This is a genomic window from Proteiniphilum propionicum, assembly GCF_022267555.1.
In the GTDB taxonomy this organism is placed as follows: domain Bacteria; phylum Bacteroidota; class Bacteroidia; order Bacteroidales; family Dysgonomonadaceae; genus Proteiniphilum; species Proteiniphilum propionicum.
Window position 1 is genome coordinate 2947844 of sequence record NZ_CP073586.1, and the last position, 57169, is coordinate 3005012.

The 57169-nt window shown below is 36.8% G+C and carries 67 protein-coding genes and 3 pseudogenes (2 of these 70 cut by a window edge); 47 read left to right on the forward strand and 23 right to left on the reverse strand.

Annotated elements, in window-relative coordinates:
• The 6 genes from KDN43_RS12185 to KDN43_RS12210 form a co-directional block, all read right to left on the reverse strand.
• Positions 1-189: the 5' end (the start) of a TolC family protein gene (locus KDN43_RS12185; RefSeq protein ID WP_238866488.1), read on the reverse strand. The gene continues 1095 nt to the left of window position 1, outside the view; the window shows 189 of its 1284 coding nt (coding positions 1-189); it begins with the start codon at positions 187-189; its stop codon lies beyond the left edge, outside the window.
• 71 nt (positions 190-260) lie between these two features.
• A complete protein-coding gene (locus KDN43_RS12190) occupies positions 261-848 on the reverse strand; it encodes a TetR/AcrR family transcriptional regulator (protein ID WP_238866489.1) in 588 nt (195 codons plus the stop codon).
• A 610-nt stretch (positions 849-1458) separates the two neighbouring features.
• The gene (locus KDN43_RS12195; RefSeq protein ID WP_238866492.1) at positions 1459-3693 is read right to left on the reverse strand and encodes a patatin-like phospholipase family protein; all 2235 of its coding nucleotides are present in this window, start codon (positions 3691-3693) and stop codon (positions 1459-1461) included.
• Between the two features lie 274 nt (positions 3694-3967).
• On the reverse strand, positions 3968-5221 hold the full coding sequence (locus KDN43_RS12200; RefSeq protein WP_238866494.1) for a Y-family DNA polymerase: 1254 nt from the start codon (positions 5219-5221) through the stop codon (positions 3968-3970).
• On the reverse strand, positions 5221-5655 hold the full coding sequence (locus KDN43_RS12205) for a LexA family protein (RefSeq protein ID WP_238866496.1): 435 nt from the start codon (positions 5653-5655) through the stop codon (positions 5221-5223). The genes KDN43_RS12200 and KDN43_RS12205 overlap by 1 nt, the downstream gene beginning before the upstream one ends.
• 376 nt (positions 5656-6031) lie before the next feature.
• On the reverse strand, positions 6032-6292 hold the full coding sequence (locus KDN43_RS12210) for a hypothetical protein (protein WP_238866498.1): 261 nt from the start codon (positions 6290-6292) through the stop codon (positions 6032-6034).
• 65 nt (positions 6293-6357) lie between these two features.
• Here KDN43_RS12210 and KDN43_RS16470 point away from each other — a divergent pair, with 65 nt between their 5' ends.
• The 5 genes from KDN43_RS16470 (at position 6358) to KDN43_RS12230 (ending at position 9224) form a co-directional block, all read left to right on the forward strand.
• On the forward strand, positions 6358-6486 hold the full coding sequence (locus KDN43_RS16470; protein ID WP_256448707.1) for a S26 family signal peptidase: 129 nt from the start codon (positions 6358-6360) through the stop codon (positions 6484-6486).
• Complete coding sequence (locus KDN43_RS12215; protein ID WP_256448708.1) at positions 6473-7045, forward strand: S26 family signal peptidase; 573 nt, start codon at positions 6473-6475, stop codon at positions 7043-7045. Before KDN43_RS16470 ends, KDN43_RS12215 begins: the two co-directional genes overlap by 14 nt.
• Positions 7046-7400: 355 nt before the next feature.
• Positions 7401-7679, forward strand: coding sequence for an NVEALA domain-containing protein (locus KDN43_RS12220; protein ID WP_238866500.1), 279 nt, complete (start codon positions 7401-7403; stop codon positions 7677-7679).
• Between the two features lie 12 nt (positions 7680-7691).
• A complete protein-coding gene (locus KDN43_RS12225) occupies positions 7692-7964 on the forward strand; it encodes an NVEALA domain-containing protein (protein ID WP_238866502.1) in 273 nt (90 codons plus the stop codon).
• Between the two features lie 111 nt (positions 7965-8075).
• The gene (locus tag KDN43_RS12230) at positions 8076-9224 is read left to right on the forward strand and encodes a hypothetical protein (protein ID WP_238866504.1); all 1149 of its coding nucleotides are present in this window, start codon (positions 8076-8078) and stop codon (positions 9222-9224) included.
• 386 nt (positions 9225-9610) lie between these two features.
• Here KDN43_RS12230 and istB read toward each other — a convergent pair whose 3' ends face one another.
• The 4 genes from istB to KDN43_RS12250 form a co-directional block, all read right to left on the reverse strand.
• Positions 9611-10363 carry an IS21-like element helper ATPase IstB gene (gene istB, locus KDN43_RS12235; protein WP_076929577.1) on the reverse strand — a complete coding sequence of 251 codons (753 nt, stop codon included), beginning with the start codon at positions 10361-10363 and terminating at the stop codon, positions 9611-9613.
• Positions 10360-10683, reverse strand: a complete 324-nt coding sequence (locus KDN43_RS12240) for a hypothetical protein (protein WP_238866506.1) — start codon at positions 10681-10683, stop codon at positions 10360-10362. The genes istB and KDN43_RS12240 overlap by 4 nt, the downstream gene beginning before the upstream one ends.
• Positions 10684-10936: 253 nt before the next feature.
• Positions 10937-11941 (reverse strand): IS21 family transposase, encoded by a 1005-nt coding sequence (istA, locus tag KDN43_RS12245; RefSeq protein ID WP_238866509.1) that lies wholly within the window; start codon positions 11939-11941, stop codon positions 10937-10939.
• A 345-nt stretch (positions 11942-12286) separates the two neighbouring features.
• Entirely contained in the window at positions 12287-13327 is a 1041-nt protein-coding gene (locus tag KDN43_RS12250; RefSeq protein WP_238866511.1) for a winged helix-turn-helix domain-containing protein, read from the reverse strand.
• Positions 13328-13524: 197 nt separating this feature from the next.
• Here KDN43_RS12250 and KDN43_RS12255 point away from each other — a divergent pair, with 197 nt between their 5' ends.
• From KDN43_RS12255 to KDN43_RS16475, 12 genes are all read left to right on the forward strand, one after another.
• Positions 13525-13746: an NVEALA domain-containing protein gene (locus KDN43_RS12255; protein ID WP_238866513.1), complete on the forward strand. Its 222-nt coding sequence runs from the start codon at positions 13525-13527 to the stop codon at positions 13744-13746.
• Positions 13747-13751: 5 nt separating this feature from the next.
• Entirely contained in the window at positions 13752-14801 is a 1050-nt protein-coding gene (locus KDN43_RS12260; protein ID WP_238866515.1) for a BF3164 family lipoprotein, read from the forward strand.
• Position 14802: 1 nt separating this feature from the next.
• The gene (locus tag KDN43_RS12265) at positions 14803-15687 is read left to right on the forward strand and encodes a DUF1573 domain-containing protein (protein WP_238866517.1); all 885 of its coding nucleotides are present in this window, start codon (positions 14803-14805) and stop codon (positions 15685-15687) included.
• Positions 15688-15745: 58 nt separating this feature from the next.
• Positions 15746-16006 carry an NVEALA domain-containing protein gene (locus KDN43_RS12270; RefSeq protein WP_238866519.1) on the forward strand — a complete coding sequence of 87 codons (261 nt, stop codon included), beginning with the start codon at positions 15746-15748 and terminating at the stop codon, positions 16004-16006.
• Positions 16007-16388: 382 nt separating this feature from the next.
• The gene (locus KDN43_RS12275) at positions 16389-17540 is read left to right on the forward strand and encodes a 6-bladed beta-propeller (protein ID WP_238866521.1); all 1152 of its coding nucleotides are present in this window, start codon (positions 16389-16391) and stop codon (positions 17538-17540) included.
• Positions 17530-18585 (forward strand): 6-bladed beta-propeller, encoded by a 1056-nt coding sequence (locus tag KDN43_RS12280; RefSeq protein WP_238866523.1) that lies wholly within the window; start codon positions 17530-17532, stop codon positions 18583-18585. The genes KDN43_RS12275 and KDN43_RS12280 overlap by 11 nt, the downstream gene beginning before the upstream one ends.
• 315 nt (positions 18586-18900) lie before the next feature.
• Positions 18901-19128: an NVEALA domain-containing protein gene (locus KDN43_RS12285; protein WP_238866524.1), complete on the forward strand. Its 228-nt coding sequence runs from the start codon at positions 18901-18903 to the stop codon at positions 19126-19128.
• 128 nt (positions 19129-19256) lie between these two features.
• Positions 19257-20294: a 6-bladed beta-propeller gene (locus tag KDN43_RS12290; RefSeq protein ID WP_238866526.1), complete on the forward strand. Its 1038-nt coding sequence runs from the start codon at positions 19257-19259 to the stop codon at positions 20292-20294.
• 245 nt (positions 20295-20539) lie between these two features.
• Complete coding sequence (locus KDN43_RS12295) at positions 20540-20752, forward strand: NVEALA domain-containing protein (RefSeq protein ID WP_238866528.1); 213 nt, start codon at positions 20540-20542, stop codon at positions 20750-20752.
• Between the two features lie 56 nt (positions 20753-20808).
• Positions 20809-21816 (forward strand): BF3164 family lipoprotein, encoded by a 1008-nt coding sequence (locus KDN43_RS12300; protein WP_238866530.1) that lies wholly within the window; start codon positions 20809-20811, stop codon positions 21814-21816.
• A 12-nt stretch (positions 21817-21828) separates the two neighbouring features.
• Positions 21829-22230, forward strand: coding sequence for a hypothetical protein (locus KDN43_RS12305; RefSeq protein WP_238866532.1), 402 nt, complete (start codon positions 21829-21831; stop codon positions 22228-22230).
• 290 nt (positions 22231-22520) lie between these two features.
• The gene (locus tag KDN43_RS16475; protein WP_256448709.1) at positions 22521-22649 is read left to right on the forward strand and encodes a hypothetical protein; all 129 of its coding nucleotides are present in this window, start codon (positions 22521-22523) and stop codon (positions 22647-22649) included.
• 443 nt (positions 22650-23092) lie between these two features.
• Here the strand turns inward: KDN43_RS16475 and KDN43_RS16585 are convergent, their stop codons facing one another.
• From KDN43_RS16585 to KDN43_RS12320, 3 genes are all read right to left on the reverse strand, one after another.
• Positions 23093-23476, reverse strand: a complete 384-nt coding sequence (locus KDN43_RS16585; RefSeq protein WP_407681768.1) for a DUF4372 domain-containing protein — start codon at positions 23474-23476, stop codon at positions 23093-23095.
• 236 nt (positions 23477-23712) lie between these two features.
• Entirely contained in the window at positions 23713-23949 is a 237-nt protein-coding gene (locus KDN43_RS12315; RefSeq protein ID WP_238866533.1) for a hypothetical protein, read from the reverse strand.
• A complete protein-coding gene (locus KDN43_RS12320; protein WP_238866534.1) occupies positions 23946-24155 on the reverse strand; it encodes a hypothetical protein in 210 nt (69 codons plus the stop codon). The genes KDN43_RS12315 and KDN43_RS12320 overlap by 4 nt, the downstream gene beginning before the upstream one ends.
• 225 nt (positions 24156-24380) lie before the next feature.
• On the opposite strand from KDN43_RS12320, the gene KDN43_RS12325 reads away from it, so the two are divergent.
• Entirely contained in the window at positions 24381-25619 is a 1239-nt protein-coding gene (locus tag KDN43_RS12325) for a hypothetical protein (RefSeq protein WP_238866535.1), read from the forward strand.
• An 85-nt stretch (positions 25620-25704) separates the two neighbouring features.
• The gene (locus tag KDN43_RS12330) at positions 25705-26073 is read left to right on the forward strand and encodes a hypothetical protein (RefSeq protein WP_238866537.1); all 369 of its coding nucleotides are present in this window, start codon (positions 25705-25707) and stop codon (positions 26071-26073) included.
• A 327-nt stretch (positions 26074-26400) separates the two neighbouring features.
• Here KDN43_RS12330 and tnpC read toward each other — a convergent pair.
• The 3 genes and pseudogenes from tnpC to tnpA (KDN43_RS12345) form a co-directional block, all read right to left on the reverse strand.
• Positions 26401-27598 (reverse strand): annotated as a pseudogene (gene tnpC, locus KDN43_RS12335) (IS66 family transposase).
• A 91-nt stretch (positions 27599-27689) separates the two neighbouring features.
• A complete protein-coding gene (gene tnpB / locus KDN43_RS12340) occupies positions 27690-28031 on the reverse strand; it encodes an IS66 family insertion sequence element accessory protein TnpB (protein WP_238866539.1) in 342 nt (113 codons plus the stop codon).
• A gap of 4 nt (positions 28032-28035) precedes the next feature.
• The gene (gene tnpA, locus KDN43_RS12345) at positions 28036-28410 is read right to left on the reverse strand and encodes an IS66 family insertion sequence element accessory protein TnpA (protein ID WP_238866541.1); all 375 of its coding nucleotides are present in this window, start codon (positions 28408-28410) and stop codon (positions 28036-28038) included.
• Positions 28411-28882: 472 nt separating this feature from the next.
• Between tnpA (KDN43_RS12345) and KDN43_RS12350 the strand changes: the two genes are divergently transcribed.
• From KDN43_RS12350 to KDN43_RS12360, 3 genes are read left to right on the forward strand one after another with little or no spacing between them, the layout of a single operon-like run.
• Entirely contained in the window at positions 28883-29104 is a 222-nt protein-coding gene (locus KDN43_RS12350; protein WP_238866543.1) for an NVEALA domain-containing protein, read from the forward strand.
• Positions 29105-29109: 5 nt separating this feature from the next.
• The gene (locus KDN43_RS12355; protein WP_238866545.1) at positions 29110-30159 is read left to right on the forward strand and encodes a BF3164 family lipoprotein; all 1050 of its coding nucleotides are present in this window, start codon (positions 29110-29112) and stop codon (positions 30157-30159) included.
• A 1-nt stretch (position 30160) separates the two neighbouring features.
• Positions 30161-31057, forward strand: a complete 897-nt coding sequence (locus KDN43_RS12360; protein ID WP_238866547.1) for a DUF1573 domain-containing protein — start codon at positions 30161-30163, stop codon at positions 31055-31057.
• 234 nt (positions 31058-31291) lie between these two features.
• Here the strand turns inward: KDN43_RS12360 and KDN43_RS12365 are convergent, their stop codons facing one another.
• Entirely contained in the window at positions 31292-31849 is a 558-nt protein-coding gene (locus KDN43_RS12365) for a transposase (protein ID WP_238866549.1), read from the reverse strand.
• 27 nt (positions 31850-31876) lie between these two features.
• Positions 31877-32623 carry a transposase gene (locus KDN43_RS12370; protein ID WP_238866551.1) on the reverse strand — a complete coding sequence of 249 codons (747 nt, stop codon included), beginning with the start codon at positions 32621-32623 and terminating at the stop codon, positions 31877-31879.
• 152 nt (positions 32624-32775) lie between these two features.
• On the opposite strand from KDN43_RS12370, the gene KDN43_RS12375 reads away from it, so the two are divergent.
• From KDN43_RS12375 to KDN43_RS12410, 9 genes are all read left to right on the forward strand, one after another.
• Entirely contained in the window at positions 32776-33006 is a 231-nt protein-coding gene (locus KDN43_RS12375) for an NVEALA domain-containing protein (RefSeq protein ID WP_238866554.1), read from the forward strand.
• Positions 32933-34093, forward strand: coding sequence for a 6-bladed beta-propeller (locus KDN43_RS12380; RefSeq protein WP_238866556.1), 1161 nt, complete (start codon positions 32933-32935; stop codon positions 34091-34093). Before KDN43_RS12375 ends, KDN43_RS12380 begins: the two co-directional genes overlap by 74 nt.
• 167 nt (positions 34094-34260) lie before the next feature.
• On the forward strand, positions 34261-34494 hold the full coding sequence (locus KDN43_RS12385) for an NVEALA domain-containing protein (RefSeq protein ID WP_238866559.1): 234 nt from the start codon (positions 34261-34263) through the stop codon (positions 34492-34494).
• A 218-nt stretch (positions 34495-34712) separates the two neighbouring features.
• Positions 34713-35744 (forward strand): BF3164 family lipoprotein, encoded by a 1032-nt coding sequence (locus tag KDN43_RS12390; RefSeq protein ID WP_238866561.1) that lies wholly within the window; start codon positions 34713-34715, stop codon positions 35742-35744.
• A gap of 136 nt (positions 35745-35880) precedes the next feature.
• A complete protein-coding gene (locus KDN43_RS16590; protein ID WP_407681795.1) occupies positions 35881-36039 on the forward strand; it encodes an ATP-binding protein in 159 nt (52 codons plus the stop codon).
• Between the two features lie 85 nt (positions 36040-36124).
• Entirely contained in the window at positions 36125-36316 is a 192-nt protein-coding gene (locus tag KDN43_RS12395) for a DUF1573 domain-containing protein (RefSeq protein WP_256448738.1), read from the forward strand.
• Between the two features lie 58 nt (positions 36317-36374).
• On the forward strand, positions 36375-36641 hold the full coding sequence (locus tag KDN43_RS12400) for an NVEALA domain-containing protein (RefSeq protein WP_238866562.1): 267 nt from the start codon (positions 36375-36377) through the stop codon (positions 36639-36641).
• Positions 36642-36738: 97 nt separating this feature from the next.
• Positions 36739-37827 carry a BF3164 family lipoprotein gene (locus KDN43_RS12405; protein ID WP_238866564.1) on the forward strand — a complete coding sequence of 363 codons (1089 nt, stop codon included), beginning with the start codon at positions 36739-36741 and terminating at the stop codon, positions 37825-37827.
• A 15-nt stretch (positions 37828-37842) separates the two neighbouring features.
• On the forward strand, positions 37843-38112 hold the full coding sequence (locus tag KDN43_RS12410) for an NVEALA domain-containing protein (protein WP_238866565.1): 270 nt from the start codon (positions 37843-37845) through the stop codon (positions 38110-38112).
• Between the two features lie 507 nt (positions 38113-38619).
• Here the strand turns inward: KDN43_RS12410 and KDN43_RS12415 are convergent.
• The 4 genes and pseudogenes from KDN43_RS12415 to tnpA (KDN43_RS12430) all read right to left on the reverse strand — a co-directional run.
• On the reverse strand, positions 38620-38979 hold the full coding sequence (locus tag KDN43_RS12415; RefSeq protein WP_238866566.1) for an integrase core domain-containing protein: 360 nt from the start codon (positions 38977-38979) through the stop codon (positions 38620-38622).
• Positions 38942-39424, reverse strand: coding sequence for an IS3 family transposase (locus tag KDN43_RS12420; protein ID WP_238866567.1), 483 nt, complete (start codon positions 39422-39424; stop codon positions 38942-38944). Before KDN43_RS12420 ends, KDN43_RS12415 begins: the two co-directional genes overlap by 38 nt.
• A 20-nt stretch (positions 39425-39444) precedes the next feature.
• Positions 39445-39711, reverse strand: a complete 267-nt coding sequence (locus KDN43_RS12425) for a transposase (RefSeq protein WP_238841705.1) — start codon at positions 39709-39711, stop codon at positions 39445-39447.
• Positions 39712-39803: 92 nt separating this feature from the next.
• A pseudogene (tnpA, locus tag KDN43_RS12430) lies at positions 39804-39947 on the reverse strand (IS66 family insertion sequence element accessory protein TnpA); the annotation flags it as partial.
• A gap of 472 nt (positions 39948-40419) precedes the next feature.
• Between tnpA (KDN43_RS12430) and KDN43_RS12435 the strand changes: the two are divergent.
• The 16 genes from KDN43_RS12435 (at position 40420) to KDN43_RS12510 (ending at position 57016) form a co-directional block, all read left to right on the forward strand.
• Positions 40420-40641: an NVEALA domain-containing protein gene (locus KDN43_RS12435; protein ID WP_238866513.1), complete on the forward strand. Its 222-nt coding sequence runs from the start codon at positions 40420-40422 to the stop codon at positions 40639-40641.
• 5 nt (positions 40642-40646) lie between these two features.
• The gene (locus tag KDN43_RS12440) at positions 40647-41696 is read left to right on the forward strand and encodes a BF3164 family lipoprotein (RefSeq protein ID WP_238866568.1); all 1050 of its coding nucleotides are present in this window, start codon (positions 40647-40649) and stop codon (positions 41694-41696) included.
• A 1-nt stretch (position 41697) separates the two neighbouring features.
• Positions 41698-42579, forward strand: coding sequence for a DUF1573 domain-containing protein (locus KDN43_RS12445; protein ID WP_238866570.1), 882 nt, complete (start codon positions 41698-41700; stop codon positions 42577-42579).
• Between the two features lie 58 nt (positions 42580-42637).
• Positions 42638-42898 (forward strand): NVEALA domain-containing protein, encoded by a 261-nt coding sequence (locus tag KDN43_RS12450; RefSeq protein ID WP_238866572.1) that lies wholly within the window; start codon positions 42638-42640, stop codon positions 42896-42898.
• A 123-nt stretch (positions 42899-43021) separates the two neighbouring features.
• Positions 43022-44029 (forward strand): hypothetical protein, encoded by a 1008-nt coding sequence (locus tag KDN43_RS12455; RefSeq protein WP_238866573.1) that lies wholly within the window; start codon positions 43022-43024, stop codon positions 44027-44029.
• Between the two features lie 106 nt (positions 44030-44135).
• Positions 44136-44369 (forward strand): NVEALA domain-containing protein, encoded by a 234-nt coding sequence (locus tag KDN43_RS12460; RefSeq protein ID WP_238866575.1) that lies wholly within the window; start codon positions 44136-44138, stop codon positions 44367-44369.
• A gap of 67 nt (positions 44370-44436) precedes the next feature.
• On the forward strand, positions 44437-45552 hold the full coding sequence (locus KDN43_RS12465) for a 6-bladed beta-propeller (protein ID WP_238866577.1): 1116 nt from the start codon (positions 44437-44439) through the stop codon (positions 45550-45552).
• A gap of 270 nt (positions 45553-45822) precedes the next feature.
• On the forward strand, positions 45823-46047 hold the full coding sequence (locus KDN43_RS12470; RefSeq protein ID WP_256448739.1) for an NVEALA domain-containing protein: 225 nt from the start codon (positions 45823-45825) through the stop codon (positions 46045-46047).
• Between the two features lie 234 nt (positions 46048-46281).
• A complete protein-coding gene (locus tag KDN43_RS12475; protein WP_238866580.1) occupies positions 46282-47244 on the forward strand; it encodes a 6-bladed beta-propeller in 963 nt (320 codons plus the stop codon).
• Positions 47245-47266: 22 nt separating this feature from the next.
• Positions 47267-49375, forward strand: coding sequence for a hypothetical protein (locus KDN43_RS12480; protein WP_238866582.1), 2109 nt, complete (start codon positions 47267-47269; stop codon positions 49373-49375).
• The gene (locus tag KDN43_RS12485) at positions 49366-51402 is read left to right on the forward strand and encodes a hypothetical protein (RefSeq protein WP_238866584.1); all 2037 of its coding nucleotides are present in this window, start codon (positions 49366-49368) and stop codon (positions 51400-51402) included. Before KDN43_RS12480 ends, KDN43_RS12485 begins: the two co-directional genes overlap by 10 nt.
• On the forward strand, positions 51403-53055 hold the full coding sequence (locus KDN43_RS12490; protein WP_238866585.1) for an O-antigen ligase family protein: 1653 nt from the start codon (positions 51403-51405) through the stop codon (positions 53053-53055).
• Complete coding sequence (gene lepB / locus KDN43_RS12495) at positions 53045-53935, forward strand: signal peptidase I (protein ID WP_238866586.1); 891 nt, start codon at positions 53045-53047, stop codon at positions 53933-53935. Before KDN43_RS12490 ends, lepB begins: the two co-directional genes overlap by 11 nt.
• Before the next feature lie 339 nt (positions 53936-54274).
• On the forward strand, positions 54275-54520 hold the full coding sequence (locus tag KDN43_RS12500) for an NVEALA domain-containing protein (RefSeq protein WP_238866587.1): 246 nt from the start codon (positions 54275-54277) through the stop codon (positions 54518-54520).
• Positions 54521-54543: 23 nt separating this feature from the next.
• A complete protein-coding gene (locus KDN43_RS12505) occupies positions 54544-54780 on the forward strand; it encodes an NVEALA domain-containing protein (RefSeq protein WP_238866588.1) in 237 nt (78 codons plus the stop codon).
• Between the two features lie 1180 nt (positions 54781-55960).
• Positions 55961-57016 (forward strand): BF3164 family lipoprotein, encoded by a 1056-nt coding sequence (locus tag KDN43_RS12510; protein WP_238866591.1) that lies wholly within the window; start codon positions 55961-55963, stop codon positions 57014-57016.
• A 43-nt stretch (positions 57017-57059) separates the two neighbouring features.
• Here KDN43_RS12510 and KDN43_RS12515 read toward each other — a convergent pair.
• Positions 57060-57169 (reverse strand): annotated as a pseudogene (locus tag KDN43_RS12515) (transposase); its annotated part runs 132 nt beyond the window's last position; the annotation flags it as partial.

A 57169-nucleotide genomic window follows, 5' to 3' on the forward strand; every position in this document is an offset into this window, starting at 1 on the left:
GAGATACCCCCTGTTTGCATTATCTATGCTGAAATCCCTAGTTTTTTCAATAATGTTGTATCTTGCAATTGCAGGGTAGTTTGTTTTAGCTTTTACCTGCATTTCATCAAGTGTGATGACCTGTCCCGATGCCAGTATAATGTTTAGCCAGATCAATCCTAAGAATAACAGAAATGTTTTTGGTCTCATATTTTCATCTCTTTATTATATTTATTATACTATTGTCAGATGTAATCTTTGATCATGTTGGTTTTATCTCTTTATTTGGTTATGCTTGTTATCCATCGTAAGATTTTATCTTTTCTTTCGGTCACAAACTCTTTAAATTTTTCATCCTTTACCAATCCCGAAGAAATTATCAACGGCTTAGCAACGAACGGAAACATAGTAAGGCTAAGCGTGTTAATTATCAGATCAGTTGCTGATATTTCAACACCTTTCTCTTTCAACTGCTTTTCAATAACCGGTTGAGCAATCTGCCGTGTATTTTGTGTTATTTCCACAAATAGTTCCTTGTTTACCGACAATTCATTAAGTATAAAAATTGGGAGTTCCTCATTTTCAAGCAACAGATTGGTATATCCTTCAGTGATAGACATTATTTTATCTTCAAGAGAAATATTATCATCAGATAAAATTGGCCCCATTGCACCAAGTAACATCTTTAGCTTTTCTCTTACCACATGTTTAAAAAGCTTCTCTTTGCTACCAAAGTAATAATTAAGAAGTGCCAGATTGGCACCTGCCTCTTCAGCAATATCTCTTGTTCTTGTGGCAGCATACCCCTTTTGTGTGAATATTTTATCGGCTGCCCTGATAATTTTCTGTTCTGTTGTATTAGTCTCCATTCTTCATTAATTTTTCTTGATCATGAGAAATTTATATCTTGTCTTTTGGTTAAACAAATGTTTTAATCAAATGTTTAATCATTAGATATATTTCATATGCTTTTTTATTATTATTATGATTTAAAGTAAAATCAGTCACATTATTCTTAATAAATTGAAATTTAGTCTGCTGATTTAAAGATAATCTGCTGTTTTAGGGACAGTCTGCTCATTTAAGGATAGTCTGCTGTTTTAGGGACAGTCTGCCATTTTAGAGACAGTCTGCTGTTTTTTCCAAAGTACTTCCCCTCCCTACCTGAAAATATACATTTGTTTTAACAAAAAACATTCATATATCATATCTTCAAGCTATAATTGCATTTAATGGTTACATGCAAAAGTTGTAAATAAAATATTCCAGGTTAATGTCATCAATACTTTGGTAATCTTTTAAAATAGTTATCATAATTCCCTGAAAATCAAGAAAGCATGGCTCTTTTGAAAATTAGGCATAACATATTGGCTATCATCATTAAAGATGAAGGTCTAACGAAGCATTATCTCATCATAGATAACAATATTGTCCAATTCGCAGTAACTGATACAATTACACAATCTTCGGTTGATGTATTTATAAATAATACCCGAGACTCAGGAAGGGGTGGAATTTACGTGAAAGGCCTGAATATCCGAACTCAACTCTAAGGGGGCCCACAATTGAAAGATAGGAGTAACCAAGGTTGACCCCAAAATATGATTTACCATCAAAAAGGTTGTAAACATGATTATTATGTACAGTATAGTTTACATTTGCATAGAGATAGTTATTCGGTTTGAAATTATAGTGCCCCATTATATCAGCAGAGAACACCATATTGTCTAAAATCTCCATTCCTGATGATCCCTGAAGTGAAATTTGATGTGGTAAATAATGATCATCGAATCTGCCGCCGACAAAGTTACGGTACATTAGGGGAACGCTGTCGTTCATTATGTACCGTGATGTAACACGGGGTGTAATATAGATACCATCAGCTAAATAAACAGGTTTGTAAAAATTCATCTCCAAAATGCTTAAAGGCGAATCATTATCAAGCTTCAGGAAGTTATCAGTGTTAACTGAATAACGAAACGAAAAGTACTGTCCCGATGAAGGGAAATAAGTGGTATTGAGATTATCATAAACTCCATCGAGCTGATAGTTTATATATAGCTTGTCTTTTATTCTTGTATAATTTTCATCTACAATACGCCCTAAGACATTGAAAAGGTGAAAATGCTCAAGCCGGGAACCAAGATGCAGCCTGAAATTGCCAAAATATAATTCAGAAAAATTTAGATCCAGGGAATTTCGGTTGACCGACATCTTATATTCAAGCTTGCCTCTTTCATATATACTCAGATCGTTTTTACTGATCCTGTAGTTGGCGCCAGCCTTATAGAAGATGCCACTGTTTATTGAATAGTCTGCCATAAGATAGGGATCGCGGCTAAGTCGTGCTGTAATATCAATCATTGAATTCAGCGATGTGCTTAAGCGAATTGTTGTATTGGCAAAAACAGCCGCCATATCATTGGTGTCGAAGTATGCACCCATATTGAGGGTATTTGATTCTTTAGCTTCGACAAAAAAAACAAGATCGAAAGGCTGATCCCCGTCGAGACGATAATAAACACGTGAAAAGAGCCCGCTGGCATATATCCGTGAGGTCATGCCATCTAAATCTTTCCGAGTTACTCTATTCTCTTTGACAGAGATCCAGCGTAATATCTGCTTTTCCTCTACAGGTGAAACACCTTCAATGCGTATATTATCGATTATAAGTGTATCGATATGGATATAGGGATTTTTATTCTCCCTTTCAATTTTACTACTATCCTCCAATCCAAGTGACTCTTTTAAGGCAATCAGCTCATCCCATTTCTCCATAGCTGCCTGTTCACCGCGAGAGATAATTGAGTCGATGGCAGGTCTTTGAAAATCCATGGACCCATATGGGTGGATACGTGGTAAAATCATAAGATCGGTATCTTTTATGTTCTTCTGGAGTTTTTGCTGCCCGATAAAATTAAAGATGTTTTCTGTAACCTCTGTAATACTGCCACGGCTGTGTACTGATTTCTCATCTGACGGCATAATTACACCAATTATAATATCGGCTCCCATACTCCTTGCTACATCAACCGGGAAATTATTGATCACACCTCCGTCAATCAATACCATGCTGTCCCTCTCTACCGGTGTAAAAACGCCCGGAATAGCCATACTTGCGCGCATGGCCTCGGGCAGAATTCCTTCCCTGAAAACAAACTCCTCACCAGTAAGCAAATCAGCTGCAACACAACCGAAAGGGATTGGAAGAGAGTCGAAATCCATTTCATCCTGATAGCCGATAGTCATATTCAGAAAAAGGCTGTATAGATTTTGCCCTGTAAAAACACCCTGTGGAAGGCTCACCTTGCTGCTTCTTTCTTTAAGTTTTAGCCTGTAGGGTAGGGATACGATATATTTTTTTTGATGATTCCTCTGAGATGCAGACAGGTTCTCACGGTAAATATTGTCGCGCATAAGATAGCTCCAATCCTGAATCTGGATAAGTGAATCAATCATATTTGCACTGTAGCCTGCTGCGTATAGTCCTCCCACTACAGCCCCCATACTGGTACCGGCAATATAGTCGATGGGAATACCGGCATTCTCCAACACCTTTAATGCGCCCACATGTGAAAATCCTTTTGCCGATCCGCCACTTAGCACCACTCCCACCTTTTTGCGTTGCTGCTCCTGTTTGCGTTGCTGCTCCTGTCCCATAGCGGCAAAAGCAAAACAACCGATGATCATCAATATTGTAGTCAGTTTTTTCATCTCCTGTTATATAGAATTTAAGTAACGGCAAATATATAAGGCCAGAATGATCAAAATCCCGATGCAATTATCCGAAAATCCGAAATAGTGTAACATCAGTAAAAATGCCTGCTATTACTTATAAAATAAAAATGCAAAATTAACACAAAATATCAGCATTTAAAAGTATAATTAAGGTTTAGTAGCGATTTAAACGGTCAGTAGTTTTTTTAAAAAAACCTTATGTCATTAGGGTGGTTCCGTTTTTCAGATATTTTAATACGGACTCAGAATATTATAATTCTACGGTAATTATGTCGTTAATGTCGGTGGTATAATGTTTAGAGAGGAGCTCCTGCCGCATCTTGTGCTTTCGTGTGTCCTGGGTGGCAAGTCGAACCACCTCTTTGTGGTATTTCCGGTTTAATCCGTCGATTGCCTCCATCAGTTTTTTGTGCCTAAGATCGGAGTTGAAAAAGAGGGATGGCTGGAACTCATTGGCATCAACAAAATCCATCAACTGTACCCCCCCGCGCTTGAAATAGATGTTCTGCTTGTATATCTGTTTCAATCCAATGTTGGCAAACTTCACCAACTCCAGCGTGGAGTTGGTAGGGAAAGGCAGTCTTATCAGTATTGATGGGAAATATTGCGTTTCAGTTTCCTTGAACCGGTTTGTTTCAAGGAAAATTACCATTCTGTTGCAGAGAGATCGCTGTTCTCTTAACTTTTCGGCACTCATCGATGTGAAAGTGGTTATACGCTCTCTCACCTCATCAAAGGAGCGGAGATCCGTTTCGAAGGTACGGGTGGTGCCGATGCTCTTTTTCTTCTCCACAGGTATCATTTCGAGCGTGGGTATTCCCTTTAAATCCTTTTGAAGATGCAATCCGGTGATCGTCATGTTTTTGAGCACCCATGATTCGGGCAGCAGGACAAAATCGAACGCTCTTTCAGCACCGATGGCATAAAGTTTTTTTGCGTTTCTTCTCCCCACGCCCCAAATGTCCTCCACTTTCAACCATCTGAGGGCTTTTATCCTTTTCTCTTCGGTATCGATCACATAGCTGCCACCAGTCTCCTTTGGGAATTTTTTCGCAATACGGTTTGCCACCTTAGCAAGTGCCTTTGTCGGCGCTATGCCAATACTTATGGGAATGCCCGTGCCCTTTTCTACCCGCATTTTCATCTGCAGGCCATATTGTTGCAGGTCTGTATCGATCCCGCCGAGGTTCAGGAAACATTCATCGATGGAATAGACCTCCTGTTCGGGGGTGAAACCGGACAACAGCCTCATCACTCTGCGGCTCATGTCTCCGTAGAGTGGAAAGTTCGCCGAGAACACCTTCACATCATTTCGCCTGAACACCGATTCATACTCAAAGGCCGGTGCACCCATCGGGATTCCAATGCTTTTAGCTTCGTTGGAGCGAGCAATAACACATCCGTCGTTGTTTGAAAGAACAACAACAGGCTTGCCGTTCAGCGTGGGATTAAACACCCTCTCGCACGAAGCATAAAAGTTATTGCAGTCTACCAGCGCGTACATCAATGTTTGCGTATTGAATATTTTACAATTCCCCAGATGATTACACCTTGTTCGTAATTAACCTCGATAAGGGGAAAATCCTGGTTAGAGGGGACCAGGAAGCATTTCCCGTCCTTTAGTTTTATCCGTTTCAATGTGAATTCTCCATTGATAAAACAAAGAGCAATTTTGTTTTCTTCCCACTCCAGGCTTTTGTCTATGATAAGCAGATCCCCGTCGTTGAAATCGTTGCTCATGGAACTACCGGCCACCCTGGCAAAAAAAGTTGTCTCCTTATGGTCTATCAGCAACTCGTCAAGGCTGATATAATCGTGGAAAAAATCATCCGCCGGCGAAGGAAATCCGGCCTGAACATTTCCTATGTAAGGATATTTTTGTTCAGAGCTTTTATGATGGATCAGCTCAATTTTCTGGGTGTTCAGTTCCTTTTGCATGGAACAAATGTAAGGTTTTTTTATTATATGGGAATGATAATTTTAATGCTATTTTTTATTTTTATACTGTCTCGTGCCGCCATTCAAAAAAGTTTTATCGGACAACAGTGATTTGGAATAAGCACTCATTTTCTTTAAAAACATTCTAAGTTAAATTTAGAAGTGCAACTTTCCCGGTAAGTTTTATATAGGTTTTTTAAACAAAACCATAAAAAAGCGATATCTATATTCTCATACGGACATCGCAAGTAATTAATAACTTTAAAAATTTTTATAAAGAAAAAAATTATCGGCATTTCTGCCTCGCACTTTTCGGTATGAACAAAAAGTGTATGCAATAGTAATACATAATTATTTATATTCCAAATAATTCTCGTTAAAGGTAGAATTGAGATAGAATCTTAACAAATGAAACAGGGTTGGTTATCTTCATAACGGATGATGGCATGGGCTTTGATGCCACCATTCTTCTTTCAATATAAGTACCTCCCAAAAAAGCTAATCCACGTCCAACTTCACCGCTTAGCATTTGTCCCAATCCGGGCACAAAGTAAGAGGAAAATCCCATCACAATAGGGTTGTGTTTGTCTCCCGGTTGTGGTACGTACATCTTATAATCGTATTTCTGCTTTTTCAACTTGTAGTTTTGTGCTTGCACATTAGAAGAAAAGCAGCCAATGCTTCTACTACACCTCAATTTTGGTGTTTAGTTTCATCCTGCTGCGCGTATTTGTTTTCGGTTCGTACAAAATCCCCACCGATTCCATGGAGCCTACAATCATTCCCGGCGATTACGTATGGGTAAACAAACTGGCTTATGGCGCCCGGTAGTTCGATCTGTTCGATGCCGTGGAAGGGAAAGAGGTGTATTGGAATTCCCAGCAATACACTCCAAATAATCAACGGATTTTACGTGGTAAATTCCGATACAAGCAAAAATTATGGAAATGTAACCGCCGAACGGGCACTAAGCAGAAAAACAAAAAAACAGTTGCCCGATGGTGTATTTCACACATTCCCTTGGGATAGCACACTCAATTGGAATATAAAAGATTTTGGACCGCTGTACATCCCCCGAAAAGGAGATAAAATAGTGTTGGAGAGAACAAACAGCCTTTTATATAAAAAAATAATAGAGTGGGAGAAAGGTTATCCGCTTACCCTCAGCAAAGATACATTGTGGGACAATGCTACTCCACTTCCATCGTATATTTTCTCGCACAATTATTATTTTATGGGAGGCGACAAAGTAGAAAACTCGCAGGATTCCCGTTATTGGGGCTTACTCCCCGATGATCTGATTGTGGGTAAGGCCGCCTTTATTTGGAAATCAAAAGAGCCTTATTCCGTTAAAATCCGATGGAATAGGGTATTCAAAAAGATAGAATAATCCCCAAGAACAGAATTTTAACAACATCTCAACGCTTTTTCTTAGGAGCATAAGTTGTCATTCTTTTAACTGCTAGACACGTTCTTTGTGACCTATAGAACAAACAGCGACAATATATATTGCTCATTATCTGTCAATTTAATGAAATGAGTTATAAATGAGTTATAATTTATTGCTAATTCTTTATGAAGTTCTATTTTTACCCCTTACAAACACATATAAAAGGTGATAGTCAACGAAGAAAAAACAGACAAACATAACAAGCTACGGGCTTGAGCTATCGAAAGGATAGATATAGCAAAGAAACAGATTCAACAACAACAAAATTTACAAAATCATTAAAAACGAATTTATTATGACTAAAAAAACAATTTTAAGCAGTATTTTCGCAATAGCATTGGTAGCAGTTGCAGGAATGGGAATAACCAAGAGTGTGAACAACGATGCGAATCTTTCGGATTTGGCATTAGCTAATGTGGAAGCATTGGCTGATAGTGAATCAGGAGGGGGAGGATACTACGATTGTAAGCAAGGTACAGAAAGTAGTCATGGGACACGAGAGTTTTGGTGCGGTACATGTTCGGATACCAAAATAAATAAGAGTGGAATAACAGGAGGCTGTAGACTCAACTAAAATTATTATTTTATGAAAAAAATAGTATCTCATATTATATTTTTAACGTTTTGTGTGATATCTGGCATATCAATTCACAATTTAATAATGAAAGAAAATAAAAATATTCCAGATGTAACACTTTTTAATGTAGAAGCATTGGCTAATGCGGAATCTCCAGGACAGTTTAACTGGTGTAAAACTGGAACAATTTCCAGTTATGGTATGTGGGTTCTTCATTGTGGAAACTGCGATATGCAAATGGTTGGTTATTCAACGGGAGAGGGATATTGCTATAAAAAATAGCTTGGAGCGTGAATATGGGGGAGATAGAGTGGCTCTAAACAGATCAAATATGGACATTGTACTTCTTCTATCGCCCTCTTTTTATTGATTGACTAAAATACTTATTGGCAAATGAAATCTTTCTTTATCATACACTATTATAATTTTTTTGCTTTAATTGACAAGCAGTTTTCAAGATATTATCAATTAGTACTACAAACTATTATACAAAGCTTTCCTGTCTTATTGATTATACTCTTTGCTCCTCATACTTCTTGTTCTCAAGTCAAAGAAGAAATAACTCCTATTACGGAGATTCATGCATTAAGAAAAGACACTGTGTTCAAGATACAAGATAGAGATTTTGTGGATATGATGATTAAAGATTCTTTGTTGATATTAATAGCTAATAAGGATTCATTATATTTTCATGTTTTCAGCAAAACTACTTTAAATCCAATAATTAATTTCGCAAAAAAAGGAAATGCAGAGTTTGAATTTAACTATAGGCCATTATTTTTAAAACAACATTACGAAAACAAAAACTATTTTGAGGTGTTTGATCTATTTTCCATAAAAAAAATCAATATAAAAAATATACTTGATGAAAATAATATTGCAGGTGAAATTAAATCCGATAGACAAAATGAAGACTTAACCTTTAGCCGCGAAATTCTACGCCTTGATAGCAATTTTTTTACAGGTACTAGTTTAAATAGATCAGAGGGATTATTTTATATCTATGATATAAAGAATAGAAATAAAAAATGGATAAATTTCAATCCAAAGCTTAAAATTAATAAAAAATACTATGATAGTGTATATTATGGACTTATTGAAGTTAGTCCGGATAGTGAAAAAATTGTTTATTGCCCTCGTTTTTTTAATAGAATTCTCTTCTTTAATAGGGATGGGGAATTAATAAAAACATTGAATTTTTCAAAAACAAAAACTCCAACAATAGAAAAAAAGTATTTGGGCGTTTCTAATGAAGAGACAATATATTCTTATCAAACTTACCGAACTAGCAATTTTATATATGTATTAAGACCTCTCCGTTCATTAGATGATTTAATTGGTAATGTATCTCCTATAAAAGTACAAGTTTTGTGTCTCACTTGGGATGGCAATATTAGTGATGTATATGAAATAGATTTGACAACAATGCCAACATTATTTTGTATTGATGAAGAGAATAAAAAAATCCTATTTCATACACCTTTAGATAGCTATCTATCTAATGATGTTATTTCAGAAATATCTATTTATGAGTTTGAATAATTTAGTGCTAATTCGAAACCGGTATGATACTCCTATGATACTCCCTAAAAACTGGACAAGAAATTAAGATATGATGGATAAAAGTATGAGGAAAATAATTTATATCATAATATTTCTTAGTTTATTCTCGTGTTGTGTGAATAAAAAAAAGAAAATAAATGAGATTTTTCAACAGAGTAGCTCTCTTGAACATAAAAAAACAATTGATGATAAGACTTATTTAATTGGAAGTGCAGGAAAAATGCTAATTGTTGATTCCATCTGTAATTAGCAAATTTACAATGTACAAAAAATGGCAATGTTGAGTGTACAACTTTTGGCAATATCCAATGTACAGGTTTAACATTACATTAACTATCTCTTTTTTATTGTATTCAACTGTTTTTTTATTCTTTCTCAAGGAAAGTTTTCCGGTTGTCCATACGGTAACCGTTTCCCTCGAACCTGATCACCTCGCAACGATATAGCAGTCGATCCAGGATGGCTGTGGCTAACACTTCATCATCCAGTGTCTCCGCCCACTGGCTGGGTGACTTGTTAGTGGTGATGATGATCGAGCACTGCTCATGCAGGTGATTGATCAGATTGAACAGAGCCACCGCTTCACTCTTTTGCACCGGGAACATCATGATGTCATCTATGGCAATCAGGTGTGCCTTGGTGTATCGCTTGTAGGTGCTCATTGCCGATGAGATGATTTCTTTCCTGTTGAGCACGCCTATCAGGTCAGCCATGGTGGTAAAATAGGCCCTATAACCTTTCTTGATGGCATCATTGACCAGTCCCCCGGCCAGGTATGTTTTGCCCGTACCGCTTGGACCCATCAGCACCAGGTTGTATAGCTGATCGACCCAGAGCAGCTCCCTGAGCTGTGTCATCTGCCTTATGCCGATGCTGCTCGAGGCCTTGTAATCGTACTCGTCAAGCTCGTGTGCACGTGGCAGACGGGCCAGTTTAGTCCTGCGCCGGTAATCATTCAGCTGTCGCTGCTCTAGCTCTTTTATAAGCATGTTCTCCAGGAAGTCCGCGTATCCCGGTGTATCTATACTCGCCTGGTGAAGCATCGGCTGCAAGTTTTTGCTCAGGTATCCCAAACGAAGTATGCCGGCATATTGCTTCATGTTTTCTATCTGCTTCATAGCTCCATGATTTGATCGTACCGGTTTATCTTGCTTCTCTCGGGGATGTATGCATCCGTGTCATACTGACTTGTTTGAACACCGTCATGCAACACGCTTACAACAGGCAAGGGCTTCTTCTCCCGGCGTTTTAACTCCCGGTAATGTGATGCGGCTTCTTTCAGGTAAAGGGCGTTGTAGAGCCCATTGTCGAGGCAGTAATCAAGTGCACTGCCAACGATCTCTTCACCATATTCGCCCATCACCTCCCTTATCATTTTCAGATTGTCTCTCAGATAACGGGGCTTATACTTGTGTATCTCCTCTATGAACAGGTACAAAGTGTTGTTGCCCTTCCAGATCGATAGGACTTCCTGCTTGAAGACCTCGAGCCTGGAGTCCCGATCCCGTCGATAAGTTGTGCTACCGATTACCTTGCCTTTTTCAAGACTGACGGGGTGCTCGGCCAGAAGGATGCCTTGCCGGTTGGAAAGCGAAAGGGTGCCATCCTTGACCTTGAGTAATACCTCCGGTCCCTTCCCGTTATAGGTGCCATATGGGACCCTGTAGAAGTTCCCCTTGTAACTGATTGTGTTATCTTTTTCTCACCGTGTAGGTGGGAATCTCATCCCGGGGGATTGCCGGTGAGGGGCGAAAAAAGGAGAGATGCTCCTTTTCAATCAACCACACATCGTGGGGCAGGCGCTTCGTCGTGGCATGTTTGGTGCCGTTCGCCTTGCGCTCCAACCAGCTCAGGACTTCCTCGTTGAGGCGATCTATATCGTGAAAGGTACGCGCGCGAAGAAAGTTGTTTTTTACGTATCCTACCACGTTCTCAACCCGGCCTTTGCTCTGGGGATCGGCCTTGCGGCAGAACTCAACGCTGATACCACGTTCATCCCTGTAGCGACGAAAATCATCAGCCAGGAGATAATCGCCAAGGTTCTCACTTTTCAGAAACACTGAGTCCTGATCATAGAGAAGCTTCCCGGGGATACCCTCTATATACCTGAAGGCCTGCTCGTGAGCCTGGACGGCTGTTTTCCCGGTGAAGGGAGTTGTTTGGAAAAACACATATTTGTAGCGACTGCGTGACAGGACAAGGGCAAAAAAATAAACCCTGCGCCTACTGCCGTCCAAACGTCGCATCTGTGCTGTACCGAAGTCAACCTGCGCCTGGCTGCCATATGCAAACTCTTCCAGGGCTTCCGTCTGGCGGATCTTCTCCGGTACAGGGATCTTCTCCTGACGCCGCACGTGCTGGACAAAGTTGTATACAGTCTTGCTGTTCACCTTCGGCAAGTCGGGGTATTTCTCCTTCAGCTGGTCTTCTATCACTGCCGCCGGCAAACCATTGTCTATACTCAATAAGGAAAGAACGTCCGGGTAATATGGCGACAGAACAAGTTCGTATACACGTTGTTTCATTGAAAACTCATGAAACTCTTCTTCACTCATCTTCTTGTACCTGGAAACAGTTCTGCGGTCAATACCCAACTTTTTTGCAATTTTACTATCCGAATTGCCCGGATTACTGGAAAGTTCTTTAACTTCGTACCACATACGTACCTTTCTAAGGTCATGTATCTGAGTCTTCATAGTGTTTGTATTTTCGTGAATTACAAATATATGAAGACTCTTCTTTAACCCTTTTTATGTACATTGCATATTGCCAATTTCTGTACATTCAATCTTGCCGAAAATTGTACATGCGAAGTTACTGATTACAGTAAATTTAGCAATAAGAATTTTTCTAAACGATCCCCGTCCGAAATATCTCGATTTTTCATGTTTTTGAAAAATGAGGTTTTAGGAGGGGACTCAAGGTTTAGGAAAGCAAATATAGAGGGAATTATTATTGGTGTGTGAAGTGGTTTTCTTAGGATTCCTTTAAGTGGAAAGGAAGGGACAAGAATGCAAAAAGAGCTGAAAAGGATCTTCAATCTAATTTTTCACCATCTTTGCATCCGTATCGTCTTGGATATATTTTAATTCATAATAATCATCACCTTTTTTTGTAATAATGCTAAATAAGCAATCCATCTCTTTAAGATAATTTCTTAATTTGTTAATTGCACTCATCAGATTTTGATCAGCAGTATATTGATTATCAGGCCACAGTATTTTTTTTAGTGCGTTTTTTCTGACTACGTGTTCATCACTCTGGAGAAACATCAAAAGCATTTCAGATGGTTGCTTGGTAACAGCGACGATTTCTCCCTTTTGTCCAATTAATTCACATTTACGCGTATCGAAAATAGTTTTACCAAGATAATAATATTTTCCTCGTTTCACAATTTTATCGGGTTTTATTTTTCTTTTCTCTATAAATAAATATGCGGTTACACCCAACATTAAAATTTCAATAAATAGTAATATGATCAATAATCTCTTAGACATCAACTTAAAGACGACAAAAGGTGAATAGTAAACAAATCCCTCATAGTCAATTTCATCAAAAACTCCACCTTTTACAATTGGCATCCGGTAATGGGCACTAAGGTTGGTAGTGTCACCGCTTGTTTGTGTCCGTTGATTGTGGCGTATTAGAACGACAGAAGAACACATAAGTTCGTTTTCCTCCAGTTCGGAGTCAAAAATTTGCTGCAATTCTTGCGGTTGAATACGTTTCCGAAGGAACAGATAGGTTTGCGAATCTCTAAATAGATCCAATCCCATATCTCCACTCACTTCAACTTCTTTTGTAATAATTGTATCTTCTGTAATAACTCTTTGGGTTCGAAATGTTCCTTTTTTTATTGATGAATTCATTGGACTATGCATTACTACAAATTCTCCTTCCATATTTAGTCTTACCTGTTCTTGTATGGATTGGTTAAATATGGATGATAATTCTTGTTGTAATTTGTGCTCGGATTCTTTATACTCAGCAGTTCCCAAAACCGCCAATATCGTAAAGATGGAAGAAGCTGCAATAATAAGATACAAAATTATCTTTCTATATGTTGAATCGGTGAAAAACATCGCTCTTGGTCTTGAACCGTAAAGGTAGAAATAATCTTGAAAGACACAAAATTCACGACAAAATCGGACATGAGCAAACAATCTATGCCGCTCATTTTTACACAATTACACGAAATGAGTTATAAATGAGCCAGCATTTTTTATTAATTGATTATTAAATTCTATCTTCGTCCGGTTAAGATTAATTTCTCAAGATCATGAAAAAGAAAAAAGTAATTTTGTCACTATTTATGGCAGTATCAGTATTGTCTCTTGTGTATTTAAAAAGCCAACGAAACGGCATAAAATCCGAATTGGTGCTTTCAAATATTGAAGCGCTGGCATCAGGAGAAGATGGAGAAAATTATCGGTGTTTGGGGCTTGGCAGCTTAGACTGTCCGCAGATTTCCACCAAAGTTGCCTTTATTAGAATACTTTAATCGGAATGAGGAAGTACCTAAGCCACAATCTTCTTATCTGCTGTTTACTTACGGTTGCCATAGGGTGTAAGAACACCAACAACAACCTCTCTTATGACTCGTTTCCCGTCAACATCTCACTTACAGGAAAGAGTATTGAAACAGATTCTGTCATGTTGCGCTATCCGTTCAGGATTAAGCATCAAGACAGTTTAGCCATTGTTATGGACTTGCATCACCCCGACTATTTCTACCATTCTTTCACCTATCCACAGTTCAGATATCTCTCCTCTTTTGGAAAGCGCGGTCAAGCCCCCGAAGAGAATCTGTCAGTTGAAAATTTCAGATTAGCCGGGGGAAAGATGTGGGGATTGGATGCGAACAAACACTTGATTACGAATTTGTCATTGCAACGTGTTCATGAAAAGACGAGTACAAAGGAAATATCTTTAGACAAAGAGATTATTCGCGCATTGGATTTTGCTTTGTATGATGATTCCTGCTTTATCATTCCCGACTATTCCGGCAAACACCGTTTTCATATTATTGATATGAATGGGGATATAAAATCCAGCCGTGGCGAAATACCAAGCGTAGAACATACAAACAAAGACATAGCTTTAGCCCAGGCATGGCGTTCCTTCATAGACTATAACCCAGATAACGGAATTCTGGCTATGGTAACCCAGTTGGGAGAAGTGCTGGAAATTTTTAACTTAAAAGACGGCACGCATATCGTGAAGTTTGGCCCTCACGGAGAGCCGGAATACAATGAGACGGAAGGGATGGCAATTCCTTCGGGAATTATGGGATTCAGCGACATACAGGTAACGAATAAATATATTTATGCCGTTTTTCACGGTAGAAGCTTTAAAGAGATTGCACAACAACAGCAACCCGCGATAGATGGCGGTCGATATCTGTACGTTTTTTCGGTAAAAGGAGAACCGCTTGTCAGGTACACATTGGATCGGTTTATTTATGGTATTGATGTAAATGAAAAGACAAATGAGCTGTATGCCGTTGATGTAAATTCCAATCTACCCATCGTGAAATTTAAATTAGAGCATTCATAGCATGAGATTACCTTATTTCTTATTGTTGATGGGAGTAAGCGGATTGATGCTTTCTTGTAAAAATAATCCGCAAAAAGAAATTGCCAAAGTCGTTACCGAATGGCAGAACAGGGAAATAATTTTCCCGAAAGGTCTTGTTTTTACGCTGCACGGCAGAGACACCACAGATTACACCATTCCTCCTCCGGCATCTCACAAAATATTGGTGTATGTGGATTCCATCGGTTGCACCAGTTGCAAACTGCAACTGCATAAGTGGAAAGAATTTATAGAAGAGATAGATTCCATGACTCACGGTACCGTTCCCGTTATCTTCGTATTCCATCCCAAAGATTTGCGAGAAATATCGTACCTCTTGAAAAGAGATAGCATAGATATCCCTGTTTGCATTGATGTGGAGGATAAATTAAATGCGACTAATCGTTTTCCGACACATCAGCAGTTTCAGACTTTTTTGCTCGACGATGAGAATAAAGTCGTGTTTATCGGGAATCCCGTTCATAATTTGCGGGTTAAGGAGATGTATTTATCCGAAATATCACAGAATGCATATCAAAGCAGAGGAACACCATCATCTCGCAACACACAAATTGAAGTAGATAACACGGAGTTTGATCTGAGAACCATCCCAAAAGGAGAGGCTAAAACGGTTAGCATTTCCATAAAAAATGTAGGTGAATCGCCTTTTATGATTTTTGATACCCGTGCCTCGTGCGGATGCACGCATATTGAGTATGAGAAAAAGCCGGTACATCCGGATAGTACAACAATTGTCAGTATAACGTATAATGCCGACGACCGGGGGTATTTCAATAAAACCGTTTCGGTCTACGGCAATATGGACAACTCGCCGTTAATTATACGGCTAAAAGGAAATATAGAATAAAAACCCTCCGCAAAAGAGGCAGAAATCAATAGTTTTAAACAATTAAATTTTTAAAGGAATGAAGAAGAAAATTCTTTCGGGCGTTTTCGCCCTCGCACTCCTGGCAACCGCAGGTTATGGAGTGAACAAAAGTATGAACGGTAATGCCAATTTGAATGATTTGGCGTTGGCAAATGTGGAAGCGTTGGCAGAAAACGAGGGTGGAGGAGGTGAATGTCGTTGGGCTACACGCGAAACCTGGCAGGGATGGGAAGCAATTTGTATTAGTACGGGAGTAGGTTACAACTGTACATGTGGGGAGGTTAAACCTTATTATTAATCAGCCCTTATAGAAGAGAGAGGGAAGTTATTTCCCTCCTCTTATTTAACAGTAGAAGAATTTATTCAATCACCATATAAAAAATTTGAGTTTTACATAATTTAAGTTTCGCAAGCTTCTTTGTTTGGCACTAACATTCGCTTCGCAGAGGTTTGCTACGCTCGGCATAACCAAAGCAAGCTTTGCTTCTGCACCCACTTAACGCAAAAGTTCGCTTACGCTCAAACAGCTTTTCTTTTTTAACGCAAGGCTGCGCGGGATGTGTCCCCGCAAAACAGCTAAATATCTCCTCGTTGTTAGTGAACAATGTCTGATAACTGATACTTGCGAAAGTTGAATACATAATATCCAATCTTTTAAGCTTAATATAAAAATCGATCACATGAATTTTAATAAGTACAATATTTTTATTATTCCTTTGTTGTTTCATATCTGTTGTTGCAATGCTGATAACGAGAAACACAAAAATGACCTAATATCACTTCCCATGAATGCTGCAGTTCAAATAGATTTTGATGAAATTGTTGAAAATGTCAATTGTATCGTGCTTGAAAATTTACCGGATGCCTACATGACCGATTGCTGGAAAATAATAAAATACAAAGATCTTTTTTACCTTTACTCTTTAAGTGATTTTGCCGTTTGTATTTTTGATAAAGAGGGCAAGTTTATTAAACGTATTGATGGAAAGGGTACAGGAGCTGTTGAAACCCCGTGTGATATATTTATTGACAAAAAACAGGATCAACTCTGGGTTGTAGAAAGCCGACATTTTATTCATAAATATTCTCTGAAAGGAAACTTTATGGCTAAAGAGGTATTACCATATTTCGCTGTCAAATTGGCCCGCTTTGACGATAATGGTTTTTTATTTTATGATGGGGGATTTGACAGGGAATCGCCTTTTTTTGTAAGGCAAACCTCTACTGATTTAAAAACTGTAAAGACTTTTGTAGAGAAAAAAAACAAACAATACAGGAGTATCCCTATTTCTTTATTTGCAAATAATGACAAAGATGAAGAAGTATATTCACTTCTACCCTATATTGACACTGTTTATATTAGCAACAACACTAAATCTTTTACGCCTTTTTTTCATTTGAATTTTGACAGCAGTTTGCTTACATTTGATATATTTCCCAACAATGGATTTAGTGATAAAGAAATGGCTGAAATCATAAAAACAAAAAAAATGGTTCATAATATTACAGGGTTTTATTATGTCTCCGGATTGCTATTCATGCAATTGCATGGTAAGGATGATTCTTTTCGGATTATAAATGTTAGTACGAAAAGTGTTTATAAATTCAATACACTAATTGACGAACTTAATGTCGATCATGGTGTTACGACTATACAAGGAAGTACCGATACAAGTTTATTGGTAAGTATGCAGGCAAAAGAATTTTTAGAAAAATACACAGAAAGAAAATACCTGACGCATTACAAATCTATTGTGAAATTACTTAACACTCCGGAGATAATTAAAAACAGGGTTTTAATGGAAATAAAAATAAAAAAACATGAAAAATAAGACGACCGTAGCATTTGTATGCTTTATGTTACTATTCTCTTATTCATGCCAAAAGAGGCAACAAGAATCTTCTCTTATCTCTGGTTTTAATCGAAACGCAATAGAAGTGGAAAGCTTGGATGACTTGTTTGGGAAGAGAGGCAAACAAATCGCGTTAGAAACAACGGACGAGGCTCTTGTCGGTAAAGTGGGAAAAATTATTAAAAGAAAGGACTGCTATTTCATACTCTCCGGAGAAAACAAAATACTTCAGTTTGACAATAACGGACGATTTGTTTCAACCTTAAATAAATTGGGAGCAGGTCCTGACGAATATACCATGATTACGGATTTTGCCTGCCTCATAAATGAAAATAATGAGATTGAGATATGGATTAGTGATTTTAAAAAAATAAGGAAATATCGTAAAGCTGTTGATTCTTGGGAACAATTTGCTTCTATAGATTATCCTTACGTAATAAATAAAATTCATATAATCAATGATAGCCATATACTTCTTCTAACAGGACAGAATGATAACTGTTTAACGATTTCAAATGGGAAAGGGGAAAAAATCTCTTCCTATTTGAAAAGTGAAATACCATTCATGGTATTTAAGCCCGTACAGTTTGTAGATTTTGGGCAAGAGATTATTTTTCAACAAGGTGTCTCTAACCAATGTGTAATATATTCTCCTTTTGATAATAGTTTCACCGAACGTAGAATAATTAATGAAAAAAGATTTTTATCATCAAAGATGTTACAAGATCTATTTTCTAAATATGAATATGACTATCTCAAGGAACTGCCCGGATATTCTTATATCCGAACCCTCCGGAAAGTGAAAGGACAAATACTGATTGATTTTTTTATGGATAAAAAAAGACACGTTTCTTTTCATGCGGACAATGTTTGGCGTACTTTTACTTATGATCCGAAAGATATAACCGAGAATGATGACTTGGAGTGCCTCTCAACGATTGGTGTGGGTGATGGATTGACCAGTTTCATTATGTTTAAAAACAATGAAAATGAAGATGAAAATCCCATTGTGGTAGAGTATTAGTGGTATGGTATAATCAGTAACTTCGTTTGATGACACTTATCTGAAACCTTCAATAGTCTCAATATAAAAGGAATGGTTTCATAGTATGGAACTAAATTCGCGCATGGATAAGTTTGCAAGAAAAAATTGTCAAAACAGTCACCGAATTGCAAAACAAAGTGGTCGTCTTTCTCACAGACTTGGATTCCATGAATCATAGAAAGGATAAGGTGAATAATTCACCGTTGATTGTCAAGCTAAAAGGAAATATAGAATAAAAACCCTCCGCAAAAGAGGCAGAAATCAATAGTTTTAAACAATTAAATTTTTAAAGGAATGAAGAAGAAAATTCTTTCGGGCGTTTTCGCCCTCGCACTCCTGGCAACCGCAGGTTATGGAGTGAACAAAAGTATGAACGGTAATGCCAATTTGAATGATTTGGCGTTGGCAAATGTGGAGGCATTGGCGCAAAGTGAGTCTTCAGACTGTCCTAATGGATGTTTAGATGCTCCAGGATTATGTTATTGCAAGCATTGGTTACCTTTTGAAGAAAAAGTTTGGTAACATTTAAAACTAGCTAAAAAAATAATTCATAGAAGGAGATTATTTCCTTTTATGAATTATTTCTTTAGAACAACAAAATATTGCGCTATAACTATTTTTCTATATTGGAAATATAAAGACTAAATCATATGGGAAATAAAACATTTGATAATTACATGAAGACAAAATATTGTATATTTCTATTAATATTTTTTTTGACATTACCTAACTGTAAGCAGTATTCTGAAAAAGAGAAACACTATAAAAGTCGAGATAATATCATTAATATACAGAACTTATTGAGAGAGATTAGATTTGATTCTGTATATTTCAGTAATTTTGCTAAAATATACCCGATGCGGAAATACCTAATTGTCAGTGATTATAAATCATTAACAAACCATATTTACTTGTTCGATAAAACCAATTTTAAATTGTTAGCGGAAACGGCTCCTCATGGACAAGGGCCAAATGAAATTACCAATTTAGGGCATATCGCTGTCAATGAACAGGAAAACGCCTTTTATGTTACGGATCATGGAAAGCAAAAGATATTCGCATATCATTCAGATAGTGTTATTATGAATTCATCTTACAAGCCAGCCGTAAAACTAAATATTAAAGAGCAACAATTTCCTAATGAATATATCTTTGTAAATGACTCTATTTGTTTCGGGACAATAATGGGACCCACAAACTCCGGGTTTGATATAATAACAGCTAAATGGAATATCAATTCCGGTGAAATTTCCCCGATGAAATATAAGCATCCTGAAATAAAAAGGAAACGCATTTCGTTTGCTTTTTCGAAAGAGCAAGAGATATATGTTGAATGTTACAATCATCATGATCTTTTCACGATATGTGATTTAGAGGGCAATTTAAAATATAATATCTATGGGAAAAAATGGGATAATAGAATGTCGAATGAAACACGGTATTTCGGAAATGTAGCTATTTGTAATGATATGATAATCGCATCATATTCCGGAAAAAGTAGGTTGTCCGGTAATTCGCTTCCCAGTGAGATTTTAGTATTTGAAGTAGATGGTGATTATATCAAGACACTGCAGGTGGGATACAATATAGTGGGACTTTATCATGATAGGTACTTAAACAGGATTATCTTTCACCTGGATGATGCAATGCAATTTGCATATATAGATTTAGATGAAATTGTAAAATAATTATCCGTATGTTCAAACATACATTAGAAATCTTCATGTAAAAAATTCAGTTGATTCAAACAGAATTTTAATTCTTTTTTTTTAGAATATATTGTTTGAAAACTTTGGGCCCTTTATTTTATATAATCCAGATAAGGCTATTGGTGACTGGGAGTATGTATGTTAATTGTTTGAGTTGTTATAAAAAAGAGAACGAAACCTTTATCTTAGTATGGAAAATAGAGAAAAATATAAATACATTGAAAATGATAATTATTGCAACCGCAGGTTTGGGAGTGCACAAAAGTATGAAAAGTAACGCTAATCTGAATGATTTGGCGTTGGCGAATGTGGAGGCATTGGCAAATGGAGAAGGGAGTCCTAATCTTGAATGTTCTACACTTTGTCCCGATGAATGGTGTGGAACTGTGGTTATAGATGGACACTATTTTTACCTGCAACACTGTGTATTCGTATAATTATCAGCATTGTCACTCTCTGAGTGACAATGCTTTTACTCAAAAGCAGAAAATGTATGAAGACAGGACTACTTATAATGATCATACTTGTTATTTTACAGATAAGCTGTAACAGGCAGAGTAAGGATCTATTTTTATCTGATATTAAATCTGTTTCGGGAGAACTTATAGATGTTGATTGTCTGATTGGTAAACCCTATAGGTTAATTTCATATGACACTTTGCTATTTATTTGTGACCCATATGATTCGAAGACAATGACCGTCCTGGATGTGAGAAGCAATCGATGCATCGATAGGATATTACAGACAGGAAGTGGTCCCGGTGAAGTTTCGGGATCGCTAAGATTTTCCTTATCTTCTATTCATAACAAATTATATGTATTCCAGATACAATCCGGTATCTTTAACACTTATGATATTTTGGGTAAATCATTAACATTAGCAGAGTCTGTGCATATCAAAGAACGTCCGGCTAATGTTGTTGCAACAGAAAGAGCGTTGGTGGGTATCGGACCCTTTGAAGAAGGACGATATCACATTTATGATAGAGAGGGTAATTTAATGAACCATGCAGGCATGTATCCTTCAGAAGAAAAGGCTCAGAATGCTCATGCCCGCTTCTTTTTGCATCAGGGGAATCTGTGTTCACAGCCTGGGGGAATGTATTTTGCTCTGGGAAGTAGCTATTCCGATAACTTGGAATTTTATAAAATCAAGGACGGACAAACAGAGCTATTGAAAAAATACGGAACAGGAAATAAAGTCCAAGCACGATTCGATAATACGCTTCAACTTGATGATAATTGTTTATTGGGCTATAAAAGCTCTTACGCCACCGATCAGTATTGCTATATGCTCTATTCCGGAAAAACCTTTGTGGAAAATAATCGCAGAGTATCATGGGGAAAAAATATTTTCGTATTCGAATGGAATGGTAACTTCGTAAAATCTTTTCGTTTGAGCCATGAAATACTTGCTTTTGCCATTGATGAATTCAACGGGATAATCTACGGCATTGTTTTACACGAAGGCGAAGCTGCCATTATGAAATTTAAAACTTAAAAAGACATAAAGATGAAACGATTTGTATTAATTTTCACTTTGATGTTAGCATGCTGCATTCCTGTGAAACTATATGCTTTCAAACATGACCAAGATTCGACCGTTATTTCCGTTAAAAAGAATTTCGACAAGAAAATTCCTAAATCCACGAAAAAAACAAAGACAACTCTATCGGATGCATCGGGTAATGATTTGACGCACAATATTAAAAAAGTTTTTCTTAACGGTAAGATAATACAAATTCATAATACTGACTCAATAAAGGCGAAAGACATTAAAAGTATTACAACAAAGCAAGTTGAAAACGGAGATATTTGGTTGTACATTGAAACGAATGAAGCTAAGCTTAATAGCGCTAACAGTAAGACGGATACCACCCTATTAAGAACAAAACAGAAAGAAAATATGGAATAAAGTTTTATTTATAGGGAATGCACTAGCCTTGTAAAAAACAGAATTGAAACAGAATCTTAACAATTTATTCTTAGCTGAGCAACTATTTCTGTTTACTTGCTGGTTAAATTTCTGAGTGAAGTGTATTCAATTGAAACAATTTTTTGTAAAATTGATCAACAATGGACTTAGGTAATATATTGCATTCCAGTAAATTATAAAAAATGAGTTATAAATGAGCCAAAAAGAATGTTTATAACAAGGTGTTGAGATAGATTTGTTATTGCATTAAGTCTATTAAATTCGTTAGTATGAAGAAGAAAATTCTTTCGGGCCTTTTCGCTCTTGCATGGTATCCGGCTCAATATTGTCACTACTATGTAACATATCCAGATGGTAGTGGCACAGGATGGTCTCATTGGAACATGAAAAATAGATAAAAGGAGGTAAGCATTGTGACCTATAGAACAAACAGCGACAATATATATTGCTCATTATCTGTCAATTTAATGAAATGAGTTATAAATGAGTTATAATTTATTGCTAATTCTTTATGAATTTCTATTTTTGGTGAATGTGTCCCATATGAATGATTTTATAAACACATAAAAAGGAGGTGACAGGCAAAGATAAAAACAGATAAGTATCACAAGCTACAGGCTTGAGCTATTGAAAGGATATACATAGCAACGAAAAATTCTTATATCAACTAAAAATTAAATTTCTATGAACAAAAAAAACATTTTAAGCGGTTTTTTTGCAATTGTGTTTGTGGTAATTGCAGGATTGAGTCCCCTCCTAAAACCTCATTTTTCAAAAACATGAAAAATCGAGATATTTCGGACGGGGATCGTTTAGAAAAATTCTTATTGCTAAATTTACATTATTTCACTACTGTCCCGTTAAGATTTGAGGTCTCGAAATAGTTCGAGTTGACCGTCGTCAGACGGATTATCCGGTCACTGATTACACCTGTCTGCGAGTCAACCGCCCTGGAAGAAACAACCTCGTACTGCATGTTGTCTTTAGCCATTGTTACAAAGAAAGCGCCATTCTTATGGATGTTGTTGAAGAGCCTGAAGAAGTCAACGTATCCCCTATCCATCAAATAGATGGCACCAATCTCGATGCACATTACAAGAAACTGATCGTGGCAGGAAAGATTCCTGACTCGATAATCACCGTTGTAACTGGTGACAATTTCATTGAATTCTCTACGGGGTATGAGCTGCATGATTTGAGAGAAAACTGTTTTGCCGGAATTCATGTCGTACGCTATTTGAAGGGAAACGAAAAAGTAACCAATTCAAATCGTGTATAAGAAATTCAGAGTATATATTGCTAAATGTAAAAGATTTACAAACAACAAACATTATTTTAACGGGACAACAGTGACATTATTTTTAAAATATATCCATTTATTAATGGAAGAAACGAGTCCCTTTTGACTCGAAAGCGATCTTTTACTTGTTTGCATCACGTGTTTCAGTATTCTCCTGAAGTTTATCCACGTCGCCCGGGAGTGCCCCATAGCCTGTTGGCGGCAATCTCGCGGTAGCGTGTCTTGCCGTTATTACAGTTGAAACCGAGCTGGAAGATGGAAGCCTCAACATTGTTTCGCTTCCATTTCTCCTTGATGGGAACGTCCCCCAGCTTTTTCCTGAGCATGGACGTGCGGACGTTTTCAGGCGTGAAGTAATAATATTTCCCGTCTCCCGTCTTAATACGCCACTTTTTCAATGGCTCACCGGGGCGTTGGGAGTGCCGTTATCGGATGAATAAAGGACCTTGAAAATATCCTCGTTTACACGCGCCACGACGTGCTCGAGGAAGATATTATGCCAGGAGTCATTTTTCAAGTAATCTTTCAACGAGGAGCCTCGTAACATTCCGGAAGGGGATGAAAACATGTCTAGTTGTGGGTTCTTTCCGGACTCTTTAAACATTATTTGCAAGCTTTAAGTTTTGCTCCAAGTTGCTGAAATATATACTGATATGCAAACAATTAAGGTGCTGTTTTTCAGCGCCGTTTTGAAATATTAATCATCACTTCCGAATGGTCAGGAATTTTCATGAAAAAATGCCAGGGACTTTTCGGAGTGGACTCATTTCTTGAAAAAACAATTTACATAACGTTCTTTTGAAACAAAGGACAAAACAATTATTTATTTATGACAAAAAAATATTTATTTATTTTTATGATTTCACCTCTCGCAATAATTTCTTGTCAGAATGATGAGGTTATAGGTGAAATTGAAGATGCTAAAGAGGTAATCCAAACTCGTAGCTTATCAGTAAACGATAGTACTATTTTAGAGCTAAATCCAACTGATTTTCCTAAAATTGAGAAAAAAGAAGGAAGAGGAGGCGATTATTTATGGGACGAGCTGTATCAATTAAATGGTATAGAGTTTTTTATTCAATCGAAAGATTCCTATTTTGGAAATAATACCTTGGAAACTCAGGGTGCAGGAAAAGAATTGAAACTATCTCCATTTTCAATAACAAATACTGCCCAAATGTTCTATTTAAGATTTCTTCCTGCTTCGACTGGAATTCCATATCTCATATACTCCTTTAAAGAAAAAACGCCTATTGGAGTTGGCTCGTATTCGAGTGCTCCGGATAAATATGTTTTATATGCCAAAAGTTCGGACTCTGGAAGTCTATTTGGATTTTCATGGGATTTTTATAAAGGAGATAAAAGCTATATAATAGAAAATCAAGATTTAATAGGTGGAGGAAGCAATTATTGGGATATATACTATTATTCAATAACTGCTAATAACGGAAATATAGATCTGCTCAAAACGACAAAAGGGCCAAATCAACAGTTTACTATTGTTCCTAATGATGAATTTACAATAGAATCTCTTGATTTTGATTTAACTACCGCAAGAATAACAAGTAGTACTCCTGTTAGTATCAAATCATTTGAAATTGAAACGGCTTCTAATCCGATAACAAAGGAATTAACTGTTGATGAATCAAAAACAGAAGAAACGTCTTTTCAAGAGTCAAGCTCAACAACTATAAAGCATAGTGGTGGTGGAAATGTTGGCATTTCTATAGCAATAGTAAAAATTGGAGGTAGTTATTCTTTTGAAAAATCAAATACCCAGGAAGTGGCTTATGGTTCAAAGTCAACGATAACAAGGAAAATTACAGATAAGACTACTGTAACAATACCTCCTTATACGCTCGGTAAAATCGATTATCAATCAATCAAACATACCTTAGATGTAAATTATGTGTTAAAGGTTAAAGGAGTTAAGACCAATAAGATAATAGAAATGAAAGGAACTTGGTTTGGTGTTGATTATACAACAGATCGTTTTGTTATTAAAGAATATGATTTAAGAACGAAAGCATTATCTAGAATGCGGGAGATTGTAACTAATAAAGAGTAATACTAATTTTTTAATTCATGGTAAAATAGTCTATTGGCTATTTTACCATGAATGCTTGTTTTGTCAATTTTTAAAATGCAGTCAAATGAAAAAAAGTTTTTTTTTATTGGTGTTTGTTGTAGTAAGTTTATCTGCTTTTACACAAAATGTTATAGAAAGTAAATGCTCAAGTGTTTTTGCAAATTTTGATCAGTTGGGGGTAAGTAAAGAAGTGTTTATTAAAAAATTCGGCAATCCAACAGCAAAAGATATGAGTTATGACCAAGATAAAAACAAAAACGAAGTGCTTTATTATATTGAAAATTTTAAAAAAGAAAGTTTTCTAATTATAACCAAGTTTACTTTTAAAGATAATAAGTTAATAGAGCAAAAAAGTAGAATCAAATGTGTAGAAATTGAAGAATTAATTAAAAAAATTTCTGAGGATTTGACTTATATTAGGCGTTGGAGTTAAAATTAATGTACTTGGATATTCTTAATATCTGAATAGATATATGCAGGGTTACTTTTTGGAATGAGCTTTTTTTGATTACATAGTGTCTTGGATGTGATGCTTCTATGTAATGCTTTTAAACCAATAATATCGCTCACTTACTCACAAATAGAATCGCTATAGGAATATGAAATACTATAGCGATTCTATTTTTATGTTTTGATATTCATTGACGTATTGTTGAGGTTCTTTTTTCTTCATTGATTGGTAAGCACCCTAGCAACTACCCCTTGATTTTCTCCTAATTGCTTTTGGCAATTAGGCCCTCAGATAATTATTAGAGTTTCTTTAGACTATTATTAGAGTTTTATTAGACTCCTGTTGTTTCCAATTGTTTGGCAAGAGTGCTCTTAGGTTATCTTCATTTCCCGGATTCTGGTAGTATGGCATTTTAGCTATTACATCATTTAGCCATTCTCTTGGATTTATACCGGACTCTTTGCACGAGGCAAGCAATGAGCAGATTACTGCTGTATTTTGAGCTGCTTCGTGGTTACCACAGAACATGAAGTTTGTATGCTCCATAACCATCACTCTGAAGGTAACCATCAAATGATTTTAATAAAGAGTAGGCTGTATCTCCCGATCTTGAACCATCATCATAATGGAAAAAGACCAGTTTCTTCATGACAGATCTTATCATCCACAGATATTCTTTCTTTGCATAGTGGCTCTCTTTGTTTATAACAGGTAAGGTGGTTTCATCAACCTGTATGTAGTCCGTGTTTAAAACCTCCTCCTTCAGGATCTTGTATAATGGAGTTAGCAGCTCACATGTGGGTTTAAACCATCCACTCAAGGTATTTGATGGTATCTTTACTCCCAAGTGATGAAACTGTTTTACCTGACGGTAAAAAGGCAGGTGATATTCATACTTTCCAAGCATAATTTCCGAAAGGAGGCTGGCTCCGGGAAGTCCTTTGTAGATGGGCAACAAAGGAAGCGGTGCTATAAGCACTGCAGGTGCTTCTTTGGTTGCAGGTGTGAGATTGTCTTTTAATCCGTATTTAGGACGTACGATCTCTTTTACATATAATTTACCCGGTTCAAACTCAAGTGTACGGGTACGTTCTTCTCCTATGCGCTTGTATTTATCTTTATCAACATCTTCCGGCTCAATAATTACTTCTATAACGGGAAGTCCTTCAAGCAGCTTTCTGTTGGAACGAGTCTTCTTTCTGGAGGATATATTTTCTTCAATCTGCTTTTCTGCTTCGATGCGCTCTGCCTCTATTTCCTCAAGATGTTTCTTTTCATCTTCTAATGTTTCAAATAAGTTGAGCTGATTGGGGTCAAGCCTGGATAGCTTCTCACTTTTACGTCCATAAAACTGACGGGTAAACCAGGCTATTTGTGATAGGAGCTTATCAATCTTTTGCTGCAGACCGGTCATCTGCTCTGCCTGTTTAGCATTAGCCTCAGTAAGTAGACGGATTTGTTCCGCTTGCGATTTTATTAAGAGTTCTAATGCTTGCGACTGGTCCATTGTATGGGTTTGTATTTAGCTATAAAAATACTAAAAAACCGTGAGCCAGACAAGCTTTCAGAGCAATATTTTACACTTTTATTTGAGTTTTTTATTGGTGGTTTCTAAACGCTTTTAGTCGCTTCAACCTAGTGTTTGGGTCATCCTGTATACCTTCAACCATCATTACTAAACTGGACCAGTTCATAGGGTATGACCGGCTGTCTTTATCATAAGCAGGCAAACGAAAGGTACCCTCTTCGAGCCTTTTCATATACAAAACTAAACCTCCGTCTTCTGCATGAAGTATTTTCATTGTGGTACGAGTTCTGTTTATGAAAATGAAACAATCACCCATTCTAACATCATATCCCATATGGCTCTGCACAACTCCACAGAGTGAGTTCATCCCTTTACGCATATCTGTCTTTCCCGGACAGAGAAAATAGCGCATTGTATCATTTAGGCAAAACATGTGCAGAACATATTTGAGCAAGTAATTTAATAGCAGCCTCAGTTTGAGTGCTGCCTATAAAACTTACCTGGATACCACCGGGCAACTTTATTTTTATTTCTCCTTTAATATTAACTGATGGAACAGTTTTAAGTGCAGGCTTATTTTCAGATAGATTAAAACTGATGGGAGCCAGTTTATACACTGCAGTTTCATGTGCATGATTGTTATATGGACGAGTCAGCCCAAACTTACTTTTCCAGTAATAAAAACTGGAAGCCGTGTAAGATTGATTTTCACAAAAATCTTTGACACTTAAACCGCTTTCTTGCTGGCGTTTTAATATAACCATAAATTCTTCTTTGCTTATTGGCGTCATATTTAATTATGTTTGCCGGCAAAGATCAAAACTTAAAATGTAAACTAAAACGGGGACTTTATCGGGTGCTTACTTACTACAAATTCTCCTTCCATATTTAGTCTAACCTGCTTTTGTATGGATTGGTTAAATATGGATGATAATTCTTGTTGTAATTTGTGCTCGGATTCTTTATACTCAGCAGTTCCCAAAACCGCCAATAACGTAAAGATGGAAGAAGCTGCAATAATAAGATACAAAATTATCTTTCTATATGTTGAATCGGTGAAAAACATCGCTCTTGGTTTTGAACCGTAAAGGTAGAAATAATCTTGAAAGACACAAAATTCACGACAAAATCGGACATGAGCAAACAATCTATGCCGCTCATTTTTACACAATTACACGAAATGAGTTATAAATGAGCCAGCATTTTTTATTAATTGATTATTAAATTCTATCTTCGTCCGGTTAAGATTAATTTCTCAAGATCATGAAAAAGAAAAAAGTAATTTTGTCACTATTTATGGCAGTATCAGTATTGTCTCTTGTGTATTTAAAAAGCCAACGAAACGGCATAAAATCCGAATTGGTGCTTTCAAATATTGAAGCGCTGGCATCAGGAGAAGATGGAGAAAATTATCGGTGTTTGGGGCTTGGCAGCTTAGACTGTCCGCAGATTTCCACCAAAGTTGCTTATATTAGAATACTTTAATCGGAATGAGGAAGTACCTAAGCTACAATCTTCTTATCTGCTGTTTACTTACGGTTGCCATAGGGTGTAAGAACACCAACAACAACCTCTCTTATGACTCGTTTCCCGTCAACATCTCACTTACAGGAAAGAGTATTGAAACGGATTCTGTCATGTTGCGCTATCCGTTCAGGATTAAGCATCAAGACAGTTTGGCCATTGTAATGGATTTGCATCATCCCGACTATTTCTATCATTCTTTTACCTATCCACAATTCCGGTATATATCTTCTTTCAGAAAGCGTGGTCAAGCACCCGAAGAGAATCTGTCAGTTGAAAATTTCAGATTAGCCGGGGGAAAGATGTGGGGATTGGATGCGAACAAGCACTTGATTACGAATTTGTCATTGCAACGTGTTCATGAAAAGACGAGTACAAAGGAAATATCTTTAGACAAAGAGATTATTCGCGCATTGGATTTTGCCTTGTATGATGATTCCTGCTTTATCATTCCCGACTATTCCGGCAAACACCGTTTTCATATTATTGATATGAATGGGGATATAAAATCCAGCCGTGGTGAAATACCAAGCGTAGAACATAAAAACAAAGACATAGCTTTAGCCCAGGCATGGCGTTCCTTCATAGACTATAACCCAGATAACGGAATTCTGGCTATGGTAACCCAGTTGGGAGAAGTGCTGGAAATTTTTAACTTAAAAGACGGCACGCATATCGTGAAGTTTGGCCCTCACGGAGAGCCGGAATATAATGAGGCGAAAGGAATGGCAATCCCTTCGGGAATTATGGGATTCAGCGACATTCAGGTAACGGATAAATATATTTATGCCGTTTTTCACGGCAGAAGCTTTAAAGAGATTGCACAACAGCGGCAACCCGCGACAGACGGCGGTCAATATATCTACGTTTTTTCGGTAAAAGGAGAACCGCTTGTCAGGTACACATTGGATCGGTTTATTTATGGTATTGATGTAAATGAAGAGACAAAAGAGATGTATGCCGTTGATGTAAATTCCAATCTACCCATCGTGAAATTTAAATTAGAGCATTCATAGCATGAGATTACCTTATTTCTTATTGTTGATGGGAGTAAGCGGATTGATGCTTTCTTGTAAAAATAATCCGCAAAAAGAAATTGCCAAAGTCGTTACCGAATGGCAGAACAGGGAAATAATTTTCCCGAAAGGTCTTGTTTTTACGCTGCACGGCAGAGACACCACAGATTACACCATTCCTCCGGCATCACACAAAATATTGGTGTATGTGGATTCCATCGGTTGCACCAGTTGTAAACTGCAACTGCATAAGTGGAAAGAATTTATAGAAGAGATAGATTCCATGACTCACGGTACCGTTCCCGTTATCTTCGTATTCCATTCCAAAGATTTACGGGAGATATCCTATCTCTTAAAAAGAGACAGTCTTGACATCCCGGTTTGTATTGATATGGAAGATAAACTGAATGCGGTGAATCGTTTTCCGACACATCAGCAATTTCAGACTTTTTTGCTCGACGATGAGAATAAAGTCGTGTTTATCGGAAATCCCGTTCATAATTTGCGGGTTAAGGAGATGTATTTATCCGAAATATCACAGAATGCATATCAAAGCAGAGGAACACCATCATCTCGCAACACACAAATTGAAGTAGGTAACACGGAGTTTGATCTGGGAACCATCCCAAAAGGAGAGGCTAAAATGGTTAGCATTTCAATAAAGAATGTGGGCGGATCGCCTTTGATGATATTCCACACCCGCGCCTCGTGCGGATGCACGCATATTGAGTATGAGAAAAAGCCGGTACATCCGGATAGTACAACAATTGTCAGTATAACGTATAATGCCGACGACCGGGGGTATTTCAATAAAACCGTTTCGGTGTACGGCAATATGGACAACTCGCCGTTAATTATACGGCTGAAAGGAAATATAGAACTTAAAAATCTCATTTAAAATTCCCAACTCAAATTAATAGTTTTCAAAGCGGAATTTCTCTTTTTTTCGAGAGATACCGTTTTATTTTCTTTTCATCTTCACTGTTTCTTGCACGTTTAACGTGTTGATTTACTTTTTATGGTGGCATTTTTATATATATTAACATTATCACTCTTCCAAGGCATGGCAATTCCTTGTCATAAACCCTTTTACGACACGAAAGATGGCGATGGACGATTAAGTGAAAATCCGTCATCCGGTCATCGTTGTCGTTATTCGCTGCTCAAAATCACGCCACCCCGCTTTTCGGTAATACTCCTTAGGCATTTTTACCGTGACCTGCCTGCCGGATTTCACCACTTTACCCGGCACTCGGATAAACCATTCTCGGAAGGTAGAGTGCTCTTGGCGCCAAACCCAAAAGTCGCCCCGGTATCGCATGAGCACCGATAAACTGTAGGCAAATGACGAAAGTTGCCAAAGAATATCGTTTACCCAAAAATCATGCGTGATGGTTTTTCCCGCACAAAGCGAGTTTTTGGTTTGCTCGATCCAATTCTCACTCTCTGATCGGGATCCATAAAGGGTATGGAGCTGCAAGGCATCCAATCCTTTCAGGTTCGAGCAATAGCAAAAGTACTCATACTCGGGTACAAATTGTTTTTCGCCAAAATAATCGACTTCAACCATTTGCTTTATGATGCGCACGGCATAAAACATGCGGGGATTCCTCCAACCGCTACATTGATGTATAAACCGGCAGGTCGCCGTCCGTGGGTCAACCGGTTGCCATGTCTGCCCGGCAAGCAAATCTTTCAGGTTTTTTCAGCTTTACTTTCACCAAATATTCATGTTTGCCCTCTTCCAGCAAATCAAACAATCCACCATTGAAAAAAGCCGCTGTCTGCCCTGAAAAAAACCTTCTCCACCTTTTTGGGGAAGAGCGGCCAAGGTTTCTTTGACAAATTCACAAACGCCGTTTGAGGTGTAGCTTGAACCCGGGCGGAGCCACGAATTGACAAGCAGTTTCATCTCCGTGACGAAACATAAGATGGGGTGATAGCTTTTCGCGCCCTTTTTATGCGAGTTGTAACCCACTTCAGCTCCTTGTTGGTTGCCGTAAACGGTAAATGTGCTTGAGTCGCAATCAAGCGTCACGCGTTTTAACCCGCAACGGGAAACTTGCAAGCCGGTAAAATCCAATAACAACTCGTGAAGCGAACGGGCGCCCCTTTCACCCAAACCTGTCAAATGGCGGCGTATGGTGTCCTCGTCAATGTTCTTGGGTAACTTCAACAAGCGGGAAACCAAGGCGTCAAAGGTGAAATTTTCAATCCGCTTCAAACGGTGAACACCGCACAACGAAGCCAACAGGACACTTGAGAGTATTTGGGCTGTACTGAAACGGCTTGCATTGTGCCGGGTGGTTGGGAAAAGATGTTCCAACCGACGATAAATGCCGCAATGGTTGATAAAATCAGAGGTTACGCTTAACCCTGAATATGACGTTAATTGTTCTGAACTGAACTCTTTCTTTACTGAACTGGCAGTAAATGAGATTTTTTTACTATTTTTGTATTGCATGTGTCGGGTGAGTGTTATTTTTTATTTAACACCTTAAAGATAAATACTTTATCTGACACATGCAACTTTTATTTGAGACTTTTAGGTAGAATAAAAACCCTCTGCAAAAGAGGCAGAAATCAATAGTTTTAAACAATTAAATTTTTAAAGGAATGAGGAAGAAAATTCTTTCGGGCGTTTTCGCCCTCGCACTCCTGGCAACCGCAGGTTTCGGAGTGAACAAAAGTTTGAAAAGTAATGCCAATCTGAGTGATTTGGCGTTGGCAAATGTGGAAGCTTTGGCACAAAGTGAAAATGATCTGTGCCCTAATGGATGCTGGGACAATGGCAATGGGTGCTATTGCTATGGGTGGTATGAGAAATATCGCGAAGCTACTTGGTAAACACGTATTAGAAGAATGGATGAATATGTACCACATCCATTCTTCTTTCTTATTACAATATATTATGAACAGAATAGAACATCTAAATATCTTTATTTTATTGCTGCTGCTATTATTTAGTTGCACCAATAAAGGGAGTATGGAAAAACATCAAAACAATAGAGATAATATCGTTACCGTTAAAGAAGAAGTTAAAGAGATAGATATGGACGACGTGATAATTGGCTCTGTTGCGAGATTATCAATTATCAATAATTTCCTTATCATTAATGACTCAAAATCCCCTGACCTGTTACTTCATTTATTTGATTGCAAAAACGCGGGATATAAGTACATATCGAGTGCCGTACCAAGAGGACAAGGGCCCGGAGAAATAGCCAATATCGGCCACATTGGAGTGAATAGTAAAAAAAATGAAATCTATGTCTCTGATCATGGGAAATTAAAAATTTTTCTATATCCTCTTGATAGCATCGTCAGGAATCCGTTTTACCAACCTCAAATTAAGAAGGAGATCAATAATATTCAATTTCCGAGCAATTACGAATATATTTGTGACACGCTTTCTTTCGCAAGAATAATTGAACCGACAGGCAATGTGGGGCATAATGAGATTCTTGCCAAGTGGAATATTGAATCAGGGGATATTTTAAAAATGAAATACTCGAATCCCAAAGTTGAAAAAAAACGCATATCTATTGCCGTATCAATAGAGGATGACATTCTCGTCGAGGCTTATCACAATTATGACCTGATGACCATTTTAGACTTAAATGGCAATTTGATATCTAATGTATATGGAAAAAATTGGAATAGCCGAAATTTTAAGGAAATAAACCATTATGGAAAAGTGATTTTTATAGGGAAAACGATAGTAGCATCGTATTCAGGAGGAAATAGGCTGACAGATGAGTACTACCCTACAAAATTATTGCTCTTTGATATAAATGGAAATTATGTCAAAACCATAGAAACAGGATATCGTATATCTGATTTTTGCTATGATGATAAAAACAATAATATAATCTTTAATTTTGAGGATGTTATTCAATTTGGGTATTTAAATTTAGATGGAATTTTGGATTAGTATACACTTTCGATTATTAATAATTGAACATTTCAAAAACCTTTTCAACCGACGACAATACGCATAATTCGCCGTAGATAATCTGGCTAAAGAAGATATAAAATAAAAAAGGCCTCTGTTAAAGAGGCAGAAATCAATAAATTAATAACAACTAAATTTTTTAAGGAATGAAGAAGAAAATTCTTTCGGGTCTGTTCGCCCTCGCACTCCTTGCAACCGCAGGTTTGGGAGTGCACAAAAGTATGAAAAGTGATGCCAATCTAAGTGATTTGGCATTGAGTAATGTGGAGGCGTTGGCGGACGGGGAAGTTATTATTTATCCACCATGTATGTACATCCCTTGGGAATGGTGTATATATTTAGGGTTGGATCTCGAACTTGATGGAAGAATATACAGTTAATCTGTGATTAATGTTTAAGGAGAATTGATGAGGTGGTAACATATGTTTGATCTTTTATTAATTCTCCTTTTCTTGAAATATTAAACATTGAGTCCCCTCCGAAAAGTCTTTTTTGCCGAAATTTTTCTGAAAACGTCTATTGATTTTCAACGAGTTGTAACCCTGTAAAATTAGGCTTGGGGGGGCGGAGCAGACTCAACATTAAAATAATCCTAAAAATGAGAATCTTAATTAGTATTAATTGCATCTTTCTATTATTTTCTTTTACGAATTGCTGGAATAATTCCAGCAATATTAAGGATGATTTTGATAAAGAAATTCTTTTAACGAAATATGATTCTATTAATTTGGAAAATATGGGAATATTAAATCCTGTATATTTTTCACTCACAGATTCTTTTATTGTTATTCAGAACAGAGGTGTTGAAAATAATCTTACATTGATAAATAGAAATGATTCTTTCGTTTTTGATATAGCCAAAAAAGGCAATGGACCAAACGAAATAGTACAGTTCATACCAGTTCCAAATAATAGAAAAAATATAATAACTTTTGCAGACAGGGCAAAAAAAAAGCTATATTCATTCAGAACAATATATGAGGAACCTATTCTCTTTAATGAAATTAGTTTTGATGACAAAACTCCTCGTTTTTTTTCATTAAACATCTTAAATGATAGCATACTCGTTTGTACAGGAATGTTTTCCGAAGGACGTTTTGGATTATATAATATTAAAAATAAATCCATTGTTTACACCGGAAATTATCCAAAAAATAATGAATCCGAACACCTCTCTTTTCCTCATATTGCTGCACTATATTCTGGAACACAAATAGGAATTAAGCCAGAAGGAGATCTATTCGCCGCTATATACAATGGGTTATTTGATATTTACAAATTACAAAACAATAACGAATTAGTTAACTGTAAATCGATTTATTATCATTTTCCCAAATTTAACATTTTTGAAAATGGACCTATTATTGGTAATTCTAAAGAAACAAAAGAGGGGTTTAGGTCTATTTCTTGTGATTCAGATCACATCTATTTACTTTACTCCGGAAAATCAATGAAAGATTATGATATGGATGCTTTCACTGGAAATAAGATATACGTATACAACTGGCAAGGAGATCCGGTTGTTTCTTATATTACGGATTCTGATTTAAAATCAATTTTTATTGAGGGTCATTTTCTTTGGGGAGTAGAAAAAAATGGCACCTTTATGTATAAATACTTCATCGATTAATATCATTTTTACCGCAAAAAAGTGTTCGCTATTGGAAAATAGTTGATGTGTCCGTGGGTATGTCGACTTTTTGGAGTCGATTCTAACAAAAGAACTGGAGCAAGGATAACTCAATAATTATCGACTCAGGATTAAGCTGGCCCTCCTGCCCCGAATACATGACCTGAACGAATACGACTTCAAATTCTCGAGCAGCATAGGTATAAGGCAAATGAAACAGCTCAGGGAGTTGCTCTGGGTTGATCAATTGTATAATTTGGTGCTTATGGGACCCAGCGGCACTGGCAATGAATAATAAAATAGAGCAGAGCAAGCTATATAAAATAAAATTTAATTGAAAAGCTAACATCAATATGTAAAGAGCGTGACAATATATTTGTATTCTAAAATATTTATCCTGCGGGTGTACACAAATTGAATATGAAAAGAAACCGATACTGCCGGACAGGACAACCCGGATAAGCATCACCTACAATGTCGACGACCGGGGGTATTTCAATAAAACCGTTTCGGTGTACGGCAATACGGACAACTCGCCGTTGATTATACGGCTAAAAGGAAATACGGAATAAAAATCCTCTGCAAAAGAGGCAAAAATCAATAGTTTTAAACAATTAAATTTTTAAAGGAATGAGGAAGAAAATTCTTTCGGGCGTATTTGCCCTCGTACTCCTTGCAACCGCAGGTTTCGGAATGTACAAAAGTTTGAACGGAAATGTCAATTTAAGTGATTTGGCGTTGGCAAATGTGGAGGCATTGGCGCAAGGGGAAAATGGAGGAGAACGTGAAGATTGTGTTCCGGCCTACGACATTTGTTGTGAACTAGTTATTTATCCTGATGGAGATTATGGTGAAGATTGTTTACTTGACCATACCAAAAAACCAGGATGGCTATAAGTAGCTAAAATAATTAACTTCATGGAGGGGCATAGGCATTCTGCTGCACAAATAACAAAGGATATTTTCTATGCTCCTCTTTTTTATTCGAACGATTATGGATTTTGTAAATATAAGATATATTGGATTGACATTATTACTATTTATTAGTTGTAATCCAACGGAAAAAAAGGAGAATGTTATTTGTTTCAACGAAGAATACATTTTAGAACATACTCAATATGATACAGAATTATACATTAAGCATGGGCGAATTGCTGTGATAGATTCTTTTATAATCGTCATATCCAGTCAACAGACTCCGTTTTGCAAATTATATTCCATTCCTCACAATATGAAAGAAGTTGGGGAGTATGGTCGTATTGGTGATGGACCTAATGAATTTATACAACCTCTATTAACTTATTCTTATAACAATACTTTTGGATTGAACGAAATTAATAAAAAGGAATTGGCTATAATGCAATTGTTGGTTGAAAAACATAATTTATCTGTCATTGAAAAGAGGCGTTTGAAAGCTGACACAAAAAAAGATGAAGAACAGATTTTTCGCACAGATTACTATTTCAGTAGACTTGATGATGAACATTATGTTTCGTTACTTTATGAAAAAAACAAAAAATACTTTTCATTATTTGATAGTACTTTAACATTAATATCCCGATTCGGAGAATCTCCTGTCACCGAGGAAGTTTCTCCATCAGTAGCTGTAAATCGCCTACAAGGACGTATTGCCACATGTGAAGGAACGATGATATTCGCAACTTCATATTTGCCTTATTTGGCTTGCTATCAAATAAAAGACACGATAATGGAAAAAAAGTGGGGCTTCTTTTATAACCGACCTCATTATGGGATAAGAAATGGAGATTTACTTTTTAATAAAAGTAAATCATTTGGGCAGGTAATTAATCTAAAGATGGACTCTCAATTCATCTATTTATTGTATTTAGATCAGTTATTGAGTGAATTTAATATCAATCAAATGGAAAAATCCATGGCAAACTTGATCTTAGTTTTTGATTATGAGGGAAATGCTGTAGCAAAACTGCGTTTGAGTTGCAGGATAAACGAGATGGCCTTATCCAATGATGGAGATAAACTGTACGGGATAGCTCATTTACCTGAACCAACAATTGTTGAATTTAATCTATCAAAAATCAATAAATCTTTGCACAATCAATAATTTATTTTTATTCGTATGCAAAAGAAAATTCTTTCGGGCTTGTTCGCCCTCGCACTCCTGTCAACCGCAGGTTTCGGAGTGAACAAAAGTTTGAAAAGCGATGCCAATCTGAGTGATTTGGCATTGGCAAATGTGGAGGCATTGGCAGAAAACGAATATCCTGAGTTTTGGGAAAATTGCGCCGGATCATGGGATCGCAAAAGATGTGTATGTGGAAATAGAGCATTTACTTTTGCTGTAGCTGTTAAAAATCCACCTTGCTACACTGATGATATGCTGTACTAATGTAATTTTTCTAAGACTGTTTAAACGAAAATCACGTATATATGAGATAAATATAAACGGAATTACTGTTAAATATTTGCTGTTTTATAAGAGATGTCTATATAACTTATGTTTAAATAAGCGTTTAAACGGTCTTAGATATGGTTTTTATCGACAATATTAATTTCATGGTATAACTTACAAAGTGTTTCGTTTTTAATGATATAAAAAAATCAACAACAAAAATGGAAAAAATTTTTTATTTATTTGTGGTCTGTTTATTAACCGTTTCATGTGTAAAGACAAAAAAAAATGAAGTATTAAGTGTAAGCTACCCTTTTTTAGGACAGTCTTTGATTAGACTGCTAAATTAGTTATTTATGTATACAATGTTATGATGTCGGACAGATTTTTGATAAGCCACTCCCAATACTAGACGATACAGCGGGCAAGACTGCCCGCCAGGGCACTCGTCTTGGCCTTGACCGCTGTAGTGGCTAGTGTTACCTTTGCTTGTCAAAACATCTGTCATACTGCTTCCTTTCGTTTTATCAGTTCTTCCCTATACTCAAAGGGTGTCATGTTGTCCAACGCCTCATGGGGCCGTTCTTCGTTGTAGTCATTCCGCCAGGCTTCTGTCAGTTCCCTGACTTCAGACAAGTTTCGGAAAATGTATCTGTCAAGTACAGCCCTTCTGTAGCTTCCGTTGAAGCGTTCAATGTAGCCGTTCTGGGTGGGTTTACCAGGCTGAGTATACATAATGTTTATCTCATTGCCTTTACACCAATCTTTGAACACCTGGGCGATAAACTCAGGACCATTGTCGCAGCGTATGTTCTTTGGTTTGCCATTAAGCCATATGACCTTTTTCCAGAACTTTGATGACACGCTTTGCCGGCATGGACATCGATATCTCCTGTGTCACGGCAATCTTGCAGGCATCATCTATGATATTAAGAACACGGAATTGTCTTCCGCACTCAATCCTGTCACTGACAAAGTCAATGGACCAGGTAACATTGGGCTCTTTAGGCATAACCAGAGGATTCTTCACTCTTGCAGGCAGACGTTTCTTCAAACGGCTTCGCTTCTCATAGTGCATTGCCTTGTAAACCCTGTAAACCTTCTTGTGGTTCCATGTCTTACCCTCACGTCTCAGCCTTGAATAAATCTTCCAGAAGCCATCACCGAAGTTGGCGGCAGCACGGATTGCGTCTTCAACTTCAGTGTCATCTTTCTTGTCAGTATAATAGAAGTAGGAGCGATGGATGTCCATCAGCTTGCACGCCCGAGAGATGCTTACACCATATTCTTCCACTATATCTCCTGCCAATTCCTTCTTTACCTCGGGCTCTAGAGTTTTTTTTCGATGACCTCCTTCAGTATCTTGTTGTCAAGTGCAAGGTCAGCATACATCTGTTTCAACGTGCGGTTCTCATCTTCAAGCTCTTTGAGACGTTTAACCTGACTGATCTCCATTCCACTATACTTGGACTTCCAATTATAAAGGGTAGCCCTGGATATATTGTAGTCACGAGCTACAACTGCGGCATCCACCCCACTTTCAAGTTGATGGACTGCCTTTACCTTCTCTGACTCACTGTGTACTTTTTTTTTCATTTTATTTCCTATGCCAAACAAAGTTAATAATTTTGTCTAACTCGGAACTGTCCTACAAATAGGGAAGGTTACACAAATAGGGAAGGTTACAGACGAGTCAGCCCAAACTTACTTTTCCAGTAATAAAAACTGGAAGCCGTGTAAGATTGATTTTCACAAAAATCTTTGACACTTAAACCGCTTTCTTGCTGGCGTTTTAATATAACCATAAATTCTTCTTTGCTTATTGGCGTCATATTTAATTATGTTTGCCGGCAAAGATCAAAACTTAAAATGTAAACTAAAACGGGGACTTTATCGGGTGCTTACTTACTACAAATTCTCCTTCCATATTTAGTCTTACCTGTTCTTGTATGGATTGGTTAAATATGGATGATAATTCTTGTTGTAATTTGTGCTCGGATTCTTTATACTCAGCAGTTCCCAAAACCGCCAATATCGTAAAGATGGAAGAAGCTGCAATAATAAGATACAAAATTATCTTTCTATATGTTGAATCGGTGAAAAACATCGCTCTTGGTCTTGAACCGTAAAGGTAGAAATAATCTTGAAAGACACAAAATTCACGACAAAATCGGACATGAGCAAACAATCTATGCCGCTCATTTTTACACAATTACACGAAATGAGTTATAAATGAGCCAGCATTTTTTATTAATTGATTATTAAATTCTATCTTCGTCCGGTTAAGATTAATTTCTCAAGATCATGAAAAAGAAAAAAGTAATTTTGTCACTATTTATGGCAGTATCAGTATTGTCTCTTGTGTATTTAAAAAGCCAACGAAACGGCATAAAATCCGAATTGGTGCTTTCAAATATTGAAGCGCTGGCATCAGGAGAAGATGGAGAAAATTATCGGTGTTTGGGGCTTGGCAGCTTAGACTGTCCGCAGATTTCCACCAAAGTTGCCTTTATTAGAATACTTTAATCGGAATGAGGAAGTACCTAAGCTACAATCTTCTTATCTGCTGTTTACTTACGGTTGCCATAGGGTGTAAGAACACCAACAACAACCTCTCTTATGACTCGTTTCCCGTCAACATCTCACTTACAGGAAAGAGTATTGAAACGGATTCTGTCATGTTGCGCTATCCGTTCAGGATTAAGCATCAAGACAGTTTGGCCATTGTAATGGATTTGCATCATCCCGACTATTTCTATCATTCTTTTACCTATCCACAATTCCGGTATATATCTTCTTTCAGAAAGCGTGGTCAAGCACCCGAAGAGAATCTGTCAGTTGAAAATTTCAGATTAGCCGGGGGAAAGATGTGGGGATTGGATGCGAACAAGCACTTGATTACGAATTTGTCATTGCAACGTGTTCATGAAAAGACGAGTACAAAGGAAATATCTTTAGACAAAGAGATTATTCGCGCATTGGATTTTGCTTTGTATGATGATTCCTGCTTTATCATTCCCGACTATTCCGGCAAACACCGTTTTCATATTATTGATATGAATGGGGATATAAAATCCAGCCGTGGCGAAATACCAAGCGTAGAACATAAAAACAAAGACATAGCTTTAGCCCAGGCATGGCGTTCCTTCATAGACTATAACCCAGATAACGGAATTCTGGCTATGGTAACCCAGTTGGGAGAAGTGCTGGAAATTTTTAACTTAAAAGACGGCACGCATATCGTGAAGTTTGGCCCTCACGGAGAGCCGGAATATAATGAGGCGAAAGGAATGGCAATCCCTTCGGGAATTATGGGATTCAGCGACATTCAGGTAACGGATAAATATATTTATGCCGTTTTTCACGGCAGAAGCTTTAAAGAGATTGCACAACAGCGGCAACCCGCGACAGACGGCGGTCAATATATCTACGTTTTTTCGGTAAAAGGAGAACCGCTCGTCAAATATACATTGGATCGGTTTATTTACGGTATTGATGTAAATGAAGAGACAAAAGAGATGTATGCCGTTGATGTAAACTCCAATCTACCCGTGGTAAAATTTAAATTAGAGCATTTGTAACATGAGATTATCTTATTTTGTTTTGTTGACGGGTGTATGCGGATTGATGCTTTCTTGTAAAAATAATCCGCAAAAAGAAATTGCCAAAGTCGTTACCGAATGGCAGAACAGGGAAATAATTTTCCCGAAAGGTCTTGTTTTTACGCTGCACGGCAGAGACACCACAGATTACACCATTCCTCCGGCATCTCACAAAATATTGGTGTATGTGGATTCCATCGGTTGCACCAGTTGCAAACTGCAACTGCATAAGTGGAAAGAGTTTATAAAAGAGGCAGATTCCATGACTCACGGTACCGTTCCCGTTATCTTCGTATTCCATTCCAAAGATTTACGGGAGATATCCTATCTCTTAAAAAGAGACAGTCTTGACATCCCGGTTTGTATTGATATGGAAGATAAACTGAATGCGGTGAATCGTTTTCCGACACATCAGCAATTTCAGACTTTTTTGCTCGACGATGAGAATAAAGTCGTGTTTATCGGAAATCCCGTTCATAATTTGCGGGTTAAGGAGATGTATTTATCCGAAATATCACAGAATGCATATCAAAGCAGAGGAACACCATCATCTCGCAACACACAAATTGAAGTAGGTAACACGGAGTTTGATCTGGGAACCATCCCAAAAGGAGAGGCTAAAATGGTTAGCATTTCAATAAAGAATGTGGGCGGATCGCCTTTGATGATATTCCACACCCGCGCCTCGTGCGGATGCACGCATATTGAGTATGAGAAAAAGCCGGTACATCCGGATAGTACAACAATTGTCAGTATAACGTATAATGCCGACGACCGGGGGTATTTCAATAAAACCGTTTCGGTGTACGGCAATATGGACAACTCGTCGTTGATTATACGGCTAAAAGGAAATATAGAATAAAAACCCTCTGCAAAAGAGGCAGAAATCAATAGTTTTAAACAATTAAATTTTTAAAGGAATGAGGAAGAAAATTCTTTCGGGCGTATTCGCCCTCGCACTCCTGGCAACCGCAGGTTTCGGAGTGAACAAAAGTTTGAAAAGTAATGCCAATCTGAGTGATTTGGCGTTGAGTAATGTGGAGGCATTGGCACAAAGTGAAGATATTGACGACATGATTACGCTTTGTGCATGGTATCCGGCTCAATATTGTCACTACTATGTAACATATCCAGATGGTAGTGGCACGGGATGGTCTCATTGGAACATGAAAAATAGATAAAAGGAGGTAAGCACATAGGTAATTGGGTATCAAGTCTATTTATGGGCTTACAAACCGTCTTACTTATGTGCTTATTATTTATCCCTATTGTTTGAAGATTCAACTGTACAATAAAATTATAATATGAGAAAAATATATATATTTTTACTATTGTTATTGATTACGGCTTGTAAGAATCAAAGTGATACAAAAGTGATATCATTACCTCATCCGAAGGTTGTTACGCCTGAAGTGTTACCTGATGAACTTATTATGCAACCACCTCTTGAGATAAAGTCATACGGAGATTATCTGTTATTTACACAACCAATGATGGGTAAGTCGCTTTTATTTTATAACAGAAAAACAGCTCATCAATTTTACTGGGGGAAAATCGGGAGTGGTCCTGATGATTTTATGTCGGCGTCTTGCATTTATCATAACTATAATGACAGCGTGATAGAAATCTATGATACGAATTTGCGAAAAATGGTATCTTTTAAAACACATATCGAAAACGATTCAATTTCCTTAGTCTCTAAAGAGAGATTTCAAGTTAATACGGATTCAATTTCAACTTTAGGACTTCATAAGATGAATAATGGGTACTATGTGAGCCAGGCGTTATTTGGGCACGAGAATATGTTTGTTCTGTTTGATAAAGATTTGAAAATCCTTAAAACTTTTGGAGAAAGACCGATTAGAGAAATGCCTGACGAAAATTATTCATATTTATACGGATGGTTTGCCTCCATAGGCAACAAATTGTATTTTGCATCCCAGCCTACCGGATATTTAGTTTGTTATGAGATAACTGATAAAGGCAACGTCAAAAAAGAGTGGGATGCATTTTTTACTACCCCAAAATATGAAACACGTCCTGCTTTTAACTGGGCAAGGGATAATCAGCAAGGTTTTTACGATATTCAATTGAATGATAAGTATCTTTTTCTTTCATTTAGCGGTAAAACTTTTGAAACAAATGACGTTTATCCCGAAAGTATCGTTATACTCAACCACAACGGCGAATTACAGAAACATATTAAGCTTGATGAAAACCATATATTACTGAAATTTACTTTGGTGGGGGACAGCATTTATGCTGTTGGGCTTGATCAAATGATTAAGTTTAACTGGAAGAAAGAATTATAACGAATTGAAAAATTTCTTTTGATTCTCAAACTTAAAGAAATGTAGAATAAAAAAAGCCTTCTAAAAAAGAGGCAGAAATCAATAGTTTTAAACAATTTTTAAAGGAATGAAGAAGAAAATTCTTTCGGGCCTGTTCGTCCTCGCACTCCTTGCAACCGCAGGTTATGGAGTGAACAAAAGTATGAACGGTAATGCCAATTTGAGTGATTTGGCATTGAGTAATGTGGAGGCGTTGGCAAATGGAGAAAGTGGAGGTGATCCTTGTGGAGGGCCTAAAACTTATGGAGAATGTGAATCCAGAAATACAATAAATTGTAAAGATACTTCTGGTTGTCAATAATTTATTAAATAGGAGAGTGAAGCTAACTTAAAATATTTTTTTGATAGTTTCACTCTTCACTCTTATTATGAGAAATAATTATATATATATATGCTGTGTACTTTGTTTTATTTTTTCATGTAAAAAACAGGATGGAAAAACTGAATTTAATGTTAAAAAAGAAGTATTGCATATATCTGAAATAGAGAGGAATAATGACGTGTCAGAGTTTGTTCCTAAAGAATTTATTGAAGATAAAAAATATATAAAACTGATATCCATTCGTGACGACCATTTATTTAAGGAAATCAATAAAATAAAAGTAGTAAATGATAAAATATTTATATTGGATGGAAGGTTAAAAAAATTATTGGTTTTTGGGTTAGATGGTGTTTCTCAATCAAAAATTGGGGAACATGGTAATGGTCCTAATCAATATATTGATATCGCTGATTTTGATATTGATTCTGAAGGCAATATATATGTTATCGATGGCATACTAGATAAGATGTTTATATATGATTCAGACTACTCCTTGAAAGAAATCAAGACTTTGCCTTTTGAGGCGGATATTTTATGTATAACCGAAGATGGTAATATAATATTTGGTTTATCTGCTTGGAACAAAGGTGAAAATGAAGGCGCAAGTATAATTGTAACGTATAAAGATTTAAAAACTCTTGAAGTTATAGCCCATTATGATGAATTTGTTGATAATGCTTTTTGGGTCTCACATTATTCTTTTGTAAAGACAAAAAATAACATCATTTATAACAAACCTATTAACAATAATATTCTTCTATTCTCCAAAAAAGGGAAACTAGAACAAATAATAGAATTTGATTTCGGGAAAAAGAATGTTCCCTTGAAAGAAAGAAAAGATATTGAAAGAAATCTAATAAAATTCAACAATTACAATTTGCTAAAATGGTTAACTGTAGTTGACGATAATTTTTTTATTGGAACTTTTTGGGAGAACAGAGAAACAAAATCTTTTTTTATTGATCGTAATAAAAATGAAATGTTTGTTTCAAAATCTACAATTGATAGAGACATTGGAAATGTTGCGAGTTTTGACGAAGGATTGCTTGTTAAATTTTTTATTCCGGGAAGTGATAGGTCAGAGGAAGGTGATTTACCCTTAGATGTAAAAGAACATCTTGGAAATGGAGAATTTGCTTTGGCTATTTATTATTTAAAGTGATGACATCTTTGACAATTAATGATCAATTTTATACACGCATATTGATCATGAGAAAAAGTCGGTACATCCGGATAGTACAACAACTGTCAATATAACGTACAATTCCGACAATTGAGGGTATTTCAATAAAACCGTTTCAGTGTATGGCAATATGGATAATTCAGCACTGATTATACGACTAAAAGGGAATATAGAATAAAAACCCTCTGTAAAAGAGGTGATTTAATAAATCTTTATTAACAATTTAATTTTTATTTATAGAAGAAGAAAATTCTTTCGGGCCTGTTCGCCCTCGCACTCCTGGCAACCGCAGGTTTCGGAGTGAACAAAAGTATGAACGGTAATGCCGATCTGAGTGATTTGGCGTTGGCGAATGTGGAGGCATTGGCGCAAAGTAAAATCGGCAATGGAAGATGGATTGTGACAGTTTATTCTCCGAGCCATTGGAGATGTGATCCTAATGGTGGTGCCAGCTGTCCTGGAACTCCATGGTAATCCATAAATAGAGGGAACGTTTAATCATTCTGTTTTGAGGATGATTATAAAAACGGAATGATTAACTTGTATTTTAAATGGAAAGAGAATTAAAGTATATATTCTCTTTCCATTTGATAAGTTTAAAACAAAAAACAGATTTATATGAAACTTAATATGAGATTATTAAAAGTCAGTGTGGCTTGTATAATGATGTCACTAATGATATTATCCTGCACAAAAAGAGGTTCAGATATGAAATCCGGTAAGATTAGTGTAAGTCTTGATGATGCCCTGCCATTGAAGGAGGCGGCATTATCTATTGATGTACTTATGTTAAATGATTCCCTGTCAAGTCATTTCCCCGGAAATATAACCAAACTTGAATGGATGGGAGATTCGATACTGATTCTGGACTCATGGAAGGATCCTGGTCTTTATCTGTATGATTCGGAAGGTGCGCTTGTGAATTCATATACTAAAAGAGGGAATGGGCCGAATGAATTTGTTAGTATTGTAGATTTCAACGTCATACCTTCAGGAGTAGTGCTTCTTGATACCTATTCTACCTCTCAGCGAATATATTTGGATCAGAATTTCACATTCCTATATAAAGACGATGCCGAGGCTCAAGCGAATCATTTCTTCTGTGAGAGTGGCAACTCTGGCGGTGTGTGGTATGACCGTGGTAATGTGGCGTATGGTTCGAATAAGGATAAGCTGATATATGTGGATGGAGACTCCAGAAAACCAGTCTTGCCAGTGCCTCGCGAAGTAGAGAATGTGACATTTGCAAGCTATAATGTGTTTGCCAGAGTTTCGAATGATACCATTTTGTACTTGCCAGCTGTTGAACCGAGAATTTATAAATGTCATGGTGGACAGGCCGAAGTGCTTTGTGAACTGGATTTTAATAATTTGTGGCCTGATTTTTCGGATGTAAAAAAAGATAACCCGCTGGATTTAATGCGCAGTATCGCAGAAGATGGAAAGATTTATTCCACAAATATGCTTTCGGATGGTAACGATGTGGCTGTTTCTTTTTTCTGTAAAGATGATTTTTATGTGATGAAATTCAGATATGATGACCTGTCAGCTCATAAATTGTTTAAAGTCGATAAGAATACGTTGGAATCTTTAGGCACTTTGGTTTCCATGAAAGACGGCTGTCTTTTTTTGGGTGAACCTGGAAAACTTCTGAAGATAAGGGTGGATTAAAGTAAAATTAAAATTTACCGGTATGACACTTAACTTCGATTATCACGATATTAAGTGGATCAACAACGAAGTTTATGCTCTTTTCTCCGGACGTTCCAGAGAATTCCCTTTATTTATTACCCTTATCTATTATAGAAACAGCGTTATAATGAAAATAAGATTATTATCTGTAATACTTTGTATAGTTACAATTTTTAGTTGTCAGGACAATAAAGGAAATGCTCTTATAAAGAAAACTTTAATCCTGTCGGGCAATAACAAAGGTAATTTAGAAAAAGTATTGTCCAACTCAGAGTGGAACAATCTTCAATCTGAAGCTGCTAAATTTCTTATCGTGAATATGGAATCATCCTTTTCATTTGATACTACTAATTTGTGCAAATACAGACCTTTGTTATACGAATTGGATTCATTACGACAAACCATAGGCAATCAACGAGCTCTTAACATTATCAATCAAAAGTGGAATAAAGCAAACTTTGATCCCTCATTTTCGGAAATTTACTCCACCAAAACACCAGATATTCAAACTATAACTTCCGATTATCTGATAAATGATATTAAACAGGCATTTGAGAGTTGGGAAAACTCCATCTTCAAAGACAGCATAAATTACGACTCATTTCAACAATACATTTTACCGTACCGCATAAAAAACGGTTATATTATTGAAGATTGGCGGAGTTATTTTAGAGAACGGTTTAAGACACATTATAATAAATATATATCTCCGGTTGAAATGGTTGATTCCGTCATGGAGCTCATTAATGATTATCAGGTCAACTGGGTACCCATTTCCAACTATCCATTTATCTGTTTGTCGGATTATGAAAAGGCTAAGATGTCGAAATGCCCCGAAAGGTGCTGGTTCAATGCCATGCTTTTCCGCTCGTTGGGATTGCCTTGCACCATTGATTATGTACCGGCTTGGGGAAACAGAAACAGCGGACACGAATGGAACACCATCCTAATTAACGGTAAAACCTATCCGTTTGAATCAACAGGAGGTAGAGGCAAATGGAAACCAAAGCAGGTTTATAATAATGAATGGGTGGATGAATATTGGATGAAGTCAAGACTGCCCAAAGTTTTTAGATATACCTATGAAATAAACCAGAAAGGACCGGATACAGAAGATGCCCCCCCTCTATTCAAACAACGAAATTACGCGGATGTTTCAGCGGAATATTTTAAAACAACCGATATTGCGGTTGAAAATAAATATGCAAAATCGGCAAAAAACGAATATGCCTATTTATGCGTATTCAACGAGGATAAATGGAAGCCCGTGCATTGGGGCAAAAAAATAAAACGAAACAAATACGAGTTCGAAAAAATGGGACGAAATATCGCCTATTTACCTGTCTTTTACAACAATGGGCTTATTACTCCCATCAACGACGCTTTTATTCTCGATTCATTAGGTCATATAAAATATTTAAAGCCCGATACATTAAATCCGGAAAAAATAAATGTCATCCGCAAGTATTTAACGCGTCCCGATTTGGATTTCTGGCTTGAATGGAATTTAGGCTCTTATTTTGAAGTTGCTCCCGATAGGCGCTTTAAAAATAAAAAAAACATATTTGTTATTGATGAATTGGAAATGTACCCAACAATCTATCATTTAAAAGAGCCCATAAATACTCGTTTTTTACGCTATGTGTTCTCCAATAACTACGATTGTTTGGCGGAGCTATATTTTTACTCAAAGGATAGCAAAGGCGACCTCACAAGAATTGAGGATAAGAAAATAATATCGGAAATATTACTGGATACCGTCCAGACAGCCAAACTCTTTGATGACAATATTCTTAGTTTCGCCTCATTCCCTAAGCCCAAAAACAAAGCAACACCTTTGTGGATAGGATTTGATTTTGGAAAGGAAATTACCATTGACGCGTTGGGAATTTGTCCCCGAAATGATAAAAACAACATCATAAAAGATTTGGATTACGAATTGTTTTATTGGGATAGGAGATGGGTTTCGCTGGGTGTGAAAACAGCAGAAGATTATTATCTTGTCTTTAATAATGTTCCACAAGATGCGCTATTGTATGTGAAATGTACAACAGAAGGAAAAGAAAACAGGATATTTACGTATGAGAAAAATCGGCAGGTATGGTGGTAGGTATGATAAAAAAGTTATTTAAATATACATTTCTTTTCGGATATACAACCTTCGGCTTGTTGCTTTTCGGGGGATGTGTCTCCGATGCAAGCCGTTCAATGAAAAATTGCCTCGAACTTGCCGGAAACAATAGAAAAGAATTGGAAAAAGTACTTGACCATTATAAAGATGATATTTTAAAGCTTAAAGCCGCCAGATTCCTTATAACAAATATGTACGGATCTTTTTCTCAAAACAGGGAGATATTAAACTTATGTGCTCCTTTTTATGGTGAATATGGTGCGTTGGCCAAGGAATACAATTATACCATGAACGCGGATAGAGGAAGAAAAATCGACAGCCTCTGGCACACTTTTTCTACCCGGAATCCGCAATTGCGCAACTTGCCCCTTCAATTGGACTTGGAAACCATATCAGCCGGACAACTGATTTCCGAGATTGATCTGGCTTTCAAGGCGTGGCAAGAAAACGTGTATAGTAAAGACTGTAACTTTGACGAATTCTGTGAGTATATCCTTCCATATAGGCGATCAAATGGGTTGATAATTGATAACGCGCGGGAAAAGTTTTATAACAGGCACAAAGAGCAATATTTTACACAACCCGGAAATGATATGATAAACGAAGCCGATTCGTTGCTCTATGAATACCGGCATCTTACACACTCCCAATTTTGGGGTACGCAAATTCCTGTTCCCTCCGCATCCACTTTCGAATACCTCCGCCACGGGTTGTGCGAACACCGTTGCTGGTACAACTCGCTGCTGTTTTCCTCCTTGGGTATGGCGGTTGCCGTGGATTTTGTACCCGCTTGGGGAAACCGGAATAATAATCATACCTGGAACGTATTGATTAAGGGCGGGAAATCTTATGCTTTTGAACCGTTTTGGGATAATGACAGATGGAAATACAAACAAATTTACAACAACGAAACATTTGATTATGATTGGGGGCGTTTCAGGTTAGCTAAAGTATATCGACAATCTTTTAAGAACTTTCCCGAAGGTCCGATTACCGATAAAAAAGTACATCCGGACGATATTCCTCAGCTTTTTAGAAACATCAAAAAAAAGGATGTATCACACGAATATTTTGATACAGTTAATGTAACAGTTCGTTTGTCTGAAACACCCAAAAACACTCACTTTGCATATTTGTGTGTGTGGAACTTTCAAAACTGGCAACCCGTGCAATGGGGAAAAATTAAAAATGAGAAAGTTGTTTTTGAAGGCATGGGAAAAGATGTGGTCTATTTGCCGTGCTATTATATAAATGGGAATTTAACCTACGCGGGAAGTCCCTTCTTGTTAAATCAAGAAGGAGACATAGAATACTTTGATTCAAATATACACAATAAAGAGGATCTTTATGTTAAACATTATGCCGGTGCACCACTTCATTATGGCAATAAATGGAATAATATAAGCATAAGCCAAACTATCATCGTGGGCAGCAACAATTTAGCATTCAAGCCATCCGACACTCTTTGTGTTTTCCCTGATTCAATAGAAATATATGGCGACAAATTAAGATTGTCATTAAATAAAAGCGTTAGATATTTGCGCATTACTTTACCTTATAAAAAAATTGCCTTTAGCGACTTATCTTTTTATTATAATGAAAATGGGGTAGAAAAGAAAATAGAAAAAATTAAGTTCATAAATCCACCAGATATAACACAGAACGGAGAAAGTGTTGAAAATATATTTGATAAATATAAAGCGACAGGGTACAAAAAAGAAATCAATAAGGATTTCGTTGATGTTGATTTAAGTGGAAATTATATTATCACCGCTATTCATTTTACACCTTATTTTGAAGCAGGATTAAAGGAGAATTTGGAGTTTGAGTTGTTTTATTGGAACAACGGATGGGAGTCGCTCGGCAAACAAAAGGGTTCGAATAAACATGTTGTTTTTAAGGATGTTCCGAAAAACGCATTATTTATTTTAAAACATCCGGATAGAAACAACAGGCCGGGGTCAAGGCCTTTTATTCATAGGAACAATGAAGTTTTATGGCATTAAATGAATATAATTAAGCGTTTCATATATACCGGTATGGTTAGCGACTTATTAGTGCTAGCCTTTATTATTGCAATAACCGTGAATTACAACAATGAAGCGAATCTTGCACCTTTATCATTGTTTATGATTCTTCAATTAGGAATATTATGGTATTTCTGCAGGATATGTATGTTTTTGTTTCCGGTTATATCAAATTATGTAATCTATACTATTTTATTAATTGGCTTAATTGAAGCCATTTGGGGCTTGGGACAGCTCTACAATTTTCTTCCGTCCAAGCATTTTTTGTTCAAAACCACCGGCTCGTTTTTCAATCCAGGCCCTTACGGCGGGTTTATTGCCCTGATGTTTCCATTAGCATTACACTTTTGGCTCATATATAAGAAAAAAAACAGAATTCTCGAATATCTCTTCCTTGCCGTTGGCATCGTTCTTTTGTTGGTTTTTCCCGCCACGTTGAGCCGCACGGCGTGGATTGCGGCAATTATTGGGTGCCTTCTGGTAGTGTTATTTGATACAAAAGCAATAGCGAAGCTGAAAAATTTCAAGAAACAACACCCGGGGAAAGTCATTTCGCTTGCGGCAATAATCACCGTTCTTTTTATGGGTAGTATTTACGGTATTTTCCACCTTAAAAAAGATTCTGCCAACGGGCGTTTGTTCATGTGGAAAATAACCGCGCTGGCGATAAGAGAGTCGCCCGTGCAAGGCGTTGGATTGGGCGGTTTTCCAGCAGCTTATGCTCAGGCACAAATGGATTACTTTAAAAGCGGAATAGGTTCCGAAACCGAAAAACAGGTCGCCGGAAGTCCCGAATACGCTTTTAACGAATACTTGCGAATATTTCTCGAACAGGGCGTTTTGGGCGGCATCCTGTTCTTGCTCCTCACCGTTTTCATCATTCGAAGTGGCATACGAAACAAACAAATCGGTGCTTCCGGAAGTTTTTTAACATTATCCGTTTTTGCCTTTGCCTCTTATCCCTATTATTTATGGGAATTTCTGGTAATGTGGGTACTGCTTGGCTCGGTTTGCGTTTCAAAAACAGAGAAAGCTCATCGAAAGAAAAAAACAAAGCGAAACATTTATAATTTTATTTTATTTTTAATTGTACTCTTTGCCTGTACGCTGCTTTGTCTGAAACAACTGCAACTCTATAGCCAAGCAAAAAAAGAGTGGACCAAAATCCGTCCTCTCTATAATATGCGCTCATACCAAAGTGTGATGGATGGGTATGCCCAGCTTTATCCAAGGTTAAATCACGACCAAAAATTTGTTTTTGAGTATGCGGTTACACTGAATGCCGTGAAACAGCATGCAAAGGCCGACAGCGTCCTGGCACGCGGACTCCAATTAAGTTGCGACCCGATGTTTTACAACGTGAAAGGACGCAATTACCACGAAATGAAAAAATACAAGGAAGCCGAGACGTGCTATTTAAACTCGACATATTTGCTGCCCGAAAGAATTTATCCCTATTACCTGCTCACGAAGCTCTATGCCGATTCCGCCAACTATCAACCGCAAAAAATGAAACGGGCGGCTCATGCGGTTCTGGAAAAAGAACCCAAGGTACACTCGACGGCCATCAATGAGATGCGCGATGAAGTAAAGAAAATATTGAAAAGCAAGGAAATTGAAGATGAAAAGTGAACAACGAAAAGTAATAAAAAGAATCGGCAATATCGGGCTGAATATCTTCTACTACAGCTCAATTCTGGTGTTTGGTTTCATCCTGCTGCGCGTATTCGTTTTCGGTTCGTACAGAATCCCCACCGATTCCATGGAGCCGACAATCATTCCCGGCGATTACGTGCTGGTAAACAAACTGGCGTATGGTGCCCGGTTGTTTGATCTGTTCGATGCCGTGGAAGGGAAAAAGGTAAATATCAGGCGTGCGCCCGGCTATACCCGGGTTAAAAACAACGATGTGGTTGTCTTCCATATTCCCCATCCCAACACATGGGACAAGATCGAGATGAACATGTCGAAATACTTTATCAAGCGCTGCATCGGAGTTCCCGGCGACACGCTCCGGATAATCAACGGGTTTTACGTGATAAATGCCGACACGGGCAAAAGATACGGGAACATCGGGGCGGAGCGACAATTGAGCCGAACAACAAAAGAACAACTGCCCGAAGGCGTGTTTCACACCTTCCCGTGGGACAGCACGCTCAACTGGAATATCAAAGATTTCGGGCCGCTGTACATCCCCCGAAAAGGAGATAAAATAGTGTTGGAGAGAACAAACAGCCTTTTATATAAAAAAATAATAGAGTGGGAGAAAGGTTATCCGCTTACCCTCAGCAAAGATACATTGTGGGACAATGAAACTCCGCTTCCATCGTATATTTTCTCGCACAATTATTATTTTATGGGAGGCGACAAAGTAGAAAACTCGCAGGATTCCCGTTATTGGGGCTTACTCCCCGATGATCTGATTGTGGGTAAGGCCGCCTTTATTTGGAAATCAAAAGAGCCTTATTCCGGTAAAATCCGATGGAAGCGAATACTGAAAAAAATTGAATGAACCGGATGTCAGAATTGAGATAGAATCTTAACACTTTATTTTTTAGGAGGATGAGTTTTTATTCTATTAATTTGCACTTGCTTTCTTTGTGCCCGATAAAGAGAACAACAATACATACTGCTCATTACATGACAATTAAGCGAAATGAGTTATAAATGAGTTATGATTTATTGCTGATTCATTATAAAATTCTATTTTTACCCTTTACAAACACATAAAAAAGGAGGTGACAGGCAACGAAGAAAAAAACAGACAAACATCACAGGCTACGGGCTTGAGCCATTGAAAGGATAGATATGGCACAACAACAGTATTTTATAAATCAAAAAAGACGTTATTATGACTAAAAAAACAATTTTAAGCAGTATTTTCGCAATTGCATTATTTGCAGTAGCAGGAATGGGAATTAACAAGAGTGTGAACAACAATGCTAATCTTTCGAATTTGGCTTTAATTAATGTTGAGGCATTAGCACAAGGTGAAGGAGGAGGTACTACAGATTGCTTTCCTCCGTATGACGTTACATGCCGTACAGATTGGCAAAACGGAATTAGATATTTAGGACATAAACCGATAATTGTTTAAATCAATAACCTAATAAAGAAAATATGAAAAAAAATATTATTAGCAGTTTTTTAGCTATATCATTGGTTATAGCATCATTCTTTTATTGCAAAATTAATCTCAATAAATTAAATTTTTCAAATTTAACATTGAACAACATCGAAGCATTAGCACAAGGAGAAATAATAATTGAAATACCTTGTATGTTAATATGGCCAATGCCATTTTGTCAGTACCACCCAGATGAAGGAATAATCCGCTTCGGTGTGGCATACCAATGACATTAAAAAAGTGAGAAAAAAAATAAATTTTTTCTTTCTCTCACTTAAATTAATTTATCTCTAGTATTGTATTAAGCTTAGATTAATTTCTTTATCAACACTGTTTTGTGACAACAAATATCTATTATTCTAAAGCGTCTATACTGAAGATTTAAAAAAAGGAAACAAATATAAATGTAAGTTTAGCTTAATATTATTTATGCGAACCCAGAGTTAAAAAATAAGATATAAGAAAGCGATAGCCAAATCTCCAAATATGTGTACTATTAACCCGACGTCTTATTTTTTATAATCATTTCGATATGAAATACTGAAAATAAACTGTTTATAAAGAAATGGATTATGAAATGATCCCCGTCTCGTTAATAATAATCCGTTAGGAGATCTGACTTTCATCGCTCTTGAATATTTGTTTTTTCATTTAGCCGATTGAAGAAAGCCTCGGTAGGTTGTCTTACTTTTGAAACAGCCGTAGAGAACAGTTCATTAAAAGCTCTGTCTGCTTGTTTAAGTTCTTCAGATTGTCCTTTGAGTATTTTAACGGGAGTAAGCATTTCAATTTGTTGAGATGCCTTTTTCTTCGGGTTAAAGTATTCGAAGTCGGAATATATTTTATCGGCAAAAAACGTTTTACCATAAATTTCATCTTAAGCCTGTTTAAAAACCGTTAAGTCATTATCCTCTGCGGGAGTTATTATTATGCTTTCGGAACCGGAATGGTTTAAGGCGTGCAACTTGCATCCGTAATAAAATTTGCTTTTGGAGACACAATACCCTTTAGTGGTTAACTCTAGTGCAACTTTTACCTTTCTGTTCTTTGAAGTGCAGGTAAAAATGGGAAAAGGAGTCAAGCAATGAATTTTCCGAATTGCAATCAGTTGGCTTAAATGAAACAATAAGATAAACGGCCAGGAATTGAAAAGCGTCTGCAAGCAGATTCAATCTGGTGCAAAATGCTTTATAGCCGGAAGTTTGGAAACCCAACCCACAAGATAATCCTAGGCCAAAGAATGGATTTCTTTTACGCTGAAATATCGTCGCTGGGTTGCCTGTGAAAAGATAAATAGTCATAATTTCCTAATCAGTAACCCCGGGGTTTGCATTGTTTACAGATTACAGTATTTTTATGTTTAGATAGATATTGAATTTTGAACTCAAAACAAATAACAAATAACAAACAATGAAGAATTATTTTGTAATTATTTTATTTTTCCCTGTTTTATTTGCGTGTAAAAACAAAACCGAATCCTTACATGATATATTTAAAAATATAGAAACGGTAAAACATAAAAAAATAATAAACGATTCAACTTATATTATTGGGAGTTCTGGTAAGATGCTCATAGTAGATTCTTTTTTAATTACTCTGGACTACAAGAACGAGCGAATGTTCCATCTTTTTGATATAAAAAATAATAATTATATAAGCAATCTTGGTCTCAAAGGGCAGGGGCCTAACGAATTTTTGCATCCTCTATCTTTAATTTATTCTTCATCTCATGATTTCTTATCTTATGATTTGTTAGATAACTCCCTGAAATTAATAGATCTTGATTCATTGAAAAAAAAAGAAGTATCATATAAAAAACTATTGTCTTTTAATTCAATATCCCACTCAACGGTTTTTCCTACGAAGTATAATAATTATGTTGGTTTAGGTTTATACACGTTTAACATGTTTAAGTTAATTGATGTTTATGGGAATGAAATAAATTCATTTATGGATTACCCAATAGAAAAAGGGAAAAAGAGCGAAAAAATAGATCATAGAAATATTGCCCTCGCCTACCAAGGGGTATTAAATATTAGTCCCGATAAGAACAAAATTGTATATGCTTCTCACTATGGAACTATTCTTGGGATTTACAATGTCAATGAAACTTCAATTAATCAAAACTTTCTATTAATTTGTGACTATCCGCAATACACTGTGCAGAATGAAGGTGGTGGTATGTCTAGCCCATTAACCCGAGAAGGCATCAGTGCCTTTAGAGATATTTATGTGACAGACAAATATATTTATTCTTTATATTCGGGTAACAAAATATCAGAATTAAGAGAAAGAGCATTTGAAGCTAAAGATATATATGTTTTTGATTGGGAAGGAAATCCTGTAGTACACTATCATTTAGACGTTCCTATTAACAATATTGCAGTCCTTCCAAATGATAAAAAAATATATGCAATATCTAACTTGCCAGACCCTACCCTGATAGAGTTTGAAATCGACTTGTAAAATAATAAATCAACCCGTAGTGCATTTAGACTATGAGCGTTTTTTAGTTGTTTATATTTCTGTTTAAAAGTTTATTAATCATCTGAATAACAGTAACTGATGTTATTTTTGACAATATTCTTGTTTTATAGCCGTCAAAAGACTTGGCGTAGT

Excerpts from the sequence above, each read along its gene's own strand:
- KDN43_RS12190 (WP_238866489.1), bottom strand. The coding sequence starts at position 848 with ATGGAGACTAATACAACAGAACAGAAAATTATCAGGGCAGCCGATAAA.
- KDN43_RS12195 (WP_238866492.1), bottom strand. The coding sequence starts at position 3,693 with ATGAAAAAACTGACTACAATATTGATGATCATCGGTTGTTTTGCTTTT.
- KDN43_RS12200 (WP_238866494.1), bottom strand. The coding sequence starts at position 5,221 with ATGTACGCGCTGGTAGACTGCAATAACTTTTATGCTTCGTGCGAGAGG.
- KDN43_RS12205 (WP_238866496.1), bottom strand. The coding sequence starts at position 5,655 with ATGCAAAAGGAACTGAACACCCAGAAAATTGAGCTGATCCATCATAAA.
- KDN43_RS12215 (WP_256448708.1), top strand. The coding sequence starts at position 6,473 with ATGGCGCCCGGTAGTTCGATCTGTTCGATGCCGTGGAAGGGAAAGAGG.
- KDN43_RS12220 (WP_238866500.1), top strand. The coding sequence starts at position 7,401 with ATGACTAAAAAAACAATTTTAAGCAGTATTTTCGCAATAGCATTGGTA.
- KDN43_RS12225 (WP_238866502.1), top strand. The coding sequence starts at position 7,692 with ATGAAAAAAATAGTATCTCATATTATATTTTTAACGTTTTGTGTGATA.
- KDN43_RS12230 (WP_238866504.1), top strand. The coding sequence starts at position 8,076 with ATGAAATCTTTCTTTATCATACACTATTATAATTTTTTTGCTTTAATT.
- istB (WP_076929577.1), bottom strand. The coding sequence starts at position 10,363 with ATGAAGCAGATAGAAAACATGAAGCAATATGCCGGCATACTTCGTTTG.
- istA (WP_238866509.1), bottom strand. The coding sequence starts at position 11,941 with ATGAAGACTCAGATACATGACCTTAGAAAGGTACGTATGTGGTACGAA.
- KDN43_RS12250 (WP_238866511.1), bottom strand. The coding sequence starts at position 13,327 with ATGTTTTTCACCGATTCAACATATAGAAAGATAATTTTGTATCTTATT.
- KDN43_RS12255 (WP_238866513.1), top strand. The coding sequence starts at position 13,525 with ATGAAAAAGAAAAAAGTAATTTTGTCACTATTTATGGCAGTATCAGTA.
- KDN43_RS12260 (WP_238866515.1), top strand. The coding sequence starts at position 13,752 with ATGAGGAAGTACCTAAGCCACAATCTTCTTATCTGCTGTTTACTTACG.
- KDN43_RS12265 (WP_238866517.1), top strand. The coding sequence starts at position 14,803 with ATGAGATTACCTTATTTCTTATTGTTGATGGGAGTAAGCGGATTGATG.
- KDN43_RS12270 (WP_238866519.1), top strand. The coding sequence starts at position 15,746 with ATGAAGAAGAAAATTCTTTCGGGCGTTTTCGCCCTCGCACTCCTGGCA.
- KDN43_RS12275 (WP_238866521.1), top strand. The coding sequence starts at position 16,389 with ATGAATTTTAATAAGTACAATATTTTTATTATTCCTTTGTTGTTTCAT.
- KDN43_RS12280 (WP_238866523.1), top strand. The coding sequence starts at position 17,530 with ATGAAAAATAAGACGACCGTAGCATTTGTATGCTTTATGTTACTATTC.
- KDN43_RS12285 (WP_238866524.1), top strand. The coding sequence starts at position 18,901 with ATGAAGAAGAAAATTCTTTCGGGCGTTTTCGCCCTCGCACTCCTGGCA.
- KDN43_RS12290 (WP_238866526.1), top strand. The coding sequence starts at position 19,257 with ATGGGAAATAAAACATTTGATAATTACATGAAGACAAAATATTGTATA.
- KDN43_RS12295 (WP_238866528.1), top strand. The coding sequence starts at position 20,540 with ATGATAATTATTGCAACCGCAGGTTTGGGAGTGCACAAAAGTATGAAA.
- KDN43_RS12300 (WP_238866530.1), top strand. The coding sequence starts at position 20,809 with ATGAAGACAGGACTACTTATAATGATCATACTTGTTATTTTACAGATA.
- KDN43_RS12305 (WP_238866532.1), top strand. The coding sequence starts at position 21,829 with ATGAAACGATTTGTATTAATTTTCACTTTGATGTTAGCATGCTGCATT.
- KDN43_RS16475 (WP_256448709.1), top strand. The coding sequence starts at position 22,521 with ATGAAGAAGAAAATTCTTTCGGGCCTTTTCGCTCTTGCATGGTATCCG.
- KDN43_RS16585 (WP_407681768.1), bottom strand. The coding sequence starts at position 23,476 with ATGAATTCCGGCAAAACAGTTTTCTCTCAAATCATGCAGCTCATACCC.
- KDN43_RS12320 (WP_238866534.1), bottom strand. The coding sequence starts at position 24,155 with ATGTTTAAAGAGTCCGGAAAGAACCCACAACTAGACATGTTTTCATCC.
- KDN43_RS12325 (WP_238866535.1), top strand. The coding sequence starts at position 24,381 with ATGACAAAAAAATATTTATTTATTTTTATGATTTCACCTCTCGCAATA.
- KDN43_RS12330 (WP_238866537.1), top strand. The coding sequence starts at position 25,705 with ATGAAAAAAAGTTTTTTTTTATTGGTGTTTGTTGTAGTAAGTTTATCT.
- tnpB (WP_238866539.1), bottom strand. The coding sequence starts at position 28,031 with ATGCGCTATTTTCTCTGTCCGGGAAAGACAGATATGCGTAAAGGGATG.
- tnpA (WP_238866541.1), bottom strand. The coding sequence starts at position 28,410 with ATGACGCCAATAAGCAAAGAAGAATTTATGGTTATATTAAAACGCCAG.
- KDN43_RS12350 (WP_238866543.1), top strand. The coding sequence starts at position 28,883 with ATGAAAAAGAAAAAAGTAATTTTGTCACTATTTATGGCAGTATCAGTA.
- KDN43_RS12355 (WP_238866545.1), top strand. The coding sequence starts at position 29,110 with ATGAGGAAGTACCTAAGCTACAATCTTCTTATCTGCTGTTTACTTACG.
- KDN43_RS12360 (WP_238866547.1), top strand. The coding sequence starts at position 30,161 with ATGAGATTACCTTATTTCTTATTGTTGATGGGAGTAAGCGGATTGATG.
- KDN43_RS12370 (WP_238866551.1), bottom strand. The coding sequence starts at position 32,623 with ATGCAATACAAAAATAGTAAAAAAATCTCATTTACTGCCAGTTCAGTA.
- KDN43_RS12375 (WP_238866554.1), top strand. The coding sequence starts at position 32,776 with ATGAGGAAGAAAATTCTTTCGGGCGTTTTCGCCCTCGCACTCCTGGCA.
- KDN43_RS12380 (WP_238866556.1), top strand. The coding sequence starts at position 32,933 with ATGGATGCTGGGACAATGGCAATGGGTGCTATTGCTATGGGTGGTATG.
- KDN43_RS12385 (WP_238866559.1), top strand. The coding sequence starts at position 34,261 with ATGAAGAAGAAAATTCTTTCGGGTCTGTTCGCCCTCGCACTCCTTGCA.
- KDN43_RS12390 (WP_238866561.1), top strand. The coding sequence starts at position 34,713 with ATGAGAATCTTAATTAGTATTAATTGCATCTTTCTATTATTTTCTTTT.
- KDN43_RS12400 (WP_238866562.1), top strand. The coding sequence starts at position 36,375 with ATGAGGAAGAAAATTCTTTCGGGCGTATTTGCCCTCGTACTCCTTGCA.
- KDN43_RS12405 (WP_238866564.1), top strand. The coding sequence starts at position 36,739 with ATGGATTTTGTAAATATAAGATATATTGGATTGACATTATTACTATTT.
- KDN43_RS12410 (WP_238866565.1), top strand. The coding sequence starts at position 37,843 with ATGCAAAAGAAAATTCTTTCGGGCTTGTTCGCCCTCGCACTCCTGTCA.
- KDN43_RS12425 (WP_238841705.1), bottom strand. The coding sequence starts at position 39,711 with ATGAAAAAAAAAGTACACAGTGAGTCAGAGAAGGTAAAGGCAGTCCAT.
- KDN43_RS12435 (WP_238866513.1), top strand. The coding sequence starts at position 40,420 with ATGAAAAAGAAAAAAGTAATTTTGTCACTATTTATGGCAGTATCAGTA.
- KDN43_RS12440 (WP_238866568.1), top strand. The coding sequence starts at position 40,647 with ATGAGGAAGTACCTAAGCTACAATCTTCTTATCTGCTGTTTACTTACG.
- KDN43_RS12445 (WP_238866570.1), top strand. The coding sequence starts at position 41,698 with ATGAGATTATCTTATTTTGTTTTGTTGACGGGTGTATGCGGATTGATG.
- KDN43_RS12450 (WP_238866572.1), top strand. The coding sequence starts at position 42,638 with ATGAGGAAGAAAATTCTTTCGGGCGTATTCGCCCTCGCACTCCTGGCA.
- KDN43_RS12455 (WP_238866573.1), top strand. The coding sequence starts at position 43,022 with ATGAGAAAAATATATATATTTTTACTATTGTTATTGATTACGGCTTGT.
- KDN43_RS12460 (WP_238866575.1), top strand. The coding sequence starts at position 44,136 with ATGAAGAAGAAAATTCTTTCGGGCCTGTTCGTCCTCGCACTCCTTGCA.
- KDN43_RS12465 (WP_238866577.1), top strand. The coding sequence starts at position 44,437 with ATGAGAAATAATTATATATATATATGCTGTGTACTTTGTTTTATTTTT.
- KDN43_RS12475 (WP_238866580.1), top strand. The coding sequence starts at position 46,282 with ATGAAATCCGGTAAGATTAGTGTAAGTCTTGATGATGCCCTGCCATTG.
- KDN43_RS12480 (WP_238866582.1), top strand. The coding sequence starts at position 47,267 with ATGACACTTAACTTCGATTATCACGATATTAAGTGGATCAACAACGAA.
- KDN43_RS12485 (WP_238866584.1), top strand. The coding sequence starts at position 49,366 with ATGGTGGTAGGTATGATAAAAAAGTTATTTAAATATACATTTCTTTTC.
- KDN43_RS12490 (WP_238866585.1), top strand. The coding sequence starts at position 51,403 with ATGAATATAATTAAGCGTTTCATATATACCGGTATGGTTAGCGACTTA.
- lepB (WP_238866586.1), top strand. The coding sequence starts at position 53,045 with ATGAAAAGTGAACAACGAAAAGTAATAAAAAGAATCGGCAATATCGGG.
- KDN43_RS12500 (WP_238866587.1), top strand. The coding sequence starts at position 54,275 with ATGACTAAAAAAACAATTTTAAGCAGTATTTTCGCAATTGCATTATTT.
- KDN43_RS12505 (WP_238866588.1), top strand. The coding sequence starts at position 54,544 with ATGAAAAAAAATATTATTAGCAGTTTTTTAGCTATATCATTGGTTATA.
- KDN43_RS12510 (WP_238866591.1), top strand. The coding sequence starts at position 55,961 with ATGAAGAATTATTTTGTAATTATTTTATTTTTCCCTGTTTTATTTGCG.